54 protein-coding genes (2 of these 54 cut by a window edge) are annotated in these 53,384 nt (G+C 72.9%); 25 read left to right on the forward strand and 29 right to left on the reverse strand.

The features are described from left to right. From ACIRFH_RS07660 to ACIRFH_RS07670, 3 genes are all read right to left on the reverse strand, one after another. Nucleotides 1-555 carry the 5' portion of a sugar ABC transporter permease gene (locus ACIRFH_RS07660; protein ID WP_403517883.1) on the reverse strand. It extends 354 nt beyond the left edge of the window, so only the first 555 of its 909 coding nucleotides appear in the window; it begins with the start codon at nt 553-555; the stop codon falls past the left edge of the window. 13 nt (nt 556-568) lie between these two features. After that, nucleotides 569-1,573 carry a carbohydrate ABC transporter permease gene (locus ACIRFH_RS07665; RefSeq protein WP_403517885.1) on the reverse strand — a complete coding sequence of 335 codons (1,005 nt, stop codon included), beginning with the start codon at nt 1,571-1,573 and terminating at the stop codon, nt 569-571. 107 nt (nt 1,574-1,680) lie between these two features. Continuing rightward, nucleotides 1,681-2,946 carry an extracellular solute-binding protein gene (locus ACIRFH_RS07670; RefSeq protein ID WP_403517887.1) on the reverse strand — a complete coding sequence of 422 codons (1,266 nt, stop codon included), beginning with the start codon at nt 2,944-2,946 and terminating at the stop codon, nt 1,681-1,683. A gap of 378 nt (nt 2,947-3,324) precedes the next feature. On the opposite strand from ACIRFH_RS07670, the gene ACIRFH_RS07675 reads away from it, so the two are divergent. Both ACIRFH_RS07675 and ACIRFH_RS07680 read left to right on the forward strand, forming a co-directional pair. After that, entirely contained in the window at nt 3,325-4,359 is a 1,035-nt protein-coding gene (locus ACIRFH_RS07675; protein ID WP_403517889.1) for a LacI family DNA-binding transcriptional regulator, read from the forward strand. A gap of 79 nt (nt 4,360-4,438) precedes the next feature. Further along, nucleotides 4,439-5,308, forward strand: coding sequence for a phosphatase PAP2 family protein (locus ACIRFH_RS07680; protein WP_403517891.1), 870 nt, complete (start codon nt 4,439-4,441; stop codon nt 5,306-5,308). A gap of 298 nt (nt 5,309-5,606) precedes the next feature. Here ACIRFH_RS07680 and ACIRFH_RS07685 read toward each other — a convergent pair whose 3' ends face one another. Beyond that, complete coding sequence (locus ACIRFH_RS07685) at nt 5,607-8,600, reverse strand: bifunctional [glutamine synthetase] adenylyltransferase/[glutamine synthetase]-adenylyl-L-tyrosine phosphorylase (protein ID WP_403517893.1); 2,994 nt, start codon at nt 8,598-8,600, stop codon at nt 5,607-5,609. 195 nt (nt 8,601-8,795) lie between these two features. On the opposite strand from ACIRFH_RS07685, the gene ACIRFH_RS07690 reads away from it, so the two are divergent. Then, complete coding sequence (locus tag ACIRFH_RS07690; protein WP_403518255.1) at nt 8,796-9,242, forward strand: VOC family protein; 447 nt, start codon at nt 8,796-8,798, stop codon at nt 9,240-9,242. A gap of 45 nt (nt 9,243-9,287) precedes the next feature. Here the strand turns inward: ACIRFH_RS07690 and ACIRFH_RS07695 are convergent, their stop codons facing one another. The 3 genes from ACIRFH_RS07695 to ACIRFH_RS07705 form a co-directional block, all read right to left on the reverse strand. Further along, nucleotides 9,288-11,042, reverse strand: coding sequence for an NAD+ synthase (locus tag ACIRFH_RS07695; RefSeq protein ID WP_403517894.1), 1,755 nt, complete (start codon nt 11,040-11,042; stop codon nt 9,288-9,290). Between the two features lie 137 nt (nt 11,043-11,179). Beyond that, complete coding sequence (locus ACIRFH_RS07700; RefSeq protein ID WP_403517896.1) at nt 11,180-11,806, reverse strand: DUF305 domain-containing protein; 627 nt, start codon at nt 11,804-11,806, stop codon at nt 11,180-11,182. Further along, nucleotides 11,803-12,501 (reverse strand): DUF3105 domain-containing protein, encoded by a 699-nt coding sequence (locus tag ACIRFH_RS07705; RefSeq protein ID WP_403517898.1) that lies wholly within the window; start codon nt 12,499-12,501, stop codon nt 11,803-11,805. Before ACIRFH_RS07705 ends, ACIRFH_RS07700 begins: the two co-directional genes overlap by 4 nt. A gap of 309 nt (nt 12,502-12,810) precedes the next feature. On the opposite strand from ACIRFH_RS07705, the gene ACIRFH_RS07710 reads away from it, so the two are divergent. Next, nucleotides 12,811-14,172 carry a glutamine synthetase family protein gene (locus ACIRFH_RS07710; RefSeq protein ID WP_403517900.1) on the forward strand — a complete coding sequence of 454 codons (1,362 nt, stop codon included), beginning with the start codon at nt 12,811-12,813 and terminating at the stop codon, nt 14,170-14,172. A gap of 111 nt (nt 14,173-14,283) precedes the next feature. Here the strand turns inward: ACIRFH_RS07710 and ACIRFH_RS07715 are convergent, their stop codons facing one another. Further along, a complete protein-coding gene (locus ACIRFH_RS07715; protein WP_403517902.1) occupies nt 14,284-14,640 on the reverse strand; it encodes a DoxX family protein in 357 nt (118 codons plus the stop codon). 118 nt (nt 14,641-14,758) lie between these two features. On the opposite strand from ACIRFH_RS07715, the gene ACIRFH_RS07720 reads away from it, so the two are divergent. Beyond that, entirely contained in the window at nt 14,759-15,670 is a 912-nt protein-coding gene (locus ACIRFH_RS07720; protein ID WP_403517904.1) for a LysR family transcriptional regulator, read from the forward strand. On the opposite strand, the gene ACIRFH_RS07725 is transcribed toward ACIRFH_RS07720, so the two are convergent. Further along, a complete protein-coding gene (locus ACIRFH_RS07725; protein ID WP_403517906.1) occupies nt 15,610-16,029 on the reverse strand; it encodes a hypothetical protein in 420 nt (139 codons plus the stop codon). The genes ACIRFH_RS07720 and ACIRFH_RS07725 overlap by 61 nt on opposite strands. After that, on the reverse strand, nt 16,026-16,607 hold the full coding sequence (locus ACIRFH_RS07730; protein ID WP_403517908.1) for an RNA polymerase sigma factor: 582 nt from the start codon (nt 16,605-16,607) through the stop codon (nt 16,026-16,028). Before ACIRFH_RS07730 ends, ACIRFH_RS07725 begins: the two co-directional genes overlap by 4 nt. 637 nt (nt 16,608-17,244) lie before the next feature. Between ACIRFH_RS07730 and ACIRFH_RS07735 the strand changes: the two genes are divergently transcribed. After that, nucleotides 17,245-17,445: a hypothetical protein gene (locus tag ACIRFH_RS07735; RefSeq protein WP_403517910.1), complete on the forward strand. Its 201-nt coding sequence runs from the start codon at nt 17,245-17,247 to the stop codon at nt 17,443-17,445. A gap of 84 nt (nt 17,446-17,529) precedes the next feature. Here ACIRFH_RS07735 and ACIRFH_RS07740 read toward each other — a convergent pair whose 3' ends face one another. From ACIRFH_RS07740 to ACIRFH_RS07750, 3 genes are all read right to left on the reverse strand, one after another. Further along, complete coding sequence (locus ACIRFH_RS07740) at nt 17,530-17,739, reverse strand: DUF397 domain-containing protein (RefSeq protein ID WP_403517912.1); 210 nt, start codon at nt 17,737-17,739, stop codon at nt 17,530-17,532. Continuing rightward, a complete protein-coding gene (locus ACIRFH_RS07745; RefSeq protein ID WP_403517914.1) occupies nt 17,736-18,611 on the reverse strand; it encodes a helix-turn-helix domain-containing protein in 876 nt (291 codons plus the stop codon). Before ACIRFH_RS07745 ends, ACIRFH_RS07740 begins: the two co-directional genes overlap by 4 nt. 87 nt (nt 18,612-18,698) lie before the next feature. Continuing rightward, nucleotides 18,699-19,568 (reverse strand): alpha/beta fold hydrolase, encoded by an 870-nt coding sequence (locus ACIRFH_RS07750; RefSeq protein WP_403517916.1) that lies wholly within the window; start codon nt 19,566-19,568, stop codon nt 18,699-18,701. Between the two features lie 156 nt (nt 19,569-19,724). On the opposite strand from ACIRFH_RS07750, the gene ACIRFH_RS07755 reads away from it, so the two are divergent. Both ACIRFH_RS07755 and ACIRFH_RS07760 read left to right on the forward strand, forming a co-directional pair. Further along, complete coding sequence (locus ACIRFH_RS07755) at nt 19,725-19,994, forward strand: hypothetical protein (protein WP_403517918.1); 270 nt, start codon at nt 19,725-19,727, stop codon at nt 19,992-19,994. Continuing rightward, nucleotides 19,991-20,428: a type II toxin-antitoxin system VapC family toxin gene (locus tag ACIRFH_RS07760; RefSeq protein ID WP_403517919.1), complete on the forward strand. Its 438-nt coding sequence runs from the start codon at nt 19,991-19,993 to the stop codon at nt 20,426-20,428. The genes ACIRFH_RS07755 and ACIRFH_RS07760 overlap by 4 nt, the downstream gene beginning before the upstream one ends. A gap of 19 nt (nt 20,429-20,447) precedes the next feature. Here ACIRFH_RS07760 and ACIRFH_RS07765 read toward each other — a convergent pair whose 3' ends face one another. The 4 genes from ACIRFH_RS07765 to ACIRFH_RS07780 all read right to left on the reverse strand — a co-directional run bounded on the left by ACIRFH_RS07765 (nt 20,448) and on the right by ACIRFH_RS07780 (nt 25,282). Then, nucleotides 20,448-21,671 carry an MFS transporter gene (locus ACIRFH_RS07765; RefSeq protein ID WP_403517921.1) on the reverse strand — a complete coding sequence of 408 codons (1,224 nt, stop codon included), beginning with the start codon at nt 21,669-21,671 and terminating at the stop codon, nt 20,448-20,450. 104 nt (nt 21,672-21,775) lie between these two features. Then, entirely contained in the window at nt 21,776-22,828 is a 1,053-nt protein-coding gene (locus ACIRFH_RS07770; RefSeq protein ID WP_403517922.1) for an endonuclease/exonuclease/phosphatase family protein, read from the reverse strand. A 186-nt stretch (nt 22,829-23,014) separates the two neighbouring features. Further along, a complete protein-coding gene (locus ACIRFH_RS07775) occupies nt 23,015-23,638 on the reverse strand; it encodes a TetR/AcrR family transcriptional regulator (protein ID WP_403517924.1) in 624 nt (207 codons plus the stop codon). Nucleotides 23,639-23,689: 51 nt separating this feature from the next. After that, complete coding sequence (locus ACIRFH_RS07780) at nt 23,690-25,282, reverse strand: MFS transporter (RefSeq protein ID WP_403517926.1); 1,593 nt, start codon at nt 25,280-25,282, stop codon at nt 23,690-23,692. A 197-nt stretch (nt 25,283-25,479) separates the two neighbouring features. Between ACIRFH_RS07780 and panB the strand changes: the two genes are divergently transcribed. From panB to ACIRFH_RS07795, 3 genes are all read left to right on the forward strand, one after another. Then, nucleotides 25,480-26,355, forward strand: coding sequence for a 3-methyl-2-oxobutanoate hydroxymethyltransferase (gene panB, locus ACIRFH_RS07785; protein ID WP_403517928.1), 876 nt, complete (start codon nt 25,480-25,482; stop codon nt 26,353-26,355). Between the two features lie 184 nt (nt 26,356-26,539). Next, nucleotides 26,540-27,568: an ATP-binding cassette domain-containing protein gene (locus ACIRFH_RS07790; RefSeq protein ID WP_403517929.1), complete on the forward strand. Its 1,029-nt coding sequence runs from the start codon at nt 26,540-26,542 to the stop codon at nt 27,566-27,568. Beyond that, nucleotides 27,565-28,383 carry an ABC transporter permease gene (locus tag ACIRFH_RS07795; protein ID WP_403517931.1) on the forward strand — a complete coding sequence of 273 codons (819 nt, stop codon included), beginning with the start codon at nt 27,565-27,567 and terminating at the stop codon, nt 28,381-28,383. The genes ACIRFH_RS07790 and ACIRFH_RS07795 overlap by 4 nt, the downstream gene beginning before the upstream one ends. Nucleotides 28,384-28,389: 6 nt before the next feature. On the opposite strand, the gene ACIRFH_RS07800 is transcribed toward ACIRFH_RS07795, so the two are convergent. Further along, on the reverse strand, nt 28,390-32,136 hold the full coding sequence (locus tag ACIRFH_RS07800; RefSeq protein WP_403517933.1) for an AfsR/SARP family transcriptional regulator: 3,747 nt from the start codon (nt 32,134-32,136) through the stop codon (nt 28,390-28,392). Between the two features lie 168 nt (nt 32,137-32,304). On the opposite strand from ACIRFH_RS07800, the gene ACIRFH_RS07805 reads away from it, so the two are divergent. Next, nucleotides 32,305-33,099 carry a site-2 protease family protein gene (locus ACIRFH_RS07805; protein ID WP_403517935.1) on the forward strand — a complete coding sequence of 265 codons (795 nt, stop codon included), beginning with the start codon at nt 32,305-32,307 and terminating at the stop codon, nt 33,097-33,099. Here the strand turns inward: ACIRFH_RS07805 and ACIRFH_RS07810 are convergent. Next, nucleotides 33,092-33,280, reverse strand: coding sequence for a hypothetical protein (locus ACIRFH_RS07810; RefSeq protein WP_403517937.1), 189 nt, complete (start codon nt 33,278-33,280; stop codon nt 33,092-33,094). The two genes, ACIRFH_RS07805 and ACIRFH_RS07810, sit on opposite strands and share 8 nt — an antisense overlap. An 88-nt stretch (nt 33,281-33,368) precedes the next feature. Further along, entirely contained in the window at nt 33,369-34,076 is a 708-nt protein-coding gene (gene npdG, locus ACIRFH_RS07815) for an NADPH-dependent F420 reductase (RefSeq protein WP_403517939.1), read from the reverse strand. A 132-nt stretch (nt 34,077-34,208) separates the two neighbouring features. Here npdG and ACIRFH_RS07820 point away from each other — a divergent pair, with 132 nt between their 5' ends. Together ACIRFH_RS07820 and ACIRFH_RS07825 are read left to right on the forward strand one after the other, a co-directional pair. Then, on the forward strand, nt 34,209-34,811 hold the full coding sequence (locus tag ACIRFH_RS07820) for a hypothetical protein (protein ID WP_403517941.1): 603 nt from the start codon (nt 34,209-34,211) through the stop codon (nt 34,809-34,811). 144 nt (nt 34,812-34,955) lie between these two features. Next, a complete protein-coding gene (locus ACIRFH_RS07825) occupies nt 34,956-35,273 on the forward strand; it encodes a hypothetical protein (RefSeq protein ID WP_403517942.1) in 318 nt (105 codons plus the stop codon). 90 nt (nt 35,274-35,363) lie between these two features. On the opposite strand, the gene ACIRFH_RS07830 is transcribed toward ACIRFH_RS07825, so the two are convergent. Continuing rightward, nucleotides 35,364-35,591 carry a hypothetical protein gene (locus ACIRFH_RS07830; protein WP_403517944.1) on the reverse strand — a complete coding sequence of 76 codons (228 nt, stop codon included), beginning with the start codon at nt 35,589-35,591 and terminating at the stop codon, nt 35,364-35,366. Between the two features lie 58 nt (nt 35,592-35,649). Between ACIRFH_RS07830 and map the strand changes: the two genes are divergently transcribed. Together map and ACIRFH_RS07840 are read left to right on the forward strand one after the other, a co-directional pair. Next, nucleotides 35,650-36,507, forward strand: coding sequence for a type I methionyl aminopeptidase (gene map / locus ACIRFH_RS07835; protein WP_403517946.1), 858 nt, complete (start codon nt 35,650-35,652; stop codon nt 36,505-36,507). 164 nt (nt 36,508-36,671) lie between these two features. After that, nucleotides 36,672-37,319 (forward strand): heme oxygenase (biliverdin-producing), encoded by a 648-nt coding sequence (locus ACIRFH_RS07840; protein ID WP_403517948.1) that lies wholly within the window; start codon nt 36,672-36,674, stop codon nt 37,317-37,319. Nucleotides 37,320-37,359: 40 nt separating this feature from the next. Here ACIRFH_RS07840 and ACIRFH_RS07845 read toward each other — a convergent pair whose 3' ends face one another. Beyond that, nucleotides 37,360-38,004, reverse strand: coding sequence for a PhzF family phenazine biosynthesis protein (locus ACIRFH_RS07845; protein ID WP_403517950.1), 645 nt, complete (start codon nt 38,002-38,004; stop codon nt 37,360-37,362). Between the two features lie 290 nt (nt 38,005-38,294). Between ACIRFH_RS07845 and efeO the strand changes: the two genes are divergently transcribed. The 4 genes from efeO to ACIRFH_RS07865 are packed head-to-tail and all read left to right on the forward strand — an operon-like array spanning nt 38,295 to nt 42,545. Next, complete coding sequence (efeO, locus tag ACIRFH_RS07850) at nt 38,295-39,449, forward strand: iron uptake system protein EfeO (protein ID WP_403517952.1); 1,155 nt, start codon at nt 38,295-38,297, stop codon at nt 39,447-39,449. Nucleotides 39,450-39,464: 15 nt separating this feature from the next. Then, complete coding sequence (efeB, locus tag ACIRFH_RS07855) at nt 39,465-40,718, forward strand: iron uptake transporter deferrochelatase/peroxidase subunit (protein WP_403517954.1); 1,254 nt, start codon at nt 39,465-39,467, stop codon at nt 40,716-40,718. Between the two features lie 2 nt (nt 40,719-40,720). Then, a complete protein-coding gene (efeU, locus tag ACIRFH_RS07860) occupies nt 40,721-41,593 on the forward strand; it encodes an iron uptake transporter permease EfeU (protein ID WP_403517956.1) in 873 nt (290 codons plus the stop codon). Next, a complete protein-coding gene (locus ACIRFH_RS07865; protein ID WP_403517958.1) occupies nt 41,553-42,545 on the forward strand; it encodes a hypothetical protein in 993 nt (330 codons plus the stop codon). Before efeU ends, ACIRFH_RS07865 begins: the two co-directional genes overlap by 41 nt. A 21-nt stretch (nt 42,546-42,566) precedes the next feature. Here the strand turns inward: ACIRFH_RS07865 and ACIRFH_RS07870 are convergent, their stop codons facing one another. Both ACIRFH_RS07870 and ACIRFH_RS07875 read right to left on the reverse strand, forming a co-directional pair. Beyond that, entirely contained in the window at nt 42,567-43,298 is a 732-nt protein-coding gene (locus ACIRFH_RS07870; protein ID WP_403517960.1) for a bifunctional DNA primase/polymerase, read from the reverse strand. A gap of 92 nt (nt 43,299-43,390) precedes the next feature. After that, nucleotides 43,391-44,041 carry a TetR/AcrR family transcriptional regulator gene (locus ACIRFH_RS07875; protein WP_403517962.1) on the reverse strand — a complete coding sequence of 217 codons (651 nt, stop codon included), beginning with the start codon at nt 44,039-44,041 and terminating at the stop codon, nt 43,391-43,393. Between the two features lie 110 nt (nt 44,042-44,151). Between ACIRFH_RS07875 and ACIRFH_RS07880 the strand changes: the two genes are divergently transcribed. Beyond that, complete coding sequence (locus ACIRFH_RS07880) at nt 44,152-44,388, forward strand: DUF6243 family protein (protein WP_403517964.1); 237 nt, start codon at nt 44,152-44,154, stop codon at nt 44,386-44,388. Here ACIRFH_RS07880 and ACIRFH_RS07885 read toward each other — a convergent pair whose 3' ends face one another. The 3 genes from ACIRFH_RS07885 to ACIRFH_RS07895 form a co-directional block, all read right to left on the reverse strand. Next, nucleotides 44,389-45,381, reverse strand: coding sequence for a small ribosomal subunit Rsm22 family protein (locus ACIRFH_RS07885; protein WP_403517966.1), 993 nt, complete (start codon nt 45,379-45,381; stop codon nt 44,389-44,391). A gap of 83 nt (nt 45,382-45,464) precedes the next feature. Next, on the reverse strand, nt 45,465-46,640 hold the full coding sequence (locus ACIRFH_RS07890; protein ID WP_403517967.1) for a serine hydrolase domain-containing protein: 1,176 nt from the start codon (nt 46,638-46,640) through the stop codon (nt 45,465-45,467). Continuing rightward, nucleotides 46,592-47,926 (reverse strand): multidrug effflux MFS transporter, encoded by a 1,335-nt coding sequence (locus ACIRFH_RS07895; RefSeq protein WP_403517969.1) that lies wholly within the window; start codon nt 47,924-47,926, stop codon nt 46,592-46,594. Before ACIRFH_RS07895 ends, ACIRFH_RS07890 begins: the two co-directional genes overlap by 49 nt. Before the next feature lie 83 nt (nt 47,927-48,009). On the opposite strand from ACIRFH_RS07895, the gene ACIRFH_RS07900 reads away from it, so the two are divergent. Next, nucleotides 48,010-49,071, forward strand: coding sequence for a Gfo/Idh/MocA family protein (locus ACIRFH_RS07900; RefSeq protein ID WP_403517971.1), 1,062 nt, complete (start codon nt 48,010-48,012; stop codon nt 49,069-49,071). Here ACIRFH_RS07900 and ACIRFH_RS07905 read toward each other — a convergent pair. Then, on the reverse strand, nt 49,058-50,725 hold the full coding sequence (locus tag ACIRFH_RS07905; protein WP_403517972.1) for an alkaline phosphatase D family protein: 1,668 nt from the start codon (nt 50,723-50,725) through the stop codon (nt 49,058-49,060). The genes ACIRFH_RS07900 and ACIRFH_RS07905 overlap by 14 nt on opposite strands. 143 nt (nt 50,726-50,868) lie before the next feature. Between ACIRFH_RS07905 and ACIRFH_RS07910 the strand changes: the two genes are divergently transcribed. Beyond that, nucleotides 50,869-51,663, forward strand: coding sequence for an SDR family oxidoreductase (locus tag ACIRFH_RS07910; protein WP_403517974.1), 795 nt, complete (start codon nt 50,869-50,871; stop codon nt 51,661-51,663). 333 nt (nt 51,664-51,996) lie between these two features. Here ACIRFH_RS07910 and ACIRFH_RS07915 read toward each other — a convergent pair whose 3' ends face one another. Beyond that, nucleotides 51,997-52,323 carry a nuclear transport factor 2 family protein gene (locus ACIRFH_RS07915; protein WP_403517976.1) on the reverse strand — a complete coding sequence of 109 codons (327 nt, stop codon included), beginning with the start codon at nt 52,321-52,323 and terminating at the stop codon, nt 51,997-51,999. Between the two features lie 143 nt (nt 52,324-52,466). On the opposite strand from ACIRFH_RS07915, the gene ACIRFH_RS07920 reads away from it, so the two are divergent. After that, nucleotides 52,467-53,009 carry a DoxX family protein gene (locus ACIRFH_RS07920; RefSeq protein ID WP_403517978.1) on the forward strand — a complete coding sequence of 181 codons (543 nt, stop codon included), beginning with the start codon at nt 52,467-52,469 and terminating at the stop codon, nt 53,007-53,009. Nucleotides 53,010-53,056: 47 nt separating this feature from the next. Beyond that, on the forward strand, nt 53,057-53,384 hold the 5' portion of the coding sequence (locus tag ACIRFH_RS07925; RefSeq protein WP_403517980.1) for a MazG-like family protein. Its footprint extends 20 nt past the window's final position; only the first 328 of its 348 coding nucleotides appear in the window; its start codon is at nt 53,057-53,059; its stop codon lies beyond the right edge, outside the window.

The raw sequence follows: 53,384 nt of genomic DNA on the forward strand, positions 1-53,384 counted from the left end.
GCCCTTGAGCAGCCACGCGCAGTAGGGCACCGCGGTGGAGCAGTAGACGAGGACCAGACCGAGGTAGTTGTCGATGAGCTGGAGCTCGGACAGGATCTGGTACATCGGCACGATGAGGACCGCGATGGGGAACATCTGGGTGACCAGCAGGACCCACATCAGCTTCTTGTAGCCCGGGAAGCGCATCCGCGAGACGGCGTAGCCGGTGGTGGCGGCGACCATGACGCCGATGACCGTGGTGCCCAGCGAGACGATCAGCGAGCTCTTCAGCCAGTCGAAGAAGTTCGTGTGCTGGAGCACGAAGGCGTAGTTGTCGAAGGTCATCTTCGACCAGATGCGCCCGGGGTGCAGGTAGTCGTCCTTGTCCGGGCCGAGGGACAGGAAGACCAGCCAGGCGATCGGGAAGAGCGCGACGAGGCTCGCGACGGTCAGGATGCCGTGGGAGGCGAGGGAGGAGGCGCGGCTGCGTTCGCCCCGGCGCACCCTGCGCTTCGGTGCGGCGGGCGCGGGGGCCTTCTCGGCCCGGGCCTCGGTCGGCACGGTGGTGGTACTCATGGCGGCTCCTGCCTCAGTTCGCGAGCTGCTGCTCATTGCGGTTCAGCCAGCGGCGGTAGAAGGAGGTGAAGACGATCAGGACGGCCAGCAGCAGGATGCCGTAGGCGGCGGACTGCGCGAAGTCGCGTGGCTGCTGTCCGAACCCGAGCTGGTAGGCCCAGGTGACGAGGATCTGGGCGTCGGGGGCGGTGTTGCCGAAGAGCAGGAAGATCACGGCGAACTGGTTGAAGGTCCAGATGATGCCGAGCAGGACGACGGTGGAGCTGACGGTCCTGAGCCCCGGCAGGGTGATGTGGCGGAAGCGCTGCCAGGCGTTGGCCCCGTCCATCTCGGCGGCCTCGTACAGGCTGGCGTCGATGGACTGCAGGCCGCCGAGGAGCGAGACCATCATGAACGGCACACCGCACCAGGTGTTGACCATGATCGCGGCGAACCGCTGCCAGAAGACGTCCTCCAGCCACAGCGGGGTCGGCAGGTGCAACCAGTCCAGGCCGGCGTTGATGACACCGCCGTCGGCGAGCATGAAGCGCCAGCCGAAGACGGTGACGAAGGTCGGCACCGCCCACGGCAGGACCAGGATCAGCCGGTAGAAGGTGCGCCCGCGCAGCTTCTGGTTCAGCAGCAGGGCGAGGCCCAGACCGATGAAGTAGTGCAGGCCGACGCAGAGCGCCGTCCACACGATCGTCCAGATGAAGTGCGACCAGAAGCGGTCGTACGCCGTCGGTCCCCACAGGATGTCGGCGTAGTTGTCCAGGCCGATGAATTCGTAGGTGGCGTCGATGTGGTTGACGCCGATGGTGCGCGCGGAGTTGAGGCTGTTGGCGTCGGTGAGCGTGAGGTAGAGGCCGTACGCCAGCGGGTACAGCACGAGGACGCCGAGCACGACGGCCACCGGCGCGATCATCGCGTAGGCGTACCAGTGTTTCTGGTATCCGTCCTTCAGACGCCGGCCGAGGCCGGGCCGCGGGGTGCGGTCACCGCGGCGCTTGCCGGTCGCGCGGTCGATGGTGACTGTCATGGTTCGACACCTTCGGGAGCAGCAGGAAGATCAAGGGGTACGACACGCATACCGGTGGCCGCCGGATCCCCTCCCCCGTGGACGGGGGACCCGGCGGCCACGCGGGCTCACTTGCCGAAGTCCGGCACCAGCTTGGCGATCGCGGTCTCGGCGTCGCTCAGGCCCTCGTCCAGGGACTTCTTGCCGCCGGCGATCTGGGGCAGCTCGTCGTCGAGCGGGGTCCACAGGGAGCTGTACTCCGGCAGGGCCGGGCGAGGCTGGGCGGCCGGCAGGACCGTCTGGTAGCCGGCGATGCCCGGGTCGGCCTTGACCTTGTCGGTGTAGGCGTCGTCGCGGGTCGGCAGCGTGGAGTTCTTCAGGGCGACGGTCTCCTGGGACTTCGCCGAGGTCATGAAGTTCACGAGCTTCAGCGCCGCCTCCTGGTGCGCCTTGTCCGAACCGGCGTACACCGACAGGTTGTGGCCGCCGGTCGGGGCGCCCGCCTTGCCGGTGGAGCCGGCCGGGACGGTGACGATGCCGAGGTTGTTCTTGTCCTTGAACGCGGAGCCCTTGTAGAAGTTCGTGATCTCCCACGGACCCTGGATCGTCGAGGCGACCTTGCCGTTGACGAACGCGTCCTGGATGTGCGCGTAGGCGTCGGCGGTGGTGTCGGCCTTGTGCAGGCCCTTGCCGTCGAACAGGCTCAGCCAGGTGCCGTAGGCCTTCTTGGCCGCGGGCGAGGCGACGGTGACCTTCTTGGCGCCGGCGTCGACGGTGTCGGTGCCCTCGCCGTACAGGAACGGCTGGGCGTAGTAGCCCGCGGTGGAGCCCCAGAAGCCCTCGACGCCGGTCTTGTCCTTGATGGTGGCGGCGGCCTTCTTCAGGTCGTCCCAGGTCTTGGGGGGCTGGACGCCGGCCTTCTCGAACAGTGCCTTGTTGTAGACGAAGGCGAGCGTGTCGGTGACCAGCGGCACGCCGTAGGTCTTGCCCTCGTACTTGGCCTGCTCGATCAGGTTGGGCTGGAACTTGGCCTGGTCGGCGAGGGCCTCGGTGCCGTCCAGCGGCAGGAAGAAGCCCTTCTTGGCGAAGGCGGGGGTCCAGCCGACCTCGGAGCGCAGCACGTCCGGGGCGCCCTTGGAGCCGGCGGCGGTGTCGAACTTGTTCTGTGCCTGGTCGAAGGGCACGTTGACGAAGTTGACCTTGATGTCCTTGTGGGCGGCCTCGAACTCCTTGACCAGGGCCTTGTAGGTCGGCGCCTCGTTGGTCGCGTTGGAGGTGTCCCAGTAAGTGATGGTGACCGGTCCGCCGGACTCGCTGTCGCTGTCCCCGCCGCACGCCGTCGCCGCGAGGGCGAGGGACGCCACCAGAGCGGTGGCCGCTATGCCACGCCGCATGAGTTCTCCTTGAGGGTGAAAGCCCGTGTGTGCAGGGGTGCGGGCCCGTCCGCCGCTCCTGCCGACACCGACCGCGTCATTGCCGCCGTCGGGCGACGTGAACGTAACAGCGATGTAAGCGGCGCGAAAGGTCTTGCAGCAAAAAAGTGCAAGAGATCTCCGAAGTTATCCGTGCGTGACCTCTTGGCGACCGCCGTGAGACGCTTGCTTACGGGGCACGAGCGCTATCGGGCCGGTTGTGCAAGACTCTGCAAGCTCTTGCCGCCACTTTCTTGAGGGAGCGCGATGACACAGCAGTCCGCGCCGGGACGTCCAACAGGCCGCCCACGGCGCCCGGTCGGTGTGCAAGGCGCCATCCGGCAGGTACAGTCCACCCCTGTGACCACACGGCTTGCCGACATCGCCGCCCAGGCGGGCGTGAGCGAAGCGACGGTCAGCCGCGTCCTCAACGGGAAGCCGGGCGTCGCCGCCACCACCCGACAGTCCGTGCTCGCCGCCCTCGACGTCCTGGGCTACGAGCGGCCCGTACGGCTGCGGCAGCGCAGCGAGGGCCTGGTGGGGCTGATCACCCCGGAGCTGGAGAACCCGATATTCCCGGCCCTGGCCCAGGTCATCGGCCAGGCGCTGACCCGCCAGGGCTACACGCCGGTCCTCGCCACCCAGACCCCGGGCGGCTCCACGGAGGACGAGCTGACGGAGATGCTGGTCGACCGCGGGGTCGCCGGCATCATCTACGTCTCCGGACTGCACGCCGACACCACCGCCGACATGGAGCGCTACGAGCGGCTGCGCGCACAGGGCGTGCCCTTCGTCCTGGTCGACGGGTTCTCGCCGAAGGTGCAGGCGCCGTTCATCTCCCCCGACGACCGCGCCGCGATGAGCCTCGCCGTCACCCACCTCGTCTCGCTGGGCCACACCCGCATCGGGCTGGCCCTCGGCCCGAAGCGGTTCGTGCCGGTGCAGCGCAAGATCGAGGGCTTCGTCCGCACCGTCCAGGAACAACTGGGCCTCGACGCGCGGGCCGTGGAGACGGAACTCGTCCAGCACTCCCTCTACACCCTCGAGGGCGGCCAGGCGGCGGCCGCCGCGCTCATGGACCGGGACTGCACGGCCGTGGTCTGCGCCAGCGACATGATGGCGCTGGGCGCCATACGGGCGGCCCGGCAGCGCGGGCTGGACGTGCCCAAGGACATCTCGGTCGTCGGCTTCGACGACTCCCCGCTGATCGCCTTCACCGACCCGCCGCTGACGACCGTCCGCAAGCCGGTCCCGGCGATGGGGCAGGCGGCGGTGCGCACGCTGCTGGAGGAGATAGGCGGGACGCCCGCGCCGCACAGCGAGTTCGTGTTCATGCCGGAGCTGGTGGTGCGCGGTTCGACCGCCTCGGCGCCGGGAGAGCGGAACCGGTCCTGACGCCTTCCCCGGGGCAGCGGGTGCGGCCCGGCCCCGGCAGGGGGATGATCGGTGGCGGAAGGCTTTTCTGGCAGACTTCATGCCTATGGGTGACGCGACCATGAGGACTCCGGAACGCCCGGAAGAGGGCGTTCCGCACCCCGTCACGGAGGAGACGGGGCGGGGGCTCGTGCGCCGGCTCCGTACGCCGCGCCGCCCCCGCCTGTGGTTCGAGATCCTGCTGATCGCGGTCAGTTACTGGACGTACTCGCTCGTCCGCAACGCCGTGCCGGAGCAGCGGGGGCAGGCACTGCGCAACGCCGACTGGATCTGGCGGACCGAGCAGCAACTCGGCATCGCCGTCGAGGAATCGGTCAACCACGCCGTCAACTCGGTGACCTGGCTGGTCGTCGGCATGAACTACTACTACGCCACCTTGCACTTCGTGCTGACGCTGGGCGTGCTGGTCTGGCTGTACCGCAGCCATCCGGGACGGTACGCGGCGACCCGTCTGGTCCTCTTCGCGACGACGGGTGTGGCCCTGCTCGGTTACTACCTGTACCCGCTCGCCCCGCCCCGGCTGATGGACGGCGGGTACTTCGTCGACACGGTGATGGTCCACCGGACGTGGGGGTCGATGGCGTCCGGGGACCTGAAGAACATGTCCAACCAGTACGCCGCGATGCCGTCGATGCACATCGGGTGGTCGGTGTGGTGCGGGCTGACGATCTTCGCGCTGGCGTCGGTGCCGTGGGTGCGGGTGCTGGGGCTGGTGTATCCGGTGCTGACGCTGGTGGTGATCGTGGCCACGGCGAACCACTTCTGGCTGGACGCGGTGGGGGGTGTGCTGTGCCTGGCCTTCGGTTACGCGGTGGCCCGGGTGTGGTGCGGGAGCCTGCCGTACGCGTTGCCGCGGGTGGTGCCGGGGGGTGGGGCGCGGCGGGGGGCGTGGGCGCCTACGCGCGCCTGAGGATGCGGGGGGTGCCCGGGGGGCGCGTGGCCCGGTGCTTGTGAGGTGCGGGGCGTTGGTGCCCGGGGGGCGCGTGGCCCGGCGCTGGTGAGGTGCGGGGCGTTGGTGCCGGGAGGTGGGGCGCGTGGCCCGGCGCCGCCGGGGTGCCTCCCCCAGAGGGGGTGCCCCCAGCGCCCCCTCCCCCACGCTCGGCTTCGCTCGCGCGGGGGACCCCCAGCGCCCCTGGGGGCACCTCCCAGGCCGTTCAGGCACTGGGGGAGGCACGCCTGCCCGCAGCCGGGGCGGCGGCGGGGGCCGGTCACGCGTAGAACAGATCCTCCACCACCGTGCGGGCCCTGCGGGCCGTGCGGCGGTACTCGTCGAGCATGTCGCCCGCATGGCCGGGGCCGTGGCCCAGGTAGCGGCCCACGGCCGCCAGTTCGCGCGGGTCGGTCGGGAACGTGTCGCCGGCCCGTCCGCGCACCAGCATCACCGCGTTGCGCACCCGCGTCGCCAGCACCCACGCCTCGTCCAGCGTCGCGGCGTTCTCCTCGGAGATGAGCCCCGCCCCGGCCGCCGCCGCGAGGGCCTGCCGGGTCCTGGTCGTGCGCAGGCCCGGTTCGGCGTGGCCGTGCCGCAGCTGCATCAGCTGCACGGTCCACTCCACGTCGGACAGGCCGCCCGGACCCAGCTTGGCGTGCAGCTTGGGGTCGGCGCCGCGCGGCAGCCGCTCGGACTCCATGCGGGCCTTGAGCCGCCGGATCTCCCGTACCGCCTCCTCGGAGAGCCCGCGCGCCGGGTAGCGCAGCGGATCGACCAGCTCGGTGAACCGCCGCCCCAGGTCCTCGTCGCCGGCGACGAACTCGGCCCGCAGCAGCGCGTGCGACTCCCACGTCAGCGACCAGCGCCGGTAGTACGCCTCGTACGACTTGAGCGTGCGCACCAGCGGTCCGGACTTGCCCTCCGGGCGCAGGTCGGCGTCGACGATCAGGGGCGGGTCGGCGCTGGGCACCTGGAGCAGGCGGCGCATCTCGGCGACCACCTTGTTCGCGGCGTCCGCGGCCTCCCGCTCGTCCACCCCGTCCCGGGGCTCGTGCACGAACAGGACATCGGCGTCCGAGCCGTAGCCCAGCTCGTGCCCGCCGAAGCGGCCCATGCCGATGATCGCGAACCGGGTGGGCAGGGTGTCGCCCCAGCCCTCGCGCACCACGGCCCGCAGGGTGCCCGCCAGCGTCGCCGCCGTCAGGTCCGACACCGCGGCGCCGACCCGGTCCACCAGGGCGCCCTGGTCGGCCTCGACGGGCCGGGCCTCGGTGCCGTAGGAGCCGACGATGTCGGCGGCGGCCGTACGGAACAGCTCGCGGCGCCGCATCCCGCGCGCCGCGGTGACCGCCTGCACGGCGCCGTCGGCGCGGCGGACCGCGGCGAGCACCTCCTGCTCCAGCTGGGCGCGCCCACGCGGCGCCAGGCCCCCGGAGTCGCCGTCGCCGAGGATCGCCACCGCCTCGGGCGCCCGCATCAGCAGGTCCGGGGCGAGCCGTCCGGCGGACAGCACCCGGGCGAGGTTCTCGGCCGCCGCGCCCTCGTCCCGCAGCAGCCGCAGGTACCAGGGCGTCTTGCCGAGCGCGTCGGAGACCTTGCGGAAGTTGAGCAGGCCCGCGTCCGGGTCGGCGGAGTCGGCGAACCAGCCCAGCAGCACCGGCAGCAGGGTCCGCTGGATCGCGGCCTTGCGGGTGACGCCGGAGGCCAGCGCCTCCAGGTGCCGCAGGGCGGCGGCCGGATCCGCGTACCCGAGGGCGACCAGCCGCTCACGGGCCGCGTCGGGGCGCAGCCGCGTCTCCCCCGGCGCCAGCTGGGCGACCGCGTCGAGCAGCGGCCGGTAGAACAGCTTCTCGTGCAGCCGGCGTACGGCGGCGGCGTGCCGCCTCCACTCGCGCAGCAGCCCGGTGACCGGGTCGTTGCGCAGGCCGAGGGAACGGCCCAGGCGCCGCAGGTCGGCCTCGTCCTCGGGTACGAGGTGGGTGCGCCGCAGCCGGTGGAGCTGGATGCGGTGCTCCATGGAGCGCAGGAAGCGGTACGCCTCGTCGAGCTGGGCGGCGTCCGCCCGGCCGACGTAGCCGCCCGCGGCGAGGGCCTTCAGCGCGTCCAGCGTCGTACCGCTGTGCAGGGACGCGTCGGCCCGGCCGTGCACGAGCTGGAGCAGCTGCACGGCGAACTCGACGTCGCGCAGCCCGCCCGGACCCAGCTTGAGCTGGCGGTCGACCTCGGCGGCGGGGATGGTCTCCACCACCCGGCGGCGCATCTTCTGCACGTCGGCGACGAAGTTCTCGCGTTCGGCGGCCTGCCACACCAGGGGCTGGAGGGCGGCGACGTACTCGCCGCCGAGGGCGAGGTCGCCGGCCACCGGGCGGGCCTTGAGCAGCGCCTGGAACTCCCAGGTCTTGGCCCAGCGCTGGTAGTAGGCGACGTGGCTGCTGAGGGTGCGCACCAGCGGGCCGTTGCGGCCCTCGGGGCGCAGGTTGGCGTCGACGGGCCAGATGGAGCCCTCGACGGTCGTCTCGGAGCAGATCCGCATCATGTGCGAGGCGAGGGAGGTCGCGGCCCGCAGCGCCTTGGTCTCGTCGGCCTCGCCGGCCGCCTCCCCCACGAAGATGACGTCGACGTCGGAGACGTAGTTCAGCTCGTGGCCGCCGCACTTGCCCATCGCGATCACCGCCAGCCGGCACAGCGCGGCGTCCTCGGGCGCGGCCTCCTCGGCGAGGCGCAGGGCGGCGCGCAGGGTGGCGGTGGCGAGGTCGGCGAGCTCGGCGGCGGTCTCGGCGACGTCGATGGTGCCGCACACGTCGCGGGCGGCGATGGACAGCAGGCAGCGCCGGTAGGCGACGCGCAGGGAGACGGGGTCGGTGGCCTCGGCGAGACCGCTCTCGAACTCCTCGACGCCGCGGTGCAGGTCGCGGGGCTCGTAGGTGACGAGGGCCTGCCAGTCGCCGGCGTGCCGGGCGAGGTGGTCGGCGAGCGCCTCGGAGGCGCCGAGCACGCCGAGGAGGCGGTCGCGCAGCGGCTTGGCGGCTATCAGGGTGTCCAGCAGCTCCCGGCGCGCGGTGGGGTCGGGCTGCGCCTCCAGCAGCCGGACCAGGCCGCCCAGGGCGAGGTCCGGGTCGGCGGTGGCGCCCAGCGCCTCCAGCAGGACCGGGTCGTTGCGGACCGGTGCCAGCTCCACGCCGTCCAGCAGCCGCTCGGCGGCCGAGGGATCGGTGAAGCCGTGCCGCAGCAGTCGCGTGAAGGTACTGCTCCTGCGCCCCGGCGCCGTCATCTCGGCCTCCTGTCGGACCTGCGGGGCCGGTGGGACCGGACCCCGTCGGATCAAGGTCGTACGGCCTTGAGGGTAACCGGGGAGCCGCGGGCCGGCGCAGGGGCGGGCGGCGCCGGCCGCGCTCCGGTCGCCGTCGCGCGCGGGAATTCCGCTCTTTCGGTGGCGCGGCGGGCCGCCATCGGCTTCGGTGAGGCCATGGACTTCACCCTCGAAGTGATCCCGCTGCCCGTGACGGACATCGACCGCTCCCGGGACTTCTACCGGGACAAGGTCGGCTTCCACGTCGACATCGACCAGGAGGTGATGCCGGGGATGCGGATCGTCCAGCTGACGCCTCCCGGCTCCGGCTGTTCGATCGCCCTCGGCGACGCCGTCTGGGACATGGCGCAGGGACAGACCCGGCCGGAGCCCGGTTCGTACCAGGGCCTGCAGCTGTGCGTCGCCGACATCAAGGCCGCCCGCGCGGAGCTGGTGGGGCGCGGTCTGGACGTCTCCGAGCCGGTGCAGTACGCCCCGGACGACGGCGCCACGTTCATGTACTTCAAGGACCCGGACGGCAACGGCTGGTCGATCCAGGAGTACCGGCGCCGGCAGACGGAGCCGCTGCACCAGGTGCTGGCGGACCTGAAGCGGCGGCCGTAGCGCCGCACGGGGCGGGCCCGGTCCCCGGTGGACCGGGCCCGGCCGTCAGCCCGTCTCCCGCCAGCGGTTGGTGATCGGCAGGCGGCGGTCCTTGCCGAAGCCCTTCGGCGAGATCTTGGTGCCCGGCGGGTACTGGCGCCGCTTGTACTCGGCGGTGTCGACCATCCGCAGGGTCTTCGTGACCAGTTCCCGGTCGTACCCGGCGGCGACGATCTCGTCCGCGCCCCGGTCCCGGTCGACGTACAGCTCGAGGATCGCGTCGAGCACCGGGTAGTCCGGCAGGGAGTCGGTGTCGACCTGCCCCGGGCGCAGTTCGGCGCTCGGGGGCTTGGTGATCGAGTTCTCGGGGATGGGCGGGGTCTGCCCGCGCTCCCGCGCCGCCCGGTTGCGCCATTCGGCCAGGCGGAAGACCAGGGTCTTGTAGACGTCCTTGATCGGGCCGTAGGCGCCCACCGAGTCGCCGTACAGCGTCGAGTAGCCCACCGCCAGCTCCGACTTGTTGCCGGGGGCCAGGACGATGTGGCCCTCCTGGTTGGAGATCGCCATCAGCGTCGTGCCGCGCAGCCGCGACTGGAGGTTCTCCTCCGCGAGGCCGGTGAGCCCCAGCGAGCCCATGTACGCGTCGAACATCGGCTCGATCGGCACGGTGCGGTAGTTCAGGCCGGTGCGCCGGGCCATCTCCGCCGCGTCGTCCCGGGAGTGCTCGGAGGAGTACTTCGACGGCATCGAGACGCCGTACACGTTCTGTGCGCCGAGCGCGTCGCAGGCGATCGCCGCGACCAGCGAGGAGTCGATGCCGCCGGACAGGCCGACCAGCACCGAGCGGAAGCCGTTCTTCGCGACGTACGCGCGCAGGCCGGTGACGAGGGCCGAGTAGACCTCCTCCTCGTCGTCCAGCCGCTCGGCGTGTCCGCCGGTCAGCTCGGGTTCGTAGGCCGGTACGGGGTCCTCGGACAGGACGACCCGGTCGATGCGCAGTCCGTCGTCCACCACGCCTACCGGCGCGTCCGCGGCCGCGGCCGGCAGGTCGAGGTCCAGCACCACGCAGCACTCGGAGAACTGCGGGGCCCGCGCCACCACCTCGCCGTCGGCGCCGACCACGATGGAGTCGCCGTCGAAGACGAGTTCGTCCTGGCCGCCGGTCATGGCGAGGTAGGCGGTGGTGCAGCCGGCCTCCTGGGCGCGCTTGCGGACCAGTTCCAGCCGGGTGTCGTCCTTGTCGCGCTCGTAGGGCGAGGCGTTGACGGAGAGCAGCAGCCCGGCCCGCGCCGAGCGGGCGGCGGGCACCCGGCCGCCGTCCTGCCACAGGTCCTCGCAGATGGCGAGGGCGACGTCGACGCCGTGCACCCGCAGCACCGGCATGGTGTCGCCGGGCACGAAGTAGCGGAACTCGTCGAAGACGCCGTAGTTCGGCAGATGGTGCTTGGCGAAGCTCAGCACCACCTCGCCGCCGTGCAGCACGGCCGCCGCGTTCTGCGGGGCGCCGGCCGGCTGGCCGTACTTCGGCCGGGCGGTCGCCGAGCGGTCGAGGTAGCCGACGACCACGGGCAGCTCGCCGAGGCCCTCGTCGGCGAGGCGCGCCGCGAGGGAGCGCAGGGCGGCGCGGGAGGCCTCCACGAAGGACGATCTCAGGGCCAGGTCCTCGACGGGGTACCCGGTCAGCACCATCTCCGGGAAGGCCACGAGGTGGGCTCCCTGCTCGGCGGAGTGCCGGGTCCAGCGGACGACCGACTCCGCGTTCGCGGCGATGTCGCCGACGCTCGAGTCGATCTGGTTCAGGGCGAGTCGTAGCTGAGGCACGCGGCCAGTGTAATCGTCAGACCGACGCTATGGGGTGTTGTCCGTCCCCCGGGGTCCCGGCGTCCCGCGGGCCGGCGTCCTGCGTGCCGGCGTCCCGCGGGCCGACGTCCTGTGTGCCGGCGCCCCGCGGGCCGGCGTCATGCCTCCGGTTTCGCTCCGCGCTCCGCCAGCAGGTCCGCCATCAGCCGGATCTCGGACTCCTGCGACTCCACCATCCCCCGGGCCAGCCGCTTCTCCACCCCGACGGCGCACCTGGCGGCGCAGCCCTTCGCCATGTGGACGCCGCCCTCGTGGTGCTCGGTCATCAGCCGGAGGTAGTAGACCTCGGCCTGCCTGCCGCGCAGGCCGGCGAGCTTCTCCAGTTCGGCGTCGGTGGCCATGCCGGGCATCAGCGAGCCCTCCCCCGCCGACGGCGCGTCGCCCATGCCCATCCAGGTCATGGGCGGGTCGGACGACACCTTCGGCAGCCCCCACAGGTCGAGCCAGCCGATCATCATGCCCCGCTGGTTGGCCTGGGTCTGCGCGATGTCGTAGGCGAGCCGGCGCACCTCCTCGTCCTCGGTGCGGTCGCGCACGAGGTACGACATCTCGACGGCCTGCTGGTGGTGCACCGCCATGTCCCGCGCGAACCCGGCGTCGGCCGAGCCGGCGGACGGGGTGCCGTCCCCGCCGTCGTCGCCGGCGACCGCGTAGGTGATGGCGCCGGCCGCGACGAGGACCGCCGCGGCGGCCCCCGCGATCCAGCCGGCCCGCCCCGGTGTCACCGCGACAGTCCGTTGGTGCAGGCGGCGCCCGGCTCGGGGGTCTGCTCGCCCTGGACGAACTTCTCGAAGAACGCGTCCACGTTCGGGTCGCTCGCGCCCGTCACGGTGCGCTGGTGGCCCCAGGCCGTCAGCATGATCGGGTCCTTCTGCCTGTCGTCGGGGCTCATCAGCGAGTACGGGGTCTTCCTCACCTTCGCCGCCAGCGCCTCGACGTCGGCCTCGGCGGCCTTGTCGGTGTACGTCACCCAGACCGCGCCGTGCTCGAGGGAGTGCACGGCGTTCTCGTTGTTCAGCGGCTCGGTGTAGACGTCGCCGTCGCAGTTCATCCAGGCCTGGCTGTGGTCGCCGCCGACCGGGGGCTCGACCGGGTAGGTCACCTTCCCGGCGACGTGGTTGCGGGCCAGGGTGCCCTTCCACGTGCGGACACCGTCCTCGCCCGTGACGAACGTGCCGGAGGCCTTGGGGTCGGTGGCCGCCGTGGCGGTGGCCGCCGGGCCGGTGGCCGCCGCGGCATCGGACCCGTCGGACTGCGAGCGCACGAGGACGACACCGCCGGCGACGAGACCGGCGACGACCACGGCGCTGATCCCGACGGTGAGGACGCGGTTCCGGCGCTCACGTGCCTCATCGGCGCGTCGCATGTCCGCTATACGCGTCTGCCGCGCCGTGCTGCTGGTCTTGTCGGCGGAACCCATGGGGTGTGCCCTTCTGGTAAGGAGGGGGACGCTGAGTGGGCTGATCGTAAGGGTGCGGGAGGGCTCTTTCGTAGGGAGGAGACGCGATCCGGCACCGCGGGACCCCAGGAATGGCCCGATCGAACACGCGGCCTCTACGCTGCGGGTGAGCGGTGCACACGGCGCGGGTCCGGATCGTCCGGGGCCGGACGGCCGACCGAGGTCCGCAACGCGTACGAAACGGTGCTGTGGTGTGATGCTCAGGTGCCCGACCGCCTTCCGCCGTACCGGAGACAGGCGGCCTGACCAGCAAGGATGGGGAAGCGGAAGATGGACAAGCAGCAGGAGTTCGTGATCCGGACGCTCGAGGAGCGCGACATCCGGTTCGTACGCCTGTGGTTCACGGACGTGCTGGGCTTCCTCAAGTCCGTGGCCGTGGCCCCGGCCGAGCTGGAGCAGGCCTTCGACGAGGGCATCGGCTTCGACGGCTCCGCGATCGAGGGCTTCGCCCGGGTCTACGAGTCCGACATGATCGCCAAGCCGGACCCGTCGACCTTCCAGATCCTGCCCTGGCGCGCGGAGGCGCCCGGCACGGCCCGGATGTTCTGCGACATCCTCATGCCGGACGGCTCGCCGTCCTTCGCGGACCCCCGCTACGTCCTCAAGCGCGCCCTCGCCCGCGCCTCGGACCAGGGCTTCACCTTCTACACGCACCCGGAGATCGAGTTCTTCCTGCTGAAGGACAAGCCGGTCGACGGCACGGTCCCCACCCCCGCCGACAACTCCGGGTACTTCGACCACACCCCGCAGAACATCGGCATGGACTTCCGCCGCCAGGCGATCACGATGCTGGAGTCGATGGGCATCTCGGTGGAGTTCTCCCACCACGAGGGCGCCCCCGGCCAGCAGGAGATCGACCTGCGCTACGCCGACGCGCTGTCCACGGCCGACAACATCATGACGTTCCGCCTGGTCATGAAGCAGGTCGCGCTGGAGCAGGGCCTGCAGGCCACGTTCATGCCGAAGCCGTTCTCGGAGTACCCGGGCTCGGGCATGCACTCCCACCTCTCCCTCTTCGAGGGCGACCGCAACGCCTTCTACGAGTCGGGTGCGGAGTACCAGCTCTCCAAGGTCGGCCGCTCCTTCATCGCGGGCCTGCTGCGGCACGCGGCGGAGATCTCGGCGGTCACCAACCAGTGGGTGAACTCGTACAAGCGCATCTGGGGCGGCAGCGAGCGCACCGCCGGCGCGGGCGGCGAGGCCCCGTCCTACATCTGCTGGGGCCACAACAACCGCTCGGCGCTGGTCCGCGTCCCCATGTACAAGCCCGGCAAGACCGGCTCGGCCCGCGTCGAGGTCCGCTCCATCGACTCCGGCGCCAACCCGTACCTGACCTACGCGGTCCTGCTGGCCGCCGGCCTCAAGGGCATCGAGGAGGGCTACGAGCTCCCGCCGGGCGCGGAGGACGACGTGTGGGCCCTGTCCAACGCGGAACGCCGCGCCCTGGGCATCGAACCGCTCCCCCAGAACCTGGGCGAGGCCCTGGCCCTGATGGAACACAGCGACCTGGTCGCCGAGACCCTCGGCGAGCACGTCTTCGACTTCTTCCTCCGCAACAAGCGGCAGGAGTGGGAGGAGTACCGGTCGCAGGTGACGGCGTTCGAGCTGCGGAAGTCGCTGCCGGTGCTGTAGGGGCGGGCCGGGGCGTTCGTCCCCTGCTGTGCGAGAAGGGCCCGGCGGTCACGGACCGCCGGGCCCTCGGCCCGTGGCGGACGTTCCGGCCCCGGCCCTTCGTGCGCGCCCTCACGCCCATCGCGCGGCGGCGAGGACGAGAGACGCGGCGGCCAGGCCCAGGTAGGCGCCGGGGAACACGATGTTGTGGTACACGCGGGCCCGGACGTGTGCGGCGACCGCACCGACGAAGAACAGGACGAGTCCCGTCGCGGCGGCGACGCCGATGGCCGTGGCACCGGCGAGCCCGAGCAGGAGACCGGCGGCCCCCGCGAGCTTGAGCGCGGCGAGCCGCGGAAGCCAGGTCCGCGAAAGACCCACTTCGGTCGAGTTGGCGACGACGAAGTCGGCCCGCGAGAGGTCCGCGACGGCGATTCCGGCGTTGGCCAGGACGGTGACGACGGTGATGACGACGTAGGCGGTGAACATGGGTGCCTCGCCTTTCGGCCGAGTGCGTCATGAGGTCGGCGAGCCCTGCGGGCTCCCTGCGTCAAGCCTTCCCGAGTCCCGGGATGACGTCCAATAGCTGCGTCTATAACCTGGCGGCATGGATGTGGACAGTCGGCTGCTGCGCTGTTTCGTCGCCGTGGCGGAGGAGGGGACCCTCACCCGTGCCGCGGAGCGGCTGTTCGTGTCCCAGCCGGCGCTCACCAAGCAGATCAAGCAACTGGAGGCCCGGCTGGGAGTACGGCTGTTCACGCGGTCCCGCACCGGCATGGCCCTCACCGAACCGGGCAGGGTCCTGGCGGAGCGGGTGCCCGCCCTGCTGGCCCGGTGGGACCAGGTGCTGCGGGAGACCAGGAGCGCGGCCGGCCGCGCGGCCCACGTGCTGCGGGTCGGCTTCATGGCCAGTGCCGCCAACGAGGCGACTCCGCGCATCATCGCGGAGTTCACCCGGCGCCGGCCCGGCTGGCGGGTGGACATGCGGCAGGCCTCCTGGTCGCACCCGACCGCCGGACTCGCCGACGGGGACGTCGACGTCGCCCTGCTGCGGCTGCCCTTCCCCGGCCAGGACGCCCTGCGGACGGCGGTGCTGTTCACCGAGCCCCGCTGGGTCGCCCTCCCCTCCGGACACCCTCTCGCCGCACGCGAGGTGATCCCCTTCCGGGACCTGTGGGACGAGCCGTTCGTGGCCGCCCCGCCCGAATCAGGCCGGTGGCGCGAGTACTGGCTGGCCACCGGCGAACGCGAGGGCCACCCGGTCCGCGTCGGCGCCGTCACCGACCAGCCGGACGACTGGCTCAGCGCGATCGCCAACGGCTACGGCATCGCCCTGGCCCCCGCGTCCGCCGCCCGCTTCTACGCCCGTCCGGGCATCACCTACCGCCCCGTCAGCGGCGTCAGCCCCAGCCAGGTCGGTGTGGCGTGGGCCCGCGCCGACGACACCCACCCCGTGGTTCAGGAGTTCGTCCGCTGCTGCCTGGACAGCGGACCGCGGCCGGACGAGACCACCACGTGATCCGCAGGGCCGGTGCCGGCTGCCGGCCTGTCCGCGGCCCTCGCCGCCGGGTGCGCCTTGGCGAGGGTGCAGACGCCGTCCCGGCACCGGCGTTCCAGACGGCCGCGGGAGACGGTCTGCGCCAGGCCGACCAGCCAGCAGGTGGGGCAGCCGCGGAAGGCGATCAGGGCCAGCGGGGCCGCCAGCAGGGTGGCCGGGCCGACGACGGGCACCAGGCCGATCGAGCCGATGACCAGCCCGAAGCCGAGGGCGCCGCGCGCCAGGTGGCGCGGGACGGACTTACTGGCGAAGTCCGTCCCGGGCTCCGTGGGCCGGGCGGTGGGCGGACCTTCCGTGATCCGAGCGGGCTTCACGGTCATGATTCCTCTCCGACTGGTCGGTCGATGACGTGATCGGGCGCCGCCAGCGAGTGACGCAGCGCCGCACGCGCCCTGTGCAGCCGGGACTTCATCGCCGCGTTGCTCAGACCGAGCGCATGGGCGACGGTCCTGCCGGGCAGTCCCTGGACGTCCCGCATGATCAGGACCTGCCGCTGGTCGCGGGGCAGGGCACCGACGGCGGCCGCGATCCGCTCCGCCTCCAGCCTGCGCAGCACCGCGTCCTCGGCGGACGGTTCCGCGGACGTCTCCGGTCCGTCCGACGCCTCGTCGCTCCGCGCGACGAGCAGCCGTAGGTGCCGGAGGCATTCGTTGCGCACGATCCGGAACATCCACGAGGCGAGCGCACCGGTGGCCCGCAAGGTGCCGATCTTCCGGTAGAGGATGATCAGCGCCTCCTGCGCGGCGTCCTCCGCGTCCTGCGGCGAGGCGCACAGCGACAGGGCGAACTTGCGCACATGGGGCTGCGATTCCATGACGACGGTGGTGAGCGACGTGACGTCGCCGTCCTGAGCGGCCTTGATCAGCCGCTCGTCCGGCCAGGGGAAGCGTGGGTTCATCTGTTCCTCGTCCAGGGGAGGCGTCCTGTGCGCGGGCGCCGGTCAGCTTCGGCCCTTGTAGCGCCGCATCAGGTGCCAGCCGCACGCGCCCACGAGCAGGGCTCCGATCAGTACGAGGCCGGTGACCATCATGGGTGATTCCTCCCGGTTCCACCGGCCCGTTCGGCCGGTACACGGACAAGAGGCGGGGAGACCCGGAAAGGATTCACCTCCCAGCGCCGTCGTACGGGCTCACGGCGGCCGGCCGCGAGCCCGGGGGTCCGCCGCGCGGAGCCGGCCGATCGTGAGGCCGCGCCGGAAAATCCCTTGGACCTGCACACCGTTCATCTCGCGGTCACGTGGACGGGACGGGGCGGTGGCGGGCAGGGGCGGCTACGCGCGTCGCGGCCCCGGAGAGAGCGCCCCCACCGGGAAAAAAGCGTGAAGACGCGGGCTCTTTCCCCGACCGCATGCCCACACCGGTGAAGGCGGAGATGCCCGGGGAGGCCCCTCAACAGCGCACGTGTGGTGGGCCGTTCACCAGCGTGCTTTGATCAGTGCGCGCCACGCCGGTGATCGGTTCCGGACTCCCCACTCCGGCATTCGGCGTGCGCGCTTCACCGCTCCGATCTCGTTCCCACGAAAGGGAAGACCTGCCATGAGCCTCGTCCCCCAGGTCGAAACGGCTGAACTCTCCGACGCGGACCTGGACCAGGTGTCCGGCGGCCACGTCGGCATCGACGCCGGCGCGGGCCTCTACGCGGAGGCCGGCCCGGTCGCGGCCTGCGCCGGCCTCGGCGCCTCACTGACGCTCGGCGGCGCCACACCGTACGACCAGGCGCGCACCACCTGCGTCTGATCCGCAGAGCGACGGGAGCGAACGTCCCGGCGACACGCCGCCCGCGCGGTGCGCTGCCGGGACGTTCGCTCCGATCGAGACCGCTCAGTCCGCGCCGGTACCGGCCACGAACCTCGCCCACGCCGCCAGCGTGACGGCGAGGCGGGGGCCGTCGGGGCGCTTGGAGTCGCGGACGTGGACGGCGACGGGGGTCATGGCGACCTCGACGCAGTCGCTGGGGTTGCTGCTGTCGCTGTAGCTGCTCTTGAACCAGGTCAGGTCGGCGAGGTCTCCGGCTGTGTCCCTGCGGCTCATGTCTCCCCCAGCAGTTGTTCGATGAAGGCCACTGATTCCCGGGCGGTCAGCGCCTCAGCGCGGATGATGCCATAGCGCAGTTCGAGGATGCGCAGGTGCCGGGGCTCCGTGACAGGCCGGTTGCCGAACTCGTCGTCGGCCCGGCCGACCGCAGTGCCGTCGTCGAACTTGAGCATCTGGATCCGTCCTCCCGTTCCCGGATGATCACCGCGAGACGTCGGCATCACCTGGATCTCGACGTGCCGCAACCGCGCTACCTCCAACAGGTGTTCGAGCTGTCTGCGCAACACCATCCTGCCCCCGACGGGACGCCTCAGGGTCACCTCTTCCTGTACGAAGCTGAGTTCCGGAGCGGGAGCCCGGTCGAAGATCGACTTGCGGACCATCCGCGCGGCGACCGCCCTCTCCAACTCGTCTTCCGACAGCGTCGGTCGGCGCGTGCCCAGCAGGGCACGGGCGTACTCCTCGGTCTGCACGAGGCCGTGCAGGTTGTGGATGCCGTACGACAACAATTCGACGGCCCGTGACTCCATCTTCGCCAGGTCCCGCACATGCTTCGGATACCGGACCTTCTTCACGTCCTCCCAGGTCGCGGCGATGAGCCCACCCGCCCCCAGCACCTCATCGGCCCGCTCCAGGTACTCCCGCCGCGGAATCCGCTTCCCGCCCTCGGTCTTGCAGACCAGGTCCTCCCCGTACCCGACCGCCGCACCGAAGTCCCCCGCGCGCATCCCCACCGCCTCGCGCCGCAGCTTCAGCTGCCGCCCCACGGTGGCGAGGACCGCCACGCCCCACTCGTCGTCCGGGTCGACCTCCCAACCCGGCTCGTCCGCCTCGCCCTTGGGCCGCACCGCCTCGCCGTTCACCGTCATTCCGCACCCCTCCGCCGCCGTACGCGTCGTGCCTCACGGTAGGTGTGCGGGTGAAGCCGGGCGGGGGGAACGGTCCTCGGGCAACGCCTACGGGTGATGGGCCTGCAGTGCGCCCAGTACCGGCTCCGCGTGGGTCCACAACAGGGCGCCACCGATGCCTGGGACGAGGTGACGGCGGGCGTCGGGGAGGCGGGTGGCGAGCAGGGCGCCCTTGTCGGGCGAGTGGCTCTCGTCCTGTTCCCCGTACCAGATGTCCACCGGGACGGTGATCCGGCGGAGATCGAACGGCCAGCGGCCCATCGCGAGGACCGTGTCGCGGGCGTATCCGGCCGCCGCGCCCTGGGCGAAGCCCTCCGTCAGGGCCCGGCGGTACGCGGCCTCGAAGTCCGGGTCCCGGTACACGGCGAGGTCGCAGTCGGGGCTGCCTCCCATGACCAGGTCCCACATCGCGTCGGCGTCGAAGCCCGCGAAGAACTCCTCGGCGGCGGCCGGGTCCCGCACCGCCCGCTCGGTCAGGGCGCGCAGCTCCGCGGGCAGGGCGGAGGCGAGCTCGGGGGCGGCGACCTCGTCGGCCGCCGAGACGAGCGCCAGCGCGGAGGCGAGGCCCGCCTCGGCGCAGGCGAGAGCGAACGGCGCGCCCTGGGAGTTGCCGACCACGGCCGGCCGGCCCAGGCCCCGCAGGGCGCACAGTCGGCGCACGTCGGCGGCGAAGTCGGCGAAGGTACGGCCCGGAGCGGGCGTGGAGGCGCCGAGTCCGGGGCGGTCGACGGAGACCAGGCGGACGCCGAGCGTGTCGACGACGCCCGCGCCGAAGCCGAGCCGGCGGCTCGTGGCCGCACCGGGACACAGCAGGACGGGCACACCGTCCGCGGGGCCCCACTCGGCCCAGCCGAGCAGGCGGCCGTCCGGCAGGCGGGTCTCACCGAGGCGGGCGGGTTCGGTGGTGCGGGCAGCCATGGTCAGCATCATGCAGCGGGGCGGAGCGCCTCCGCACGGCATTTCCGGCCGCCCGAGCCCCGCTGCGGGCCCAAGCGCCCTAGGCGAGGGGATGGACGGCCGGGCGGCACTCCGGAAGGCGGCGCCTTCGTGGTACATGAGCTGTACCGTCGAAACATGGCTCTGAAGCGCACCAACGTCTACGCCGAAGACAGCGACCTCGCGCTCATCAAGGAGGCCGCCGCACGCCTCGGTGTCGCGGAGGCGGAGATAATCCGCGAGGGCATCCACCGCATCGCCCTGGCGCACCGCGTCTGGGACGAGCCGTTCGTGTCCGACGAGGAGACCTTCGACCTCGGCGGCCCCGTGGACAAGGACGAGATCCGGGCCGCGGTCACGGAAGGGCACGAGGAGCGCGAGCGCCGGAACCGGGGCCGCGCCGCGTGATCGCCGTGGCCGACACCTCCGGCCTCCTCACCCTCTTCAACCGCTCCGACCCGGACCACCACGCGGCCAGGAAGGCCGCCGACGCGTGCGGTTTCCTCGTCGCCACCCCGCTCGCGCTCACCGAGGTGCATCAGGTGGCGACCGGCCGGGCCGGACGCCCGGCCGCCGACGGGATCCTGCGCTCCCTCACCGCACGCGTGCGGCAGATGCGGCTCGTCCTCGCCCCGCCCACGCCCGAGATCCTGGACGCGGCGCTGACGGTACGAGCACGGTACGCGTCGCTCGATCTGGACCTGGTGGACGCGGTCAGCGTGGCCCTCGCCGCCGAGTACGACACGGATGCCGTCCTCACGAGGGACCTGCGGGACTTCCGGGCCGTACGGCCGTCGGGCGGACGGTACAGCTGCTTCCGGATCCTTCCCGACGACCTGTGACCGGCCGCGCGGCCCGGCGTCACCGCCGTACCGTCTCCGCCGTCTCCGGCACGTGTCCCGCGACCACACGCTCACGGCCGGTGTCCGGGGTGGCGGCCCGGCGGCGGTCCACCGCGTACGCCGTGGCCGCGACCGCCAGGCCGAGGACCGCCAGGGCCGCGCCCGCCAGGGCGGGGGACGTGGTGCCGAAGCCCGCCGCGAGGGTGAGGCCGCCGATCCAGGCGCCGCCTGCGTTGGCGAGGTTGAAGGCGGCCTGGTTGGCCGAGGAGGCCAGGGACGGGGCCGCCGAGGCCTTCTCCATGACCATCAGCTGGAGGGGTGAACCGGTGATGAAGGCGGCCATGCCGAGCAGCGCCACCGCGACGGCCGCCGTGGCCTCCGTGCGCATCAGGAGGGGGAAGAGCGCGAGGACGAGGACCAGGGAGGCGAGGCCGCCGAAGAGCGTGCCGCGCAGGGAGTGGTCCGCCAGCCGGCCGCCCAGCAGGTTGCCCGCGGTGGCGCCGACGCCGAACAGCGCGAGCAGCAGCGTCACGCTGGCCTCGGCGAAGCCGGCGGCGTCCGTGAGCATCGGTGTGATGTAGCTGTAGGCGGCGAAGAGCGCGCCGAAGCCGGCGACCGTGGTGCCGAGGGCCAGCCAGACGGGCAGGGAGCGCAGGGCGGCCAGTTCGCCGCGCAGGCCCGTCGTGGGGGCCGGGGCGTGGTCGCGCGGGATCAGTGCCGCGAGGGCCGCCGTCGCCGCGACGCCGATCGCGCTCACGCCGAGGAACGTGGCCCGCCAGCCCAGGTGCTGGCCCACGGCGGTGGCGGCGGGGACGCCGACGATGTTGGCGACGGTCAGGCCCAGGAACATCAGGGAGACGGAGCGGGCCTTGCGTTCGGGTGCCACCATGCCGGTGGCGACCACCGCGCCGACGCCGAAGAAGGCGCCGTGCGGCAGACCGCTGACGAAGCGGGCGGCGAGCAGGGAGACCTCGCCGGGGGCGACGGCCGAGAGCGCGTTGCCCGCGATGAAGAGGACCATCAGGGCGATCAGGACCGTGCGGCGGGACATCCGCGCGGTCGCCGCCGCGAGCAGCGGGGCGCCGACGACGACGCCGAGCGCGTACGCCGAGACCAGGTGTCCGGCGGTGGGGATCGAGATGTGCAGGTCGTCGGCGACATCGGGCAGCAGGCCCATCATCACGAACTCGGTCGTGCCGATGCCGAAGGCGCCCACGGCGAGGGCGAGCAGGGCCAGGGGCATGAAGGGTCTCGCCTTTCGAGAGCGGGGTGTGCGTACGGGAGGGGACGTCGTTATGTTCCCGTACGGAACAAAGCCTCTCAGGGCGAGTATTCCGGCGGCGAATCTCAGGAAGCCGTTGTGTCGACCTTCACACGCGCGGCGATCGGCAGGTGGTCGCTGCCGGTCGCCGGAAGCGTCCAGCTGGTCTCCGGTTCGACGCCGGTGACCAGGATCTGGTCGATGCGGGCCATCGGGAAGGACGCCGGCCAGCTGAAGCCGAAGCCGTTGCCCGCGGCGCCCTGCGGGGAGCGCAGCTGCGAGGTGATCGCGGTGAGCGCGCGGTCGTTCACGGTGCCGTTGAGGTCACCGAGCAGGATCTTGCGGGGCAGCTTCTCGTCGGAGATGGCCTCACCGAGGACGGCGGCGCTCGTGTCCCGCTGCCGGGCGGTGAAACCGGCCTCCATCTTCACCCGGACGGAGGGCAGGTGGGCGACGTACACGGCGACCGGGCCGGAGGGGGTGGCCACGGTGGCGCGCATCGCGCGCTGCCAGCCCAGCTGGATGTCGACGGCCTTCACGTCGCTCATCGGGTACTTGCTCCACAGTCCGACGGTGCCGACGACCGCGTGGTGCGGGTACGTCGGCTCCAGCGCCTTCTCGTACGTCGGTACGGCGGACGCCTTCAGCTCCTCCAGGGCCAGCACGTCCGCGTCGGCGGCGGCCACGGCACGGGCGGTGCCGGCCGGGTCGGCGTTGTCGGCGTTGACGTTGTGCGTGGCCACCGTGAGGTCGCCGCCGGTGCCGGTCTTGTCGAAGAGCAGGCCGCCGAAGAGGTTCAGCCACACGCTCACCGGCAGGACGAGCGCGATCAGCGCCGTCGCCGACCTGCGGACGAGGGCGATCACGAGCAGGACGGGGATCAGCAGACCGAACCACGGCAGGAAGGTCTCGGTGAGGCTGCCGAGGTTGCCGACGGCGTTGGGGATGCGCGAGTGCGCCGCCATGACCGCGGCAAGGATCACGGCCACCGCCGCCGTGATCAGGCCCCGGCGCCAGATCCGCCGGTCGCCTCGCCAGCCGGTGACCAGCCGGTCGAGCAGGCGCCGGAGCCGGGGGCTCCGACGCTCGGGTCCCGAGCCGCCGTTGTCCGTCTCCGTCATGTACGCCTGCTGCGCCATACCGCCGCCTCACTACCTGCCGTGCATACCGTCGCCCCCCCGTGTCACAGCACCCTAGGGGATGATCGGTCCCGTTCCCGCCGTCCCGTGACGGCCGTACGGGCAGAGGACGTACGAGCCGGCGTTCGGGGTTCCGAACACAAGCGGAACCATGGCCTCTGTGACAGAACGATCACATTTCGGGCCCTATGGGCGGGTCCGGTCGGCGGGGCGCAGCCCGGCGAGCAGGGTGTCGACGATCTGCGCGGCGAGGTCCTCGGGCAGGTCGCCCTCCGGACGCAGGACCGCGCGCACCAGCATGGGGCCGACGACGATGTCGTGGAGCAGGTCCAGGTCGACGTCGTCGCGCAGTTCGCCGTTGTCGCGGCCGCGGCGCAGTATCTCGATGCCGAGCCTGCGCCGCGGGAGGACGACGGTGTCGTGGTAGGCCGCCCAGATCCTGGGGCTGGACTTCATCTGGGCGTACACACCGTGCAGGATCGCCGACCGGTTGGTCAGGCCCCGCTGCCGCAGCGACTCGAGGACGACGATCAGGTCGTCGCGCATCGAGGTGCCCGGCAGGACCGGGTCCTCGGGCTCGGCGGCCCGGACGACGTCGACGAAGAGTTCCTCCTTGCCGCTCCAGCGGCGGTAGATGGTGGCCTTGCCGACGCCGGCCACGCGGGCGATGCGCTCGACGGAGAGCTCGGCGAGCGGCACGCCCTGCTCCAGGAGCTCCATCACGCCCTCGATGATGGCGCGCTCGACGGCCTCGCTGCGGGGACGTCCCCGCGCGGGCCAGTGGTGCGGCGAGCGGCTGTCGAGGCTCACGTGCCGGGTCCTTTCACTGGGCTGGGACCGATTGTCCCCGGTGCGGGGGCACTACTCCACCGCGGCCACCGGTTCCCGTTCCCGCTCGGGCGACTCGGGCCGCGGGGGCCGGCCCGGCAGGTACAGGGCCACCACGACCGCGCCGAGCACGGCGACGCCCGCTCCCCACAGGGCGGTGACGTGCATGGCGTGCAGGAAGGCGTCGTTGGCCGGGCCGACCAGGGCCCCGCCCTCGGGGCCGAGCTTCGCGGCGACGCCGAGCGTGGCCTCGATGGACTCGCCGGCCGTGTGGCGCAGGCCGGCCGGGACGCGGTCGAGGTCGTCCTCGATGCCGGTGCGGTAGGCGGTGGACAGCACCGAGCCGAGGACGGCGATGCCGAGGGCGCCGCCGACCTGGCGGAAGGTGTTGCTGAGCGCGGAGGCCGAGCCGGCCTTCTCGCGGGGCAGGGCCTGCATGATGACGACGCTGGTCGGCGTCATGATGTGCGCCATGCCGGTGCCCATGAGGAAGAAGTAGACCTCCAGCAGCCAGACCGGCGTGTCCGCCTCCAGCGTGGCGAACGCGGCCAGCATCACGGCGATGAGCACCATCCCGGCCGTGGTCGTGACCCGGTTGCCGAAACGGTCGACGAGGAGACGGGCCCGGGGGGCGAAGACCAGCTGCGAGGCGGCCAGCGGCAGCATCAGCAGACCGGTCTGAAGCGGGGAGTAGCCGAGCACGCTCTGGGTGTAGAAGACCGAGAAGAAGGTCACGCCCATCAGCGCGAAGAAGACCAGCGCTATGGCGGCGATCGCGGCGGAGAAGACCTTGTTGCGGAAGTACGTGACGTCGATGGACGGGTGGTCGCTGCGCTTCTCGAACACGACGAAGGCCACCAGCACGGCGAGGCCCGCACCGGTCGTCGCCAGCACGGCCGGATCCGTGAAGTCGGCGAGCTGGCCGCCCTTGATGATGCCGTAGACCAGCAGGACGAGGCCGACGACGGACAGGACGACGCCGACCGGGTCGAGGCGGCCGGGGTTCGGGTCGCGGGAGTCGGGGACCAGCCACATCATCAGCGCGAGGGCCAGGACGACGATCGGCACGTTGACGAGGAAGACCGAGCCCCACCAGAAGTGGTCCAGGAGCAGCCCGCCGGTGATCGGGCCGATGGCGATGGCCAGGCCCACGCCGCCGGCCCAGATGCCGATGGCCTTGGGCTGTTCCTCGCGCTCGAAGACGTTCATGAGGACGGCGAGGGTGGCGGGCATGACGAAGGCGGCGCCCAGGCCCATCACCGCGCGGAAGGTGATGAGTTCGCCGGGCGAGCCGGAGAAGGCGGCGAGGGCGGAGCCGATGCCGAACACGGCCAGACCGCCGAGCAGGACCTTCTTGCGGCCGAGCCGGTCGCCGAGCAGGCCGGCGGTGAACAGCAGGCCGGCGAAGACGAGGGTGTAGGCGTTGATCGCCCACTCCAGCTCGCTCTGGGTGGCGCCCAGGCCGGTGGGCTCGGGGGTGGAGATGGTCTTGATGGCGACGTTCAGGATCGAGTTGTCGAGCACCACGATCAACAGGCTCAGCATGAGCACACCGAGGATGGCCCAGCGGCGCCGGTGCACCTCTTCCGGTATGCGCCGGGAGGCGGAGACGGCAGGAGTAGTCATACCGTCGAGCCTAGGAACTTTCCGATACGAGACCGTTCCGTATCGGAATTCTCTTACCGAGCTCTTACACCCCCGGAAAGCGGCCGTACGCCGCGTGGTGCGGGTCCCCTAGCCGACCGTCGGCGCGAGATGCCACCATGGGAGGGATCCGGGGACGCCGTCAGGGCGCCTCGAGATGACATGAAGGAGCCGTTGCCATGACGCAGCTTCCGGCTGCCCAGACGCCTCAGGCCAGCCCCGCCGACGGCGGCAGGGCGCTGTACGGAGGCAAGAGCACCCGTCGCATCACCGTCCGGGACATCACCGCCGCCAAGGAGCGCGGCGAGAAGTGGCCCATGCTCACCGCGTACGACGCGATGACCGCGTCCGTCTTCGACGAGGCCGGCATCCCGGTCATGCTCGTCGGCGACTCGGCGGGCAACTGCCACCTCGGCTACGACACCACCGTGCCCGTCACGCTGGACGAGATGACCATGCTCTCGGCCGCCGTCGTCCGGGGCACCAGCCGCGCCCTGATCGTGGCCGACCTGCCCTTCGGCTCCTACCAGGAGGGCCCGGTGCAGGCGCTGCGCTCGGCGACCCGGCTGGTCAAGGAGGCCGGGGTCGGGGCGGTCAAGCTGGAGGGCGGCGAGCGCTCGCACCGGCAGATCGAGCTGCTGGTCGAGTCCGGCATCCCCGTGATGGCGCACATCGGCCTCACCCCGCAGTCCGTCAACGCCATGGGCTACCGCGTGCAGGGGCGCGGCGAGGAGGCCGCCCAGCAGCTGCTGCGCGACGCCAAGGCCGTGCAGGACGCGGGCGCCTTCGCGGTCGTCCTGGAGCTGGTGCCGGCCGAGCTGGCCGCCGAGGTGACGCGCACGCTGCACATCCCGACCGTCGGCATCGGCGCGGGCCCGGAGACGGACGCGCAGGTGCTGGTGTGGACCGACATGCTCGGGCTGACCTCGGGACGGGTGCCGAAGTTCGTGAAGAAGTACGCCGACCTGCGCCAGGTCATGGGCGACGCGGCGAAGGCGTTCGCCGACGACGTCGTCGGCGGAACGTTCCCGCTGGAGGAGCACTCCGTCCACTAGACCGACACCGCACCCTCCGGCCCCGCCGATCTCCCCCGTCGGCGGGGCCGGTTCTTGCGCCTCGTCCGGCACCGCTCCCCCAAACCGGCGGCATGGCGGTGCTGTCGACGGGATGTCGGCGGGGCCGGGCGGCTGTCGGCGGGATGTCGGCGGTTTGTCAGTGGGGGCTGACACCGTCGTCGGCATGAAGCGAATCGACGACAACCCCCCGGCCGCGAACAGCGCGGTCACCGTGCGGGGGCTGGTCAAGCACTACGGCGAGACCAAGGCGCTGGACGGCGTCGACCTGGACGTGCGCGAGGGCACCGTGATGGGCGTGCTCGGACCGAACGGCGCCGGCAAGACCACCCTCGTCCGCATCCTGTCCACCCTCATCACCCCCGACGCCGGCCGCGCGCACGTCGCCGGCTACGACGTCGTACGGCAGCCGCGGCAGCTGCGGCGGGTGATAGGACTCACCGGGCAGTACGCGTCCGTGGACGAGAAGCTCCCCGGCTGGGAGAACCTCTACATGATCGGGCGGCTGCTCGACCTGTCCCGCAGGGACGCCCGCGCCCGTGCCGACGAACTGCTGGAGCGGTTCTCCCTCACGGAGGCCGCCAAGCGGCCCGCGTCGACCTACTCCGGCGGCATGCGCCGCCGCCTCGACCTGGCCGCCTCCATGATCGGCCATCCGGCCGTCCTCTACCTGGACGAGCCCACCACCGGCCTGGACCCGCGCACCCGCAACGAGGTGTGGGACGAGGTCAAGCGCATGGTCGGCGACGGCGTCACCGTGCTGCTGACCACCCAGTACATGGAGGAGGCCGAGCAGCTCGCCTCCGAACTGACCGTCGTCGACCGCGGCAAGGTCATCGCGAAGGGCGGCATCGAGGAGCTGAAGGCGAAGGTCGGCGGGCGCACCCTGCGCATCCGGCCGGTCGACCCGGCCGAACTGCGCCCGCTCGCCTCGTTCCTGGACGACATGGGCATCACCGGGCTCGCCCACTCCACCGTGGACACCCAGCGCGGGGCCGTCCTGGTGCCGATCCTCAGCGACGAGCAGCTGACCGCCGTGGTCGGCGCGGTCACCGCGCGCGGCGTCACCATCGCCTCCATCACCACCGAACTGCCCAGCCTGGACGAGGTCTTCCTGTCCCTCACCGGCCACCGCGCCGGTGCCCCGCAGGACACCGCGACCGCCACCGACGCCCGCGAGGAGGTCGCCGTATGAGCGCCGCCACCGCCACTCCCACCACCGCTCCCGACGCCCGGATCCCGCTGCGCGGGCACGTCCGGCACACCGGCGCGCTGATCCGCCGCAACCTGCTGTGGATCCGGCAGGACCCGGAGTCGATGTTCGACGCCATCCTGTTCCCGGTCGTCTTCACGCTGCTGTTCGTCTACGTCTTCGGCGGCTCCATCGGCCAGTCGCTGGGCGGCGGGCAGCAGGCGTACGTGCAGTACGTCGTGCCCGGCCTGATGGCCATGATGGGCATGAACATGGCCCAGGGGGTCGGGACCGGCTTCAACCAGGACTTCAACTCCGGTGTCATGGACCGTTTCCGGTCCCTGCCGATCGGGCGCGGCTCCGTGCTGTTCGCCAAGATCGCCGTGGAAGTGATGCGGATGCTGTTCGCCACCGTCGTCCTGCTGGTCGTCGGTGTGCTCGTCGGCTTCGACATCACCAACTGGCCCGGGCTGCTGGCCTCCGTGGGGCTCTCGGTGCTGTTCGGCTCCGCCCTGATGTGGATCTTCCTCACCCTGGGCGTGCTGATGAAGAACGCCCAGTCCGTACAGGCGATGGGCTTCCTGGTGCTGATGCCGCTGCAGTTCGGGTCCTCGATCTTCGCGCCGCCCGGTTCCATGCCGGGCTGGCTGCGGACGTTCACCGACTACAACCCGCTGTCCAGCCTCGCCGACGCCGCCCGCGGCCTGATGGTGGGCGGCCCCGTCGCCCACGACCTGTGGATGACGGTGGGCTGGTCGGCGGCGATCACGGCGGTGATGGCGCCGGTCGCGATCCACAAGTTCCGCACCAAGACCTGATCCGGATCAGACCAGGGCGCCGGCCTCCTCCATGGTGAGGCCGGCACCCTCGGCGTACGCGGCCTCGTACGCCGGGTCGCCGAGGGCGGCACGGGTCCAGTCGACGGCGCGGAGGCGCACCTCGCGTTCCATGCTCTCCTCGACGTAACCGGGCGGACGCAGCGCGGCGGCGGCGCCGAGGCAGCGGGCGGCGTCCCCGGCTCGCCTCCCGCCGTCGATCCGGGCCAGCGGCAGGGCCGCGACCACCAGGTGCACCGAGCGCATCTGCGGCGCGATCGCCACCGACAGCGGGTCGTTGCCGCGCGCCAGGGCCTGGCGGGCCTTGTCGAGAGCGGTGTCGTAGTGGCCGTCCAGGGCGTCGATCCAGGACTCCGCCGAGAGGATGAAGGCGTCGAAGACGGCGAAGTGGGCGATGGAGAAGCGCTCCCGCAGCAGCCGCAACTGCTCCCGGGCCTCGCCGGTGCGGCCGGTGCGGGCGAGCCAGCCGGCGAGGAACAGCCGGGCGGCGGGCATGGTCCTGTTGTGCCCGCCGTCGTCGGTGCGTTCGACGACCTCGCGCAGGATGCGCTCGCCCCGCTCCGGGTCGCGGCCGCCCTCCAGCAGCGCGCTGCCGAGCCGGGCGTCGAGCACATCGACCTGCGCGTGCGCCCCCAGCCGCTCGGCGTACTCGGCGGCGGCCTCGTAGTCGGCGGCGGCGAGCAGGTGCTCGCCCCGGTGTTCGCGGGCCTCGGCGCGGGCGGAGAGGGCCTCGGCGAGTCCCCACTCGTCGCCGAGCCGCCGGAAGAGCTCCAGCGACTCGTCGGCGTCGCGGGTGGCGTCGCCGCGGAGGTCGCTGCGGTGGCTCGCCAGGTTGGCCCGCCACTGCAGGGCGCAGGCCAGTTCCCACTCGTAGCCCGGCGTCTCGCGGCAGGTGCGCACGGAGGCGTCGATGCTCTCGTGCAGGCGCTCGGTGTCGCCGGTGAGCATCACGGCGAAGAACCAGAACAGGCCCGGACTGCGGCAGGTCTGCGGCATTCCCGGCCGGTAGGTCGACGCGATCGACCGCAGCTTCGCCTGCGCCGCCGGGTTCTGCCAGGCGTCCAGCTCGGTGTCCATGCAGGCCAGGTGGGCCAGGTGCACGCCGCGCCGGGCCTCGAGGAGGACCTCGCCGGTCATCGGGGGCGGGGCGCTGGTGCACCGCTCCTCGACCGGGGCCGCCGGTCGGGGCGGATCGGTGAACGGGTCCGGGCCGAGCGCCATGACCTCGCTGAGCCAGTTCCTGGCCTCCAGCCGCAGGTCGCGGACGTGCCAGTACCAGGCCAGCGACAGCGTCAGGCAGAGCGCCTCCTGCTCGTCGCGCTCGGCGACGGCGTGCCGCAGGGCGGTGCGGACGTTCTCGTACTCGCGCTCCAGCCGCTCGATGGCGCGCAGTTGCCCGGGGCCGCGCAGCAACGGATCAGTGGTGCGGACGAGTTCGCGGTAGTACGTCAGGTGCGCGCGCTCGGCGGCGGCCCGGTCACCGGCCTCGTCGAGGCGTTCCCCCGCGTACTCGGCGACGGTCTCCAGGAGCCGGTAGCGCATGCCGTCGCTCCCGGACGGGGCGGCCACGACCAGGGACTTGTCGACGAGCGAGCCGAGCGCCTCCAGGGCGGCGGGCCCGCACACGGCCTCCGCGGCGGCCAGGTCGCAGCCGCCCGCGAAGACGGACAGGCGCCGCAGCACGTCCCGTTCCTCCTCGTCGAGCAGGTCCCAGGACCAGTCGACGACCGCGCGCAGCGTCTGCTGCCGGGGCAGGACGGTGCGGCTGCCGGAGGTGAGCAGGCGGAAGCGGTCGTCGAGGCGGTCGGCGATCTGGCGCGGGGTGAGCATGCGCAGCCGGGCGGCGGCCAGTTCGATGGCGAGCGGCAGGCCGTCGAGGCGGCGGCAGATCTCGGCGCAGGCCGCCGCGGTCTCCTCGTCGGCGTCGGGGCGGAAACCCGGGCGGGCGGCTGCTCCCCGGTCGGCGAGCAGCCGCAGCGCGGCCGGCTCGGGCAGCGGCTCGACCGGGCGCAGCAGCTCCCCCGGTATGCCGAGGGGCTCGCGGCTGGTGGCGAGGACGGTCAGCCGGGGGCAGCGGGCGAGCAGTTCCTCGGCGAGACGGGCGGCGGCGTCGATGACGTGCTCGCAGTTGTCGAGGACGATCAGCATGCGACGCCGGCCGCAGTGCTCGACGAGGCGCTCGACGGCGGTGGCCTGCCGGTCGGCCACGGCGACGGCCCGCATCTCCTCGGCGCCGGCGCCGTACAGCACGGTCTCGCGGGCGCCGAGGGCGGTCAGCACGGCCTCCGGTACGGCGTCGGGGTCGTCGACGGGGGCGAGTTCGGCCAGCCAGGCACCGTCCTGCGCGGAGTCCCCGGCGCCTTCGGCGGCCTCCTGCGACAACCGGGTCTTCCCGGCGCCGCCGGGCCCGAGCAGGGTGACGAGCCGCGCGGTCGCCAGGTCGGCGCGCAGGGCCCGGATCTCGGCGTCCCGGCCGACGAACGAGGTGAGCCGGGCCCGGAGGTTGCCCCGGGGGCGGGCCGCGGCGGGGGCCTCACGGGTCCCGGTGACCGCGGGGCCGGCGGACGCCGGTGAGCCGGGGTGCGTCGCAGAGGCGGCGGGCGCCGAGGAGGTGCCGGGCGTCGCCGGTCCGGGGGGCGCCATGGGGTCGGCGGGCGCCGCCGAGCGGGCGGCCGTCCCGGGGACGACGGGCGTCGCGGCGCCGGGGCGCCCCGCGGGATCGGCGGGCGCCGCGCACTCCCCGGAGCCGGCGGCTGCCGGGCGCCCGCCGTAGCCGGGGCGGGCCTCAGGACCGGGGTGCGTCGCTGGGTCGGGACGCCCCGCAGGACCGGCTTGCCCCACAGCCCCGGGGTGCGGCGCCGGGCCGGGGACACCCGCGGACCCGGCGGGCCCGGGCGGCATTGCGTGCCCGGCGGCGTCGGGCCGGCCCGCAGACCCCGGGTGCCCCGGCCCGGGGCGCCCCGCAGACCCGGGCGGCGTCGGCCGGAGCGGGCGCGGCGGAGGGCCGGAGGCCGGCGTGGGATCGAGCAACTCCCCGTGCAGTGCCCGCAGCTCGGGCCCCGGGTCGGTGCCGAGGCGGTCCGCGAGCAGGCGGCGCAGCTCCTCGTACGCGGCCAGCGCCTCGGCGGTGCGGCCGGTGTCGCGCAGGGCGCGCAGCCGCAGGACCTGGAGGGGCTCGTCCAGGGGGTGGCCGTCGCACAGCGCGGTCAGCTCGGGCAGGGCGTGTTCCGCCTGCCCGAGGTCCAGGGCGGCGGTGTGGCGGGCACGCAGGACGTCCAGGTGCCGGGTCTCCCAGCGGGCCGCCTCGGCGGTGCGGTCGGGCAGGTCGGCGAGGGCGGGGCCGCGCCACAGGGCGAGGGCGTCGTCGAGGAGCTCGGCCGCTTTGTCCGGGTCGCCGCCGGCGAGGGCGCGGGAGCCCTCGCCGGCCAGCCGGTCGAAGCGGTACAGGTCGACGTCGTCGGGGGCGGCGGTGAGCCGGTAGCCGCCGTCGGCGGAGGCGACCGCGTCCGCGCCGAGCGCCCGGCGCAGCCGGCCGACCAGGGCCTGGAGGGCGCCCGGCGCGTCGGCGGGCGGGTCGTCGCCCCACACCTCCTCCACCAGCAGCCCCACGGGCACGGCGCGGCCGGGCCGGAGGGCGAGCACGGTCAGCAGGGCGCGCAGCCGCGCCCCGCCGACGGGGACGGCCGTGCCGTCGGAGCGGAGTGCCTGGGTGGTGCCGAGGATGCGGTAGCGCACGGACCCATTGTCCCTGCTGCCGTCGGAGCCGGTCACGGGGTTTGTTCCGCGCGGCGCGGCAGCGCCCGGCCGGGCCTCGCCGAACACGTGCCGCACCGGGTACGGTCGGGCAGTCCCGCGCCCCCACGGTCCGCCGTGCGCGCGCAAGTCAGCCAGTCAGGGAGTCCCATGACCGCCGCCACCACCCGTCCCGGCGACCGGAGGATCAGTCCCGTCTTCCTCGGGATCCTGGCCGTCATGGCGGTCACGGGGTGGGCCACCTGGAGCGGGTTCGCCGAGCAGCCGGGCCTGGCCGTGTTCCTGTTCGTGACGGCCGCGTGGATCGTCTCGCTGTGCCTGCACGAGTACGCGCACGCGCGCACCGCCCTGCACGGCGGCGACATCTCGGTCGGCGCGAAGGGCTACCTCACGCTGAATCCGGTCAAGTACACGCACGCGCTGCTGAGCATCGTGCTGCCCGTGCTGTTCGTGATCATGGGCGGGATCGGTCTGCCGGGCGGCGCGGTGTTCATCGAGCGCGACCGCGTCCGCGGGCGCTGGCGGCACAGTCTGATCTCGGCCGCGGGCCCGCTGACGAACGTCCTGTTCGCCGCCGTGTGCACGGCCCCGTTCTGGCTGGACGCGCTGGACGGTGTGCCGCGCGACTTCCGGCTCGCGCTCGCCTTCCTCGCGCTGCTCCAGGTCACGGCCGCGATCCTGAACTTCCTGCCGGTGCCGGGGCTGGACGGCTACGGGGTGATCGAGCCGTGGCTGTCGTACGGCGTGCGGCGGCAGGTGGAGCCGTTCGCGCCGTTCGGGCTGCTGTTCGTGTTCGCGCTGCTGTGGCTGCCGGCGGTCAACGGCGTGTTCTTCGACGCGGTCGACGCGATCCTGCGCGGGCTGGGGATCAGCGACGTCGACTCGTACTGCGGTTTCGAGCTGTACCGGTTCTGGCAGACCGACGAGTACTGCTCGGTCAGTTAGCGACCGACTCGCGGCGCGGGGTCCGGCCGCGCTTGACGTAGTACCAGCACATGTTGGACGACACGCCCGTCAGCAGCACCCAGACGACGCCGATCACGACGCTGCCCTGCACGAAGGAGACGACGGCGGCGACCACGGCGAGCACGCAGACGATCAGGGCGTAGACGGCGAGGCGGGGCATGGGCGGGGCTCCTGTCGGGGGACACGTGCGGGTACTGCGGGTACGGCCGGCAGCGGCGTACCCGCACCCACCAGTGTCCCCCATCGCCTCATACGTCCGTGACGCGGAGCCCGGCGTGTGCCTTGTAGCGGCGGTTGACGGAGATCAGGTTGGCGACCAGCGACTCGACCTGGTGGGCGTTGCGCAGCCGCCCGGCGAAGACGCCGCGCATGCCGGCGATGCGCCCGGCGAGGGCCTGCACCGTCTCCACGTCGGCCCGGTCCTCGCCGAGCACCATGACGTCGGTGTCGATCTCGTCGATCTCCGGGTCCTGGAGGAGGACCGCGGAGAGGTGGTGGAAGGCGGCGGTGACCCGGCTGTCCGGCAGCAGGGCGGCGGCCTGCTCGGCGGCGCTGCCCTCCTCGGGCCTGAGGGCGTAGGCGCCCTTCTTGTCGAAGCCGAGCGGGTTGACGCAGTCGACGACGAGCTTGCCGGCCAGTTCCCCGCGCAGGGACTCCAGGGTCTTGGCGTGTCCCTCCCACGGGACGGCGACGATCACGATGTCGCTGCGGCGGGCGGTCTCGGCGTTGTCGGCGCCCTCGATGCCGTGCCCGAGTTCCCCGGCGGCGGCCCGGGCGCGTTCGGCGGCGCGGGAGCCGACGATCACCTTCTGGCCGGCCTTGGCGAGGCGGTAGGCGAGGCCCTTGCCCTGCGGACCGGTCCCGCCGAGCACGCCGACGACGAGCCCGGAGACGTCGGGCAGGTCCCAGGGGTCCTTGGCGGGGGCCTTCTGTGCGGCACTGTCGGTAGAGGTCATGGGCCCGACCCTACGTCCGCCCCGGTCGCCGCACCGGCCCGGGTGCCGCCGGGCGGGGTGCCGTCCCCGGGTCGGGGGAATCCGGGGCGAACGCCGCGACGGGCGGGCCGGGTTGCGGCAGGATGCGGGCCCATGGACGCCGTACGGGTAGCGCTGCTGCGGGACGTGCTCGCCGGGACCGAGTGGCTGGGGGCCACGCGGCGCTTCGCGGGGGCGCTGCGGGGATCGGTGGTGCCGCACGGGGGCGGGCTGCTGCTGGTGGGCACGGCCGGGTACGAGCCGTGGCATCTGGCGGCCCACCTGGTGGACGAGGCCGCCTGGTCGGGGACGCCGGAGCTGGCGCCGACCCTGGTGCGGCACGACGCGCGTCCGACGGACCCGGCGCATCTGGCGGTGGGGCTGGGGCGGCTGGCGGCGGCCCGGCGCGGGGAGACGCTGCTGGTGGTGGCGCCCGACGAGCCGGGGGCCCCGCTGCTGGAGCGGGTGCACGACGCCCGGCGGGCCGGTGCGACGGTGCTGGCCCTGGGCAGCGGCGAGCGGGAGCTGACGGCCATGGCGCACGAGACGCTGACCGTGCCGGAGGGGGCGGAGCTGGACCTGGACACGGTGCAGCACCTGGTGAGCGCGGCGGCCGGCGAGAACGCGGTGCCGCCCCCGCGGGGCCGCCGCCGCTTCCGCGACCGCCTCTCCCGCCTGACCGACCACCTGACGGCCCCGCCGCCACCGCGCTGGTGAGCACGCCGGCGGGGCCGGGGCCTCCTCCGGCCCGCCGCCTTCGAAGCACGCGGGCCCGCCGGATTTCGCTCGAACGGCAACCCGCCCCGGCGCCCCGGCGTCCGACTCCATGACGGACATCCGCGGAAGACCCAGGGAGGACACGTGCGGAAGAGCGAGAGGACGACGGACGTCGGGGCGGAGGACCGCGAGAGGTGGATGGCGCGTTTCCAGGTGCGTCTGGCCATGCAGCCGGGCGTGGACCGGCCGGTCGTGCTCCAGGCGGTCAAGGAGGTCACGGTGCACTGCGCGGAGACGGGAGAGGAGCCGCGGACCGCCTTCGGCGACCCGGACGCCCACGCCGTGCGGGTCGCCGCGCGGCTGGTGCCGCCGGAGCGGGCGGCACGCGACAGGCGGCCCGACGGCGTGGTGAAGAAGCTCCGCTCCGTGGCCAGGAGGGCGGAGGACATCGCCGGCCTGTGACCGGTGCGCGGGCCGCGCGGGAAGCGCGCGGCAGCCGTCGTGACGGGCGTCCGGCCGGTCAGCCCCGTCGGTCCTCGCCCGGGCGGCCGGTCAGCCCCGTTGGTCCTCGCCCGGGGCGTCGTGCCAGTGGGGATCGTTCTCCCACTCCAGGTTGCGCTCGCGCGCGGTCTGCATCGCGTGCTCGGCCTCCGTCCGGGAGGCGTACGGCCCGAACCGGTCCTTGGCCGGGCACTCCGGGCCCTCCTCGACCTTCTTGTGCTCCAGGCAGTAGTACCACTCGCCGGGTTTTCCGACCGTGCGCTTCTTGAACAGGGCCATGACCAGCTCCTCTCGCCACCGACATCTTCCCCCGATGCCCGCTGGTTAGACTCGCGGCATGTCTGGCCAGTCGCTGCTCGTACCAGGGGAGCTGTCTCCCATCCGTTCCGTACCCGGCAACATCCGCCGGCCCGAGTACGTCGGCAAGCCCGCGCCGACGCCGTACACCGGGCCGGAGGTGCAGACGCCCGAGACGATCGAGGCGATGCGCGTGGCCGGGCGGATCGCGGCGCGGGCGATGGCCGAGGCCGCGAAGCTGATCGCGCCGGGCGTGACGACGGACGAGCTGGACCGGGTCGCGCACGAGTACATGTGCGACCACGGCGCCTACCCCTCGACGCTCGGCTACCGCGGTTTCCCGAAGTCCCTGTGCACCTCCGTCAACGAGGTCATCTGCCACGGCATCCCGGACTCCACGGTGCTGCGCGACGGGGACATCGTCAACCTCGACGTGACGGCGTACATCGGCGGTGTGCACGGCGACAACAACGCGACGTACCTGGTCGGCGACGTGGACGAGGAGAGCCGGCTGCTGGTCGAGCGGACCCGGGAGTCGCTGAACCGCGCGATCAAGGCGGTCAGGCCGGGCCGGCAGATCAACATCATCGGCCGGGTCATCGAGTCGTACGCGAAGCGCTTCGGGTACGGGGTGGTGCGGGACTTCACCGGGCACGGGATCAACTCGTCGTTCCACTCCGGGCTGATCGTCCCGCACTACGACAGCCCGCACGCGACGACCGTCATGCAGCCCGGGATGACCTTCACGATCGAGCCGATGCTGACGCTCGGGACGCACGAGTACGACATGTGGGACGACGGCTGGACGGTCGTGACGCGCGACCGGAAGCGGACCGCCCAGTTCGAGCACACGCTGGTGGTGACGGACACGGGCGCGGACATCCTCACGCTGCCCTGACCGGCCGCACTCCCGCCCGCTCCCCCGGCCCGCCCTCCCCACGGAGGGCGGGCTTTTCACGTTCCTCCGGAGTACGCTTTTACCGACACCCTGTCGGAAACTTTGCCGACGAAGCGTCGGCAAGCCATTGACTTAGGCAAACCTAACCGGGAAAGATCCGGCTCATGGACTCCTTCTCAGCCCTCATCCGCACGGCCTCCCACGAGCAGCACACGGAGGCGGAGTCCTCCACGTTCATGAGCGATCTGCTCGGCGGCCGGCTCGGCGTCGAGGCGTACGCGCGCTACACCGAACAGCTGTGGTTCGTCTACGCGGCCCTGGAGGCCCCCGCCGGACGACTGGCGGCGGACCCGGTGGCCGGGCCCTTCCTGCGCCCGGAGCTGATGCGACTGCCCTCGCTGGAGCGGGACCTGGAGCACCTGCGCGGACCCGGCTGGCGCACGGGCCTGACCGCCCTGCCCGCGACCGAGACGTACGCGGCCCGGGTCCGCGAGTGCGCCGAGCGGTGGCCGGCCGGATACGTGGCGCACCACTACACGCGCTACCTCGGCGACCTGTCGGGCGGCCAGATCATCCGCGACCGGGCGGAGCGGACGTGGGGCTTCGCACGCAAGGGCGACGGGGTCCGCTTCTACGTCTTCGAGGAGATCGCGAACCCGGCCGCGTTCAAGCGCGAGTACCGCGAGCTGCTGGACGGCGTCCGCGCCGACGACCTGGAGAAGCAGCGGGTCGTCGCCGAGTGCAAGCGGGCCTTCGCGCTGAACACGGCGCTGTTCCGGGCCCTGGGCGAGGAGTTCCCGCTGTCGGCGTGACCCGGCACCCGGGCGAACCGGGGCGCGGGACCGGCGGGCGTCAGCGCTCCAGGCTCACCCGGCCGCCGATCTCGACCCACCCGTGCGGCTGGGGCGCCGTCAGGATCTGTGAGCCGGCTCCCTGCCTGATGTTGAGCGCGCGGCCGAGCCGTTCGGTCAGCAGCAGCGCCGCGGCGCCCGTCGCCTCGTCCTCGTCGATGCCGTCGTCGCGGCCGGGGAAGGCGCGGGCCCGGATGCGCCCCGCCGCCTCGTCCTCCCAGGCCCAGGCGTAGATCCACTCGCCCTTCGGCGGCACCGGCAGCGCGTCGACCTCGGCGGAGGCGGGGTACTGGCGCAGGGTGCGCGGCGGCGCCCACTCCGCCCGGGCCTCGATCCAGCTGAACTCGCCGTCCTGGCGGGCGCCCACCACACCGGCCGGGGTGACGAGTTCGGGCACGTCCAGGAGCCAGGCGGTGCCGACGCAGGGGTGGCCGGCGAACGGCAGGCGCAGGGTGGGCGTGTAGATGTCGATCACCCCGCGCTCGGGGTCGTCGACGAACACGGTCTCGCTGAAGCCGAGTTTGGCGGCGAGCGCCTGGCGGTCGTCCCGCTCGGGGATCACGGAGCCGTCCCGGACGACGCCGAGTTCGTTGCCGTATCCACCGTTCGGAGCGCAGAAGACGCGCAGTACGTCGTAGTCGGTCACCGGGGCATTCAAGCACCGCCGGGGCGGGTACCGCCGCGAAGGCCGGGCGGAGCGGACCGTCGCGCCCGAGGACGCGAGGGCACCTCGCGACGCGGCCTTTGACGCCTCTTTGACCTCCCCATGGGCACCTCTTTGAGCCACCGTGACCGGTCCGTGCTCATACACCGTCCATGAGATTCGGATCACCGCATCGACAGGTATCCCTTAGGAAATCCTTAGGTACGTTAGGCGAGCCTCACCTTGCCTATGAGGTCCGTCACGCGTATTTTCGGCCATCCCTTGGAGTCCGCATGCGAGCCGCCAGACTCACCGTCGTCACCGCCGTCGCCACCGCGGCGGCCCTGACCGCCGTCACGGGATGCGCGGAGAAGAGCGGCGCACAGGACGGCGACCACGTCGTCCGCGTCACGGCGAAGGACGACGCGTGCGACGTGTCGACGAAGGAGTTCCCGGCCGGGCACGTCGAACTCGCCATCGAGAACAAGGGTTCCAAGGTCACGGAGGTCTACCTCCTGTTCCCCGACGACCGCGTGGTCACCGAGCGGGAGAACATCGGCCCCGGCACCAAGCAGCGGGTCACCGCCGAGGTGAAGGCCGGTGACTACCGGATCGCCTGCAAGCCGGGCATGAAGGGCAAGGGCATCCGCCAGGACGTCAAGGCCACCGGCGGCACGGCCGCCAAGCGCGACCCGCGTCTGGACGGGGCCGTGGCCGCCTACCGCCAGTACGTGCAGCAGCAGGCCGACGAGACGCTGCCGAAGGCCGAGGCGTTCGCGAAGGCCGTCCGGGCCGGTGACCTGGAGGCCGCGAAGAAGGCGTACGCGCCCTCCCGCATCGGCTGGGAGCGCACCGAGCCGGTCGCGGAGTTCTTCGGCGACATCGACCCGAAGGTCGACGTCCGCGAGGACGGCCTGGAGGCCGGCCAGAACCCGGCGACCGACTGGACCGGCTGGCACCGCCTGGAGAAGGCGCTGTGGCAGGACAAGAAGATCGGCGACCGCGAGAAGCAGCTCGCCGGCACGCTGGTCACCGACCTGAAGGGCTGGCAGAACCGCGTCGGCACCGCCGACATCAGCCCGACCTCCATGGCCAACGGCGCCAAGGAGCTCCTCGACGAGGTCGCCAACGACAAGGTCACCGGCGAGGAGGAGCGTTACTCGCACACCGACCTGGTCGACTTCAAGGCCAACGTCGAGGGCGCGCAGAAGTCCTACGAGCTGCTGAAGCCGGTCGCGAAGGAGAACGACGCGGCGCTGGCGGCGGACCTCGACAAGCGGTTCGCCGCGCTGGACAAGCTGCTCGACCGGTACCGTCCGGGTCCGGCGTCGTACGAGTTCACCTCCTACGACAAGGTCGGCGAGGCCGACCGCAAGGAGCTGTCGGACGCGGTCAACGCGCTGGCGGAGCCGCTGTCCAAGCTGGCCGCCGCCGTGGTCGGCAAGTAGCGCCGGGGGACGAGGATGACGGACACGGACGGCAGGGCGCAGGCGCCGTCGCGCCGGGCGCTGATCGGCTGGGGCGGCGCGGGGCTCGCCCTCGGCGCCGCGGCGGCCGGCGGGGCGATGGCGATGACCCGCGCCGGCGACGACGTGGACCCGACCGGCTCCGACGCGGGCGGCGCGGTCGACTTCCACGGTCCGCACCAGGCGGGCATCGCCACCCCCGTGCAGGACCGGCTGCACTTCGCGGCGTTCGACGTGACCACCGAGGACCGCGCCGAGTTCGTCGAGCTGCTGAAGGACTGGACGGCGGCGGCCCGGAAGATGGCCGCCGGGCAGCCGGTCGGCGAGGGCGCCTACGGCGGACTGGCCGAGGCCCCGCCGGACGACACCGGCGAGGCGCTGGGCCTCAAGCCCTCCCGGCTGACCCTCACCGTCGGCTTCGGGCCCTCCCTGTTCAAGAAGTTCGGCCTCGCCGCCCACCGCCCGCCGGCCCTCGTCGACCTGCCGAAGTTCCCCGGCGACAACCTCGACAGGAGCCGCAGCGGCGGCGACCTGTGCGTGCAGGCCTGCGCGGACGACCCGCAGGTCGCCGTGCACGCGATCCGCCAGCTGGCCCGCATCGGCTTCGGCAAGGTCGTCGTGCGCTGGTCCCAGCTCGGCTTCGGCAAGACGTCCTCGACGACACCGGACGCGCAGACCCCGCGCAACCTGTTCGGCTTCAAGGACGGCACCCGCAACATCTCGGGCACGGAGACGGAGCGGCTGGAGAAGTTCGTCTGGGCCGGCGCGAAGGACGGGGCCCCGTGGATGGCGGGTGGCTCCTACCTCGTCGCCCGGCGCATCCGCATGCACATCGAGACCTGGGACCGCGCCTCGCTCCAGGAGCAGGAGGACGTCTTCGGCCGCGACAAGGGCGAGGGCGCCCCGGTCGGCAGGGCGAAGGAGCGCGACGAGCCGTTCCTGAAGGCGATGAAGCCCGACGCGCACGTCCGGCTCGCGCACCCCGACGCCAACGGCGGGGCGACGATCCTGCGCCGCGGCTACTCGTTCACCGACGGCACCGACGGCCTGGGCCGCCTGGACGCGGGCCTGTTCTTCCTCGCCTACCAGCGCGACGTGCGCACCGGCTTCATCCGCGTCCAGCGCAATCTGGCGACGGACGCGCTCAACGAATACATCCAGCACGTGGGTTCGGCGGTCTTCGCGATCCCGCCCGGCGTCCGCGACGCGGACGACTGGTGGGGCAGCACGCTGTTCGCCAAGGAGGCGTAACCGTGTTCTCCAACTACCTGATCGGTCTGCGCGAGGGCCTGGAGGCTTCCCTCGTCGTCTGCATCCTCATCGCCTATCTGGTCAAAACGGGCCGCCGGGACGCGCTGAAGCCCATCTGGGCCGGCATCGGCGTCGCGGTCGCCATCGCGCTCGGCTTCGGCTGCGTCCTCGAATTCGGCTCGCAGGAGCTGACGTTCAAGGCACAGGAGGCCCTCGGCGGCTCCCTGTCGATCGTCGCGGTCGTGCTGGTGACGTGGATGGTGTTCTGGATGCGGCGCACCGCCCGTCACCTGAAGTCGGAGCTGCACGGCAAGCTGGACGAGGCCCTGAGGATGGGCACGGGCGCGCTGGTGGCCACCGCGTTCCTCGCGGTGGGCCGCGAGGGGCTGGAGACCGCCCTGTTCGTGTGGGCGTCGGTGCACGCGGCGAGCGACGGCACCCCGCGTCCGCTGATCGGCGTGGCCCTGGGCCTGGCGTCGGCGGTGCTGCTCGGCGTGCTGTTCTACAAGGGCGCGGTGCGCATCAACCTGGCCAAGTTCTTCACCTGGACCGGCGGCATGCTGGTCGTCGTGGCCGCGGGCGTGCTGGCGTACGGGGTGCACGACCTGCAGGAGGCCGACCTGCTGCCCGGCCTGACGAACCTGGCCTTCGACATCAGCGGCACCGTCGATCCGTCGAGCTGGTACGGCACCCTGCTGAAGGGCGTGTTCAACTTCCAGCCCGACCCGACCGTCCTCCAGGTCACGGTGTGGCTGCTGTACCTGGTCCCGGCGCTCGCGCTGTTCCTCGCCCCGGTAGGGTTCGCCTCCGGGAAGGGGAAGGTGAAGGAACCTGATGAGCAGGGATCGCGGCCCTCGAAGGCCCCGCAGACTTGACCGGAGCGCCCTCATAGCGGCCTCGGTGACCGCTCTGTCGTTGGCGGCGAGCGGCTGCGTCGTGGTGCACGGCGAGCGCGAGGTGCTCCCCGCGACCACCCGGGCCGAGGCCGCGAAGGCGCTCGAACGGTTCACGGACGCCTACAACAAGGCCGACAAGGCCTACGACGGCTCCCTGGACGCCGAGTACACCACCGGCGCCCTCGCCGCCATCGACTCGGCGCGGCTGAAGGCGGGCCGGACCAACAACCCGGGCGGCAACCCGTCGCACACGCCGCTGGAGCTGACGGACGCGAAGTTCACGATCCCGAAGAAGGCGGGCTGGCCGCGCTGGTTCGTCGCGGACACCCGGGCCAACAAGGGCGGTGGGACGCGCTGGCTGCTGGTGTTCACCCGCAGCGGCCTGGAGGAGACCTGGCAGGTCGCGTACCTGACGCTGGTCGCCCCCGGTGACGTGCCCGAGTTCAGGACGGACGAGGACGGCTGGGCCGAGGCCGTGCCCGCGAACGCGACCGGGCTGGCCGCCGCGCCCGCCGGTCTGAGCGAGGACTACGCGACGTATCTGAAGGACGGCGGGAAGACCTTCGCGGACGGCTCCCACACCAGTGCGTGGCGCGAGCTGCGCAAGAAGCGGTCGATCAGGCCGGGCCTGGTCACCCAGTACGTCGACGAGCCGCTGACGAACGGCGACCACGCGCCGCTGGCGCTGCGCACGAAGGACGGCGGGGCGCTGGTGTTCTTCGCCACGCGCCACTTCGAGAAGCAGACCGCCGCGCAGGGCACCTCCGTGCCCGCCCCGAACAAGGACGTGCTGGCGCTGACGGACGGCGAGATCAAGCAGTCGCTGACGATGGAGTTCGTCTCCAACGAGGTCGCGCTGGATCCGGCGGGCAGCGGTCGGGTGGCCGTCCTGGGCCGGCTCCAGGGCATGACGTCGGCGAAGGGCGAGTAGGTCCTCGCGGCCGGCCCGCGCTCAGCGGCGCAGGGGCCAGGCGGTGCCGGCGGGGTCGCTCTCCTCGCCGGCGTGCCGGGCACAGGCGTCGGTGAGGGTCTCCAGCAGGGTCAGCGGGTCGGGCAGCGGCTGCTCGGGGCCGCGCACCCAGTGCACCGTCCGGCCCTCGCCGGGCAGCCGGGCGGGCGGTACGAGCACGTAGGAGCCGCGGCAGTGCCAGCGCAGGCCGGGGTGCTCGTCCATGGTCTCGGGGTGGCAGTCCAGCTCGCACGGCCACCACTCGTCCTCCTGCTCGGGGGTGCCGCGGGTGAGGGTGAAGAACAGCATGCGGCCGTCGTCGCTCTCGGCGACGGGCCCGACCTCGACGCCCGCGTCGAGCAGCCGCCGCAGTGCCTCGCGGCCGGCCTCCAGGGGCACGTCGAGGACGTCGTGCACCATGCCGGTCGCGGTGATGAAGTTGGCCTGCGGCTGGTGCCGGACCCAGCGCTCGATCTGCGCCCGGTCGGTGGTGGACTGCGTCTGCCAGGCGAACGACACCGGGTGCCGGGCGGGGGTGGGACAGCCGACGCGGTCGCAGGAGCAGCGGTAGCCGACGGGGTGGGCGGCGGGCGCGAGCGGCAGTCCCGCGGCGGCGGCGGCGAGCAGCAGGGGCTCCCGGTCACCGTCACCGGCGGTTTCCTTCGGGCGGCCCTTGCGCAGCCACTGGGAGAGTTTGTCCCGCAGGCCGGGCCGGCCACCGAAGTCCGCGCTCATCTATCCCCTCGCCTCGCCGTCGTGCGCACCAGCATGCCTCATGCTCCCACCATTCGGCGCTTGAGGGGTCGGGAAGGGACAAACCTCACCGGTCAGCGGGGAGCGAGTCCGTACAGCGCGTAGTCGACGAGCGTGTCGGTGTAGTCGTAGGAGATCGGGGCCGTGCGCTGCAGCCAGCGCTGGGCGAGCGGGGAGACGAAGAGTTCGAGGGCGATGCGCGGGTCGATCTCCGGCCGGATCTGTCCGGCGTCCTGGGCGGCGCGCAGCCGGTCGACGTAGAGCCGGAGCGAGGGCTCCAGGAGCTTGGCGACGAACTCCCGGCCGAGCTGCTCGTTGACGACGCCCTCCGCGGCCAGGGCGCGGGAGGGGGCCTCGAACCTCGGGTCGGTGAGCTCGTCGACGGTGGCGCGCAGCACGGCCTTGAGGTCGGCGGCGAGGTCGCCGGTGTCCGGGATGACGTACGTCTCCTGCCCCGCCGCCTGCGCGGACTGCTCGCCGAGGTCGAGGAAGGCCTCCAGCAGGACGTCGGCCTTCGAGGGCCACCAGCGGTAGATGGTCTGCTTGCCGACGCCGGCGCGGGCGGCGATGCCCTCGATGGTGGTCCTGGGGTAGCCGACCTCGGCGACGAGGGCGAGGGCGGCGTCGTAGATGGCCCGGCGGGAACGGGCGCTGCGGCGTGTGGCGTCGGGGTGCGGCCTGCCGGGGGGCGGGGCCGGGACCTGGGCGGGTTTCTGGGGGGCCATGGCGCGAATTTACCAGTTGACAAGACGGTGCGTCTCGCCGGACAGTGGTGACGACGCTGAAACGAGACGAACCGTCTCGTCACTCTGGAGTGAAGGGAAGTGAGCCTCCGATGACCCGAGGCGGAGCCGGGAACATGCTGGGCGTGGGCGGCGCGCGCCGCCACCTCGGCCGCGAGGCCCTGCGCGGCGGCGGCCCGGGAGGACGGATCGGCGGCACGCCGGACGCGCGGGCCCAGAAGCGGGAGCTGCTGCGCAGGCTCCAGGAGAAACAGCGGGAGGGGACGCGGGGAGAGCCCCGGGAGGGGACGCGGGAGGGGACCCGGGAAGAGCCCCGGGAGGAGTCCTGACTAGCGCTCCGACGCCGGGGGCCACGGGTCGCCCCAGTCCGCGTCGCGGGCCGCCCGGTACAGGTCGCCGTGGCGCTTGGTGACCGTCCGGCGGCGGAGCCGCTCGTCGGTCTCGCACAGGTCGAGCAGGACCTGCCCCTTGCGGATCTGCGGGCGCCGGACCACGCGGGAGGCGGCGGGGGCGACCGGGAAGCGGGCGGCGGCGACGTAGCTGAACTTCTCGTCCTCGTAGGCGAGGGAGCCGCCCTTGACCTGGCGGTGCAGGGAGGAACGGCTGACCCGCGCCGAGAAGTGGCACCAGTCCGTGCCGGGGACGATGGGGCAGGCGGCGCTGTGCGGGCAGGGCGCGGCGACGTGGAGACCGGCGGCGATCAGCCGGTCGCGGGCCTCGATGACCCGGGCGTAGCCGTCGGGGGTGCCCGCCTCGACGATCACGACGGCCTGCGCGGCACCGGCGGCGGCGTCGACGAGGGCGGCGCGGTCGGGGGCGGCCAGCTCGTTGAGGACGTAGGAGACGGTGACGAGGTCGGTGCTCTCCACGGTGAGCGCCGCTCCGATCCGGGAGCGCTGCCAGCGGGTGTCGCGCAGGGCCGGGTGGGCGGCGGCGATCTCCTCGCCGAGGGCGAGCGCGGGCTCGGCCCAGTCGAGCACGGTCACCGGGCGGACGCCGCCCCAGGTGTCGCTGACGGCCCAGGTCGCCGCGCCGGTCCCGCCTCCCACGTCCACCTGGCTCGCGGGCGTCCACCCGGGGACGGCGTCCGCGAACGCCGCGAGCGCCGACCGCACGGCGGCGAAGGTCGCCGGCATGCGGTACGCGGCGTACGCGACGACGTCCGCGCGGTCCCGCAGGATCGGGGCGTCGGTGGGGGTGGCCCCGCGGTAGTTGGCGATCAGCCGCTCGACGGCCTGCGACGCCTGGCGGGGCGGGAGTCCGTCGACCAGGTCGGCGAGGGCGGTGCGCAGGGTGTCGGCGGGGGTGGCGGGGGCGTTCACCCGGGGATTCTAGTCCCCCGCCGGACCCGCCGGGCCGCCGCGGGCACCCCGCGCCACCGCCGGAGGCACCCGCCCCCACCTGGTCAGATCGCCCGTACCGCCCGTGCCACCCGGGTCCCCAGCGCCGCCCTGGGCCCGTTGTCCGGCGGGCGGCGACGGGGGTGGACCGTGTTGGCGAGCAGGATCGCGAACGTGTCCGTCGCGCGGTCCAGGACCAGCATCGTGCCGGTGAAGCCGGTGTGCCCGGCCGCTCCCCGTCCCGCCAGCTCCCCCATGAACCACGGCTGGTCGAGCGCGAACCCGAGCCCCGGTTCGGTCAGGAGCAGCTCCACGAAGTCGGGGCCGAGGATGCGCGCGGGCCCGTACGCACCGCCCGCGAGCAGCGTCCGGCAGAAGACCGCCAGGTCCCGTCCGGTCGAGAACAGCCCCGCGTGACCGGCCACCCCGCCCAGCGCCCAGGCGTTCTCGTCGTGGACGACGCCCCGCAGCATTCCCCGGTCGGCCCTGGCCCACGGCCGCCGCTGGTCCTCCGTGGCCGCCGCGTCCGGGCACGGCCCGAAGCGCGTCGCCGTCATGCCCAGCGGCCGGGTGATCCCGTCGCGCACGAGGGCGTCGAGCGGGCGGCCGGTGACGCGCTGGAGGACGTGCTGCAGGAGCAGCATGTTCAGGTCGGAGTAGCAGTACGTGCCGGGCACCCCCACCGGTGGTTCCGCCCGCAGCCGCCGCAGCCGTTCCGCGTCGTCGGCGCAGTCGTACAGCGGCAGTTCGGGCCGTAGCCCGGAGGTGTGGGTGAGCAGTTGCCGCACGGTGACGCCGTGCGCGGCGGCCCCGCGGAAGTCGGGCAGGTACGCCCCGACCTCCGCGTCGATGCCGAGCGTGCCGCGTTCGATCTGCTGCACGGCGGCGACCGCGGTGAACAGTTTGGTCAGGGACGCCAGGTCGAAGGGCGTGCCGACGGTCGCCGGCACCCGGGAGGCGGCGGGCAGCTCCACGCCGGTGCCGGTGTGCGGGTCGCAGGACGCGTACCGCACGGCCCAGCCCGCGGCCTCCTCGACGGCGAGCACCGGCCCGCGGCCCACGGCCACGACGGCGCCCGCCGCCCAGGGCCGCTCGCCGGCCGTGAGGGCGTGCAGGTCCTCCACGACCCGGCTCAGCTGCCCGGGGTCGAGTCCGGCCCGCTCGGGGGTGTCGCGGCGCAGTCTCGGAGTGCTCAGCTCTCCGCCCCCTCCGCGGTCGTACGCCCGGCGAAGGGGCGGCACATGCCCAGGAAGAAGACCGACGCCAGCACGGCCGACGCCAGTTGGACGACGGCCATCGGCAGGGCGGTGTCCTTCCCGGCGATCCCGACCAGCGGGGAGGCGACGGCGCCGATGAGGAAGGAGGACGTGCCGAGCAGCGCGGACGCGGACCCGGCGGAGTGCCTGACCCGCATCAGGGCGAGCGTCTGGGTGTTGGGCAGGCTGATGCCCATCGCGGACATCAGCACGAACAGCGCGGCGGCGACGGGTACGAGCCCGACCTCGCCGAAGACGCCGAGGGACATCAGGAGCAGGGCGGTCGCGGCGGCGATGACGACGAGGAGGCCGATGCCCAGCACCCGGTCCAGGCGGACCCGCCCGACGAGGACCTTGCCGTTGACCTGCCCGACGACGACCAGGCCGATCGAGTTGAGCCCGAACAGCAGGCTGAACGTCTGCGGGGAGGCGCCGTAGATCTCCTGCACGACGAACGGTGAGGCCGAGATGTAGGCGAACAGCGCGGCGAAGGCGAAGCCGCCGGCGAGCATGTACCCGGTGAAGGCGCGGTCGGCGAGCAGGGCGCGCATCGAGCGGAGGGTGTCGCCGACCCCGCCGGCGTGCCGTTCGGACTCCGGCAGCGTCTCGGGCAGCTTGGCCCACACGACCCCGCCCAGCAGCACCCCGACCACGGTGAGCAGGACGAACACGCCCCGCCAGTCCGTCACCCGCAGGATCTGCCCGCCGACGAGCGGGGCGACGACCGGGGCGACGCCGGAGATCAGCATGAGGGTGGAGAAGAAGCGGGCCATGGCGTCGCCGTCGTACAGGTCGCGCACGACGGCCCGCGCGATGACGATCGCGGCGGCGCCCGCGAGGCCCTGGACCAGGCGGAACGCGACGAGGAGTTCGACGGTGGGCGCCAGCGCGCACAGGGCGGTGGCGACGACGTAGACGGCGAGGCCGGTCAGCAGCGGGCGGCGGCGGCCCCACTTGTCGCTCATCGGGCCGACGACGAGCTGGCCGAGGGCCATGCCGGCCAGGCAGGCGGTGAGCGTGAGCTGGACGGTCGCCGCCGGCGCGCGCAGCGACTCGGTGACCGCCGGCAGCGAGGGGAGGTACATGTCCATCGCCAGCGGCGGGGTGGCGGTCAGTCCGCCGAGGACGAGCGTGACGAGCAGCCCGGTGCGGCGGGTGCCGCGCGGCGGACGAGCGGCCGGCTCCGTGCCCGGCCGGGCCGCCCGGGGGGTGTGGGTTCGTGTGGTGTCCGACGGTGACGCGTGCGGTATGGACGGCCCGCGTTCGGGCATGTGCCCCTCCCTCTTCGACAGATCCGGCACCTATGCTCTCAGCTCGTACGGACTTGTCTGAACGTGAGCGAGGGTGGGGCACGGTGGCCGAGCAGAAGGTGCGCTGGGGGATTCTGGCGACCGGCGGGATGGCGGCGAGGTTCACGGCGGATCTGGTCGACCTGCCGGACGCGGAGGTCGTGGCGGTCGCCTCGCGGACCGAGGCGTCGGCGAAGGCGTTCGCCGAGCGGTTCGGGATACCGCGGGCGTACGGCGACTGGGAGTCGCTGGCCCGGGACGAGGACGTCGACGTGGTGTACGTCGCCACCCCGCACGCGGCGCACCGCGCCGCCGCCGGCCTCTGCCTGGAGGCGGGCCGCAGCGTGCTGTGCGAGAAGCCGTTCACGCTGAACGCCCGTGAGGCGGGGGAACTGGTCGCGCTGGCGCGGGAGCGCGGGGTCTTCCTGATGGAAGCGATGTGGATGTACTGCAATCCGCTCGTGCGGCGTCTGAAGGCACTGGTGGACGACGGGGCGATCGGCGTAGTCCGCAGTCTCCAGGCGGACTTCGGGCTGGCGGGCCCCTTCCCTCCCGTGCACCGGCTGCGGGACCCGGCGCAGGGCGGCGGCGCGCTGCTCGACCTGGGCGTGTACCCGGTGTCGTTCGCGCAGCTGCTGCTCGGTGAGCCGGCGGACGTCGCGGCGCGGGCGGTGCTCTCGCCGGAGGGCGTCGATCTCCAGACGGGTGCGCTGCTCTCCTACGACAGCGGCGCTCTCGCCTCGGTGCACTGCTCCATCGTCGGCGGTACGCCCAACTCCGCGTCGATCACGGGGTCTCTGGGCCGTATCGACGCCCCGGACGGCTTCTTCTTCCCGGAGCGTTTCGTGCTGCACCGGGACGGCCGCGACCCCGAGGAGTTCACGGCCGACCCGGCCGACGGCCCCCGCGCGAGCCTCGGGCACGAGGCGCGGGAGGTGATGCGGGCGCTGCGGGCCCGCGAGAGCGAGTCGCCGCTGGTCCCGCTGGAGGGCACCCTCGCCGTGATGCGGACGCTCGACGCGATCCGGGACCGCGTCGGCGTCCGTTACCCGGGCGAGCAGCCGGGCGAGCAGTCGGACGAGCTCCTCGGCGAGGTGGCCGCGGAGCGCGAGGTCACGCCGGCCTGAGCCCCTGCTCCCCCACCTCCGTCACGAAGGAGGCGGCGGTCGTGAGCGGCGCGCCCTCGGTGGTCACGTGGGACACCGTCTTGAAGTCGGCGCGCGCCAGCTTCCGGCCCAGCGTCACCGTCGTGTAGCCGCGCAGGCCGTTGTAGAACTTCAGGTGCGGATTGGCGGCCATGTAGGTGTCCCAGTTGGACGGCTTCTCGGAACCGTTGCCGCCGCTGGTGATGGAGGAGGTGACGATCTCCGTGCCCAGGGTCCGGGAGCCCGGGTCGGAGAAGTCGCGCTTGATGTCGAAGCCGTAGTGCACGTGCACGTCGCCGGTGAGGACCATCAGGTTCTCGACACCGGCGGCCTGCGCGCCGGCCAGGATCCGTTCGCGGGAGGCCGGGTAGCCGTCCCAGGAGTCCATGGAGACCTTGGACGGCAGGGTGGTGGAGCTGTACCGCTGGGAGAAGGTGACCTGCTGGGGCACCACGTTCCACACGGCGTCCGACCGGTGCCAGCCGTTGATCAGCCAGCGCTCCTGGGCGTCGCCCGTCAGGGTGCGGCTCGGGTCCTCGGACTCCGGGCCGGGGAACTGCCAGCCGTCGCCGTAGGCCTGGTTCGAGCGGTACTGGCGGGTGTCGAGCACGTCGAACTGGGCGAGCCGGCCCCAGTGCAGACGCCGGTACAGCTTCAGGTCCGGCCCCTCGGGCAGCTGCGGGCGCCGCAGCGGCATGTTCTCCCAGTAGGCCCGGTAGGCGGCGGCCCGGCGCAGCAGGAACTCCTCGGGCGGCACGCTGTTCTCGGGGGTGTCGCCCGCGTAGTTGTTCTCGGTCTCGTGGTCGTCCCAGGTGACGACGAAGGGGTGCGCGGCGTGCGCGGCCCGCAGGTCGGGATCGGACTTGTAGAGGGCGTACCGCAGGCGGTAGTCCTCCAGCGTCACCGTCTCGTGGTTGAACTGGGCGGGCAGGGTGCCGGCCGGGTAGGCACGGGAGCCGCCGACGGCGTTGACGGCGTACTCGTAGAGGTAGTCGCCGAGGTGGAAGACGACGTCCACGTCCTCCTCGGCGAGGTGGCGGTACGCGGTGTAGTAGCCCTGGTCGTAGCGCTGGCAGGAGACCAGCCCGAAGGTGAGGTCCGCAGCCCGGCTGTGCGTCGCGGGGGCGGTGCGGGTGCGGCCGACGGGGCTGACGAAGCGTCCGGCGCGGAAGCGGTAGTAGTAGACGTGGCCGGGGGCGAGGTGCTCGACCTCGACGTGGACGGTGTGGTGGAACTCGGGGTGGGCGGTGGCGGTTCCCCGTCTGACGACGCGGCGGAACCGTTCGTCGAGGGCGAGTTCCCAGCCGACGTCGACGCGTTGGGCGGGCAGTCCGCTGTCGGCCTGGTACGGCGCGGGGGCCAGGCGGGTCCACAGCAGGACGGAGCCCGGCAGCGGGTCGCCCGAGGCGACGCCGAGGGTGAAGGGGTCGCCGGTGAGCCGGGCCGGATCGAGTTCGGCGGCGCTCGCGGTGCCGGCGGCGGGCAGGTTCACGGAGAAGGCGAGCGCCGCGGCGGCGCCGGTGACGGTCAGGAAGCGGCGGCGGCCCAGGTGGCGGGCGGCGGCGCGGAGTTCGGGCGCGTGCGAGGCGTGGGGGGCCTGGGCGCGGTGCGTGGCCTGGTGGTGCGCGGGTGTCATCCGTTCCTCCCCTTGCGGTGGGTGCAGGGGGCATTCGAACGGCCGGGAACGACGCCACCTTGGCGCGGACATGGCGATCCTGTGGCGGACGGATGAGTTCCGCATGATCGCCGGCCGGTTCCCCACGCGTACGCTGCGGCCTCATGAACACCGTGAGAACCGCTGACGAGGGGACGTACGACATGACCGGCCGGGAGAGGATCGCCGTGGTGACGGGTGCCGGTTCCGGCATCGGGCGCGCGGTCGCCGCCGAACTGCTGCGCGCGGGCTGGACGCTGGTCCTGGCCGGCCGCCGCGCCGAGACCCTGGAGGAGACGGCCGCGCTCGTCCCCGACGGCACCGTCCTCGCCGTACGGACCGACGTGTCACGGCCCGAGGACGTGGCCGCCCTGTTCGCCGCCGTGCGCGACCGGTTCGGGCGGCTGGACCTGCTGTTCAACAACGCCGGGACGTTCGGCCCGGGCGGCGTGCCGGTCGAGGACCTGTCCTACGAGGCGTGGCGGCACGTGGTGGACACCAACCTCAACGGGGCGTTCCTGTGCGCGCAGGCGGCGTACCGGCAGATGAAGGAGCAGAGCCCGCAGGGCGGCCGGATCATCAACAACGGCTCGATCTCCGCGCACACGCCGCGCCCGCACTCGGTGGCGTACACGGCGACCAAGCACGCGCTGACGGGCCTGACCAAGTCACTGTCCCTGGACGGACGCCCCTACGGCATCGCGGTCGGCCAGATCGACATCGGCAACGCGGCGACCGACATGACGGCCGGCATGCGGACCGGAGCCCTCCAGGCCAACGGGGAGGTGGCGCCCGAACCGGTGATGGACGTCGCCGACGTGGCACGCACGGTGCGGCACATGGCGGAACTGCCGCTGGAGGCGAACGTGCAGTTCGCGACGGTCATGGCGACGACGATGCCGTACGTGGGGCGCGGCTGAACGGGCCGCGCGAGTGGCATCCCTGACGGACCGCGTGAGCGGCATCCCTGACGGACCGCGTGAGCGGCATCCTGACGGCCCGTCGGCGATCCACACCACCGGAATTCAACAGTCCGCACTCTTGCGGCCGGTGACGGACTTGTGCTCAACTTCTCTTCACCGAAACTTCACACTCGGAGTGCCGACCTTCCGGAACTCCACGAGCCACACCGAGGGGGAGGGCGGCAGCCGTTCCGGCCACCGGAGGGGGTGGATCCCGCGGGAGACCGCGGGATGCGCACCGGTGGACGGAACGGCTGCCGCGCACACGGGGACATCACGGGGACGCCGGCGTTACGCCTGCCCGGTCTCGAACCGCGTGATGCGGCCGTCCTCGTCGACGGTGAAGTTCCACCGGGTGCGCATCTCGCCCCAGGTGTCGTTGCGGTAGCGGGCGATGAGGGCGCGCCCGCCGTTCGACTCGTTGTCGACCTCCAGGTGGCCGTTCGAGGTGAAGATCTCCTGGTCGATCCACTGGTCGAGGTCCCGGTCGTCGCCGTCGTCGGCCATGGTGGCGTCCGGCGCGAGCACCGCCAGGAAGGCCTCGCGGTCGTGGGCGTTGACGGCGGCGACGAAGGCCCGCACGGCCGGGTCGCTGAGTCGGGTGGTCTGGATCGTCATGCCGGCCAGCGTCACACCGGCCCCGCGCCCCCGCCACCCGAACGGCGCCCGTGGCGGGCCGAACGGGTGCGCGGGCGCGGGGCCGGTGTGACGGTGGGAACGCGAGGAGGGGCACCACCTCACGTCCTGCCGAAGGAGCCGACATGACCTGCTACGACCGACGCGACCTCGGACTGCTGCTGCTCCGTCTGGGGACGGGAGGCGTCCTGGCCGCCCACGGCGCGCAGAAACTGCTCGGCTGGTTCGGCGGCGGGGGGCTGGAGGGGACCGGCCAGGCCATGGAGGCCATGGGTTACACCCCGGGCCGGGCCAGCGCGACCGCGGCGGGCCTCGCGGAGGCGGGCGGCGGCCTGCTGCTGGCCCTGGGCCTGGCCACCCCGGCCGCGGGCGCGGCGGCGGCCGGCGCGATGGCGGGCGCCGCGGCGGTGCACGCCCCGAACGGCTTCTTCGCCCAGAGCGGCGGCTACGAGTACGCGGCCTCCCTGGGCCTGACCGCCACCGGCCTCGCGGTCACGGGCCCCGGCCGCCTCTCCCTGGACCACGCCCTGGGCCACGCGGTCAACCGGAACTGGATGGTCCCGGCGGCCTTCGCGGCGACGGCCGCGGCCACGACGGTGGTCATCGGGGCGCGCAACAAGCGGATGCGGGAGGCGGCGGAGGCCAAGCAGGAAAAGCTGTTCGACTGACACGCAGGCCGCACCGGCCCCCGGGCCCGCGTGGCAGGCTGCCGGACATGACCGAGAACCGAGGCGGCACCCCCGCCGACGACCCGTGGACCACCGTCGACGCCCTGTGGAAGTGGCTGGAGGCGGACCAGCCCGTCGGCGGCCGCGAGGGCCTGCTGCTGCGCGTGCTGAAGCTGTCGGAGGAGGTCGGCGAGGTCGCCGAGGCGGTGATCGGCGCGACCGGCCAGAACCCGCGCAAGGGCGTCACGCACACGTGGGCGGACGTCGAGGCGGAACTGTGCGACGTCGCGATCACGGCGATGGTGGCCCTGCGCACGCTGACCCCCGACGCCCGGGGCGTGTTCGCACGGCACCTGACCCGGGTGGCGGGGCGGT

This window comes from Streptomyces sp. NPDC093586 (assembly GCF_044764905.1).
GTDB lineage: Bacteria > Actinomycetota > Actinomycetes > Streptomycetales > Streptomycetaceae > Streptomyces.

What these genes read in the sequence shown, in the direction of transcription:
- ACIRFH_RS07665 (WP_403517885.1), bottom strand. Translation starts at nt 1,573, where the DNA reads ATGACAGTCACCATCGACCGCGCGACCGGCAAGCGCCGCGGTGACCGC.
- ACIRFH_RS07680 (WP_403517891.1), top strand. Translation starts at nt 4,439, where the DNA reads ATGCCTATGGGTGACGCGACCATGAGGACTCCGGAACGCCCGGAAGAG.
- npdG (WP_403517939.1), bottom strand. Translation starts at nt 34,076, where the DNA reads ATGACCTCTACCGACAGTGCCGCACAGAAGGCCCCCGCCAAGGACCCC.
- ACIRFH_RS07740 (WP_403517912.1), bottom strand. Translation starts at nt 17,739, where the DNA reads ATGAGCCGCAGGGACACAGCCGGAGACCTCGCCGACCTGACCTGGTTC.
- efeB (WP_403517954.1), top strand. Translation starts at nt 39,465, where the DNA reads ATGACGGACACGGACGGCAGGGCGCAGGCGCCGTCGCGCCGGGCGCTG.
- ACIRFH_RS07755 (WP_403517918.1), top strand. Translation starts at nt 19,725, where the DNA reads ATGGCTCTGAAGCGCACCAACGTCTACGCCGAAGACAGCGACCTCGCG.
- ACIRFH_RS07725 (WP_403517906.1), bottom strand. Translation starts at nt 16,029, where the DNA reads ATGACCGTGAAGCCCGCTCGGATCACGGAAGGTCCGCCCACCGCCCGG.
- ACIRFH_RS07765 (WP_403517921.1), bottom strand. Translation starts at nt 21,671, where the DNA reads ATGCCCCTGGCCCTGCTCGCCCTCGCCGTGGGCGCCTTCGGCATCGGC.
- ACIRFH_RS07875 (WP_403517962.1), bottom strand. Translation starts at nt 44,041, where the DNA reads ATGGCCCCCCAGAAACCCGCCCAGGTCCCGGCCCCGCCCCCCGGCAGG.
- ACIRFH_RS07915 (WP_403517976.1), bottom strand. Translation starts at nt 52,323, where the DNA reads ATGACGATCCAGACCACCCGACTCAGCGACCCGGCCGTGCGGGCCTTC.
- ACIRFH_RS07730 (WP_403517908.1), bottom strand. Translation starts at nt 16,607, where the DNA reads ATGAACCCACGCTTCCCCTGGCCGGACGAGCGGCTGATCAAGGCCGCT.
- ACIRFH_RS07780 (WP_403517926.1), bottom strand. Translation starts at nt 25,282, where the DNA reads ATGACTACTCCTGCCGTCTCCGCCTCCCGGCGCATACCGGAAGAGGTG.
- ACIRFH_RS07705 (WP_403517898.1), bottom strand. Translation starts at nt 12,501, where the DNA reads ATGGGTTCCGCCGACAAGACCAGCAGCACGGCGCGGCAGACGCGTATA.
- ACIRFH_RS07720 (WP_403517904.1), top strand. Translation starts at nt 14,759, where the DNA reads ATGGATGTGGACAGTCGGCTGCTGCGCTGTTTCGTCGCCGTGGCGGAG.
- ACIRFH_RS07790 (WP_403517929.1), top strand. Translation starts at nt 26,540, where the DNA reads ATGAAGCGAATCGACGACAACCCCCCGGCCGCGAACAGCGCGGTCACC.
- ACIRFH_RS07895 (WP_403517969.1), bottom strand. Translation starts at nt 47,926, where the DNA reads ATGCCCGAACGCGGGCCGTCCATACCGCACGCGTCACCGTCGGACACC.
- ACIRFH_RS07805 (WP_403517935.1), top strand. Translation starts at nt 32,305, where the DNA reads ATGACCGCCGCCACCACCCGTCCCGGCGACCGGAGGATCAGTCCCGTC.
- ACIRFH_RS07880 (WP_403517964.1), top strand. Translation starts at nt 44,152, where the DNA reads ATGACCCGAGGCGGAGCCGGGAACATGCTGGGCGTGGGCGGCGCGCGC.
- panB (WP_403517928.1), top strand. Translation starts at nt 25,480, where the DNA reads ATGACGCAGCTTCCGGCTGCCCAGACGCCTCAGGCCAGCCCCGCCGAC.
- ACIRFH_RS07830 (WP_403517944.1), bottom strand. Translation starts at nt 35,591, where the DNA reads ATGGCCCTGTTCAAGAAGCGCACGGTCGGAAAACCCGGCGAGTGGTAC.
- ACIRFH_RS07840 (WP_403517948.1), top strand. Translation starts at nt 36,672, where the DNA reads ATGGACTCCTTCTCAGCCCTCATCCGCACGGCCTCCCACGAGCAGCAC.
- ACIRFH_RS07910 (WP_403517974.1), top strand. Translation starts at nt 50,869, where the DNA reads ATGAACACCGTGAGAACCGCTGACGAGGGGACGTACGACATGACCGGC.
- ACIRFH_RS07905 (WP_403517972.1), bottom strand. Translation starts at nt 50,725, where the DNA reads ATGACACCCGCGCACCACCAGGCCACGCACCGCGCCCAGGCCCCCCAC.
- ACIRFH_RS07750 (WP_403517916.1), bottom strand. Translation starts at nt 19,568, where the DNA reads ATGGCTGCCCGCACCACCGAACCCGCCCGCCTCGGTGAGACCCGCCTG.
- ACIRFH_RS07810 (WP_403517937.1), bottom strand. Translation starts at nt 33,280, where the DNA reads ATGCCCCGCCTCGCCGTCTACGCCCTGATCGTCTGCGTGCTCGCCGTG.
- ACIRFH_RS07690 (WP_403518255.1), top strand. Translation starts at nt 8,796, where the DNA reads ATGGACTTCACCCTCGAAGTGATCCCGCTGCCCGTGACGGACATCGAC.
- efeO (WP_403517952.1), top strand. Translation starts at nt 38,295, where the DNA reads ATGCGAGCCGCCAGACTCACCGTCGTCACCGCCGTCGCCACCGCGGCG.
- ACIRFH_RS07710 (WP_403517900.1), top strand. Translation starts at nt 12,811, where the DNA reads ATGGACAAGCAGCAGGAGTTCGTGATCCGGACGCTCGAGGAGCGCGAC.
- ACIRFH_RS07870 (WP_403517960.1), bottom strand. Translation starts at nt 43,298, where the DNA reads ATGAGCGCGGACTTCGGTGGCCGGCCCGGCCTGCGGGACAAACTCTCC.
- ACIRFH_RS07670 (WP_403517887.1), bottom strand. Translation starts at nt 2,946, where the DNA reads ATGCGGCGTGGCATAGCGGCCACCGCTCTGGTGGCGTCCCTCGCCCTC.
- ACIRFH_RS07795 (WP_403517931.1), top strand. Translation starts at nt 27,565, where the DNA reads ATGAGCGCCGCCACCGCCACTCCCACCACCGCTCCCGACGCCCGGATC.
- ACIRFH_RS07735 (WP_403517910.1), top strand. Translation starts at nt 17,245, where the DNA reads ATGAGCCTCGTCCCCCAGGTCGAAACGGCTGAACTCTCCGACGCGGAC.
- ACIRFH_RS07920 (WP_403517978.1), top strand. Translation starts at nt 52,467, where the DNA reads ATGACCTGCTACGACCGACGCGACCTCGGACTGCTGCTGCTCCGTCTG.
- ACIRFH_RS07685 (WP_403517893.1), bottom strand. Translation starts at nt 8,600, where the DNA reads ATGACGGCGCCGGGGCGCAGGAGCAGTACCTTCACGCGACTGCTGCGG.
- ACIRFH_RS07865 (WP_403517958.1), top strand. Translation starts at nt 41,553, where the DNA reads ATGAGCAGGGATCGCGGCCCTCGAAGGCCCCGCAGACTTGACCGGAGC.
- ACIRFH_RS07745 (WP_403517914.1), bottom strand. Translation starts at nt 18,611, where the DNA reads ATGACGGTGAACGGCGAGGCGGTGCGGCCCAAGGGCGAGGCGGACGAG.
- ACIRFH_RS07715 (WP_403517902.1), bottom strand. Translation starts at nt 14,640, where the DNA reads ATGTTCACCGCCTACGTCGTCATCACCGTCGTCACCGTCCTGGCCAAC.
- ACIRFH_RS07770 (WP_403517922.1), bottom strand. Translation starts at nt 22,828, where the DNA reads ATGGCGCAGCAGGCGTACATGACGGAGACGGACAACGGCGGCTCGGGA.
- map (WP_403517946.1), top strand. Translation starts at nt 35,650, where the DNA reads ATGTCTGGCCAGTCGCTGCTCGTACCAGGGGAGCTGTCTCCCATCCGT.
- ACIRFH_RS07820 (WP_403517941.1), top strand. Translation starts at nt 34,209, where the DNA reads ATGGACGCCGTACGGGTAGCGCTGCTGCGGGACGTGCTCGCCGGGACC.